Here is a 57,671-nt window from a genome sequence, read left to right as displayed (position 1 = left end):
GGCGATGGACTCGTCGACCAAGAAGCGGTTGGCGGCGATACAAGCTTGTCCACCGTTGCGCATCTTCGCCTGCATGGCGCAGGTGAGGACGAGATCAAGATCCGCGTCAGCCGCGATGACAAAGGGAGCGTTTCCGCCCAGCTCCATCGAGGTGTGCAAGAGGTTATCGGCGGCTTGGCGCACCAACTGGCGTCCCACCGGGGTGGACCCGGTAAAGCTCACCTTGCGCAGGCGGGAATCCGCCATGAGCTCGGAGGACAATGCCGAGGCCGCGGTGGTAGGAACAATGGAGACGAGGCCCTGCGGGACGCCGTGACGGGCGAATACTTCCGCGAAGACCTGGCCCAAAAGGAGCATGGTCAGCGGTGTCTCGTGCGCGGGCTTGATAATGATTGGGCACCCAGCCGCCAAGGCCGGGGCGATCTTGCGCGTTGCCATGGCCAGCGGGAAGTTCCAGGGGGTAATGGCGAGCACTGGGCCCACGGGAGCGCGCGATACCAGGATGTGCCCGTTGCCGCCCGGCGCGGTGGCCAGGCGTCCCGGAATTCGCACTGCTTCCTCAGCAAACCACCGGAAGTATTCGTTGCCGTAGGCCACCTCGCCACGGGCTTCCGCATAGGGCTTGCCCATCTCCAGCGTCATGACGCGAGCGAAATCATCGGCCCGCGCGGCCACGGTGGTGAAGATGTCGGTGAGTACTTCGGAGCGCTGGCGCGGGGCAAACTCGGCCCACTCTTCCTGCGCTGCGACCGCCGCGTCGAGGGCCTTCATCCACTCCGTGGAGGTGGCATCCGCCACGTGGGCGAGGACCTGTTCGGTGGCGGGGTCGAGCACCTCAAAGGTGCGTCCGCCGGTGGCCCCGACGTTCTCGCCTTCGAGCCAGATGCCGGTCGGCAGGGAGCTCAGCAGGCCCTTCACCTGCGTATAGTCAAATTCGCTCATGTGGCAGGTTCCTTACTTATACTCGTTGAAAAGCTTGACAAGTACCTGCAGCGCCTCGCGCCACAGGTGCTCCGGGATAGCCAGGGAAGGCAGGAAGCGGATGACGTTGTGGTCAAGGCCACAGGTCAGCAGCAGCACGCCCTCAGCCTTGGCGGCAGCGGAGATCTGGTGAACCAGCTCGGAGTCCGGCTCTCCCTCGGCGGTGATGAACTCGAGTGCCAACATGGCACCGCGTCCGCGGAACTCGGCCACGCGCTTGTCCTCGACCAGCTCGGAGAGCTCTTCGCGGGCGATCTTCTCCAGGTTCTGGGCGCGGGCTGCGAAGTCCTTGTCCTCGAATTCCTTGAAGGTGGCGAGCGCAGCGGCACACGCCACGGGGTTTCCGCCGTAGGTGCCGCCTAGGCCACCGGCCTGCGGGGCGTCCATGATCTCTGCGCGGCCGGTAACGGCGGACAGCGGCATGCCGGAGGCAATGCCCTTGGCGGTGGTGACCAGGTCAGGGACGATACCCTCGTGGTCGGAGGCGTACCAGCTACCGGTACGCATCATGCCGGCCTGAATCTCATCGGCGATGAATACGACATCGTTGTCGTTGCACCACTTGACCACTGCGGGCAGGAAGCCCTCGGCGGGGACGACGAAACCGCCCTCACCCTGAATAGGCTCGACGATGACGCAGGCCAGGTTGTGGGCACCGATTTCCTGCTCAAGCATCGTGATGGTCTGCTTGGCAGCCTCGGCGCCGGTCAGTCCGTCGCGCAAGGGGTAGGACATGGGAGCGCGGTAGATGTCCGGGGCGAAGGGGCCGAAGCCGGACTTGTAGGGGGCCTGCTTGGCGGTCATCGCCATGGTCAGGTTGGTGCGGCCGTGGAAGGCACGGTCCATGACGGCGACGCCGGACTTGCCGGTGTAGTTGCGAGCAATCTTGACTGCGTTCTCCACAGCCTCAGCACCGGAGTTCAGCAAGACGGTGCGCTTTTCGTGGTCGCCTGGGGTGACCTCGTTGAGCTTTTCAGCAACCTCGACGTAGCCGGCGTAGGGAGAGACCGAGAAGGAGGTGTGTGTGAAGTGAGCGACGGCTTCCTGGACGGCCTTGACCACTGCCGGGTTGGAGGCGCCAGCCGAGGTAACGGCGATGCCGGAGGCCAGGTCGATGTACTGGTTGCCATCAGCATCTGCGAGGATTCCGCCGTCTGCATCGACAACGTAGCCGGGCAGCGAAGGAGTCATTCCGGCGGGCAGGGCTGCCTTGCGGCGCTCGTCGAGGACGGCGCTGACTGGGCCCGGCACCTGCTGGTTGAGCTTTCGGACCTGCTCGAGGCGGTATTCAAGTTCCTGCATGATTTTCCCTTCCTTAAGGAGTACGTGGATTTCTATAGAGAGATCCATTTTTATAGAATGACCATATTGTGAGACCTGACACCCCCTATAAACTATGTCCGCTCTGGCGAAATTATTTCCCAAAACTGGCCCTTGCGTATAAACTTGCACGTCAGCGCGGAGAAAAGGAGTCTTAGTATATGGGATCAATCGGCTTGAAATGGCTCTACAATCAGCGCCGTCTGGATTTGCGGCCCATAGTGGAAGGCCCCACCACCTTCACCACTATCCAAGCCACCGAGCTTGAAGATCCCACTGAGTTCACCGCCCCCGGTGCCATCATCCTCACCGTGGGACTCGCCTTCAACGGCGCCGCCGCAGGCTTCCCCGCCTATGCCGCCCGGCTCAAGGCCGCCGGGATCCAAGGCATTGGCTTCGGCACAGGGCTGGGCTTTCGCACCATTCCGCAGCAGCTCATCGCCGCCGCTCAGCAGGAGGGTCTGGCGCTTTTCGAAGTTCCCCGGGCCATAGCCTTCAACTCCATCATCAACACCGTCTCCTCTGAGCTTGTGCGCAGTGAGAACAACCAGCAGTTTGCCCTGCACCGCCGGCAAGAGGCCCTCAACAAGGCGGCGGCCTTCGGCATCGATCACCTCGTGGCCCAGGCCTCCCAAGAACTCGATGCCGCGATCGCCCTCTCCGCCTCCGATGGCACAACGATATCTAGCCACCCGCGCCACTCACTCGACGCGTTGCCCGATGCCATCTCCGTTGCCACCGATCCTGAAGCCTCCACCTCGGGCGCCCAGAGCCGCACCCTCAAGGACGGCACCACTGTGGCCACCATCACCAACGCCTTCCGCATCCAGGAACACCAGCGCTTCGGCTTAGCCGCCTCCGCCCCGCTGAAATTCGATTCCTATGCCCGCGCGCTGGTACGCCACCTCGTGGGTCTTGCCGGCCTCCTCCTGCGGGAGTCCGATTCCAGCCGGCAGCACACTCTTGGCGGCCTGGCCTTAGCCGCGCAGCTAAGCTCCCCTGCCCTCGCACCGAGCCTGCGCGCCCAGCTCGCGCAGGCTTTCGGGACCATCGCGCGCGAAGAAGACGTGGTCTATTGCCTCATCAGTGCTGAGTCCCCCTCCGCTTTGGACAAGGCGCTGCACTCCTTGGCCGGGCACGCTGCCGCGACCGGAACCAGCTACTTCAGCCTCCCCCTCGACCCAGAGCGCTCCCCCACCGCTTCCCCCGCGCCCTCCCCCGAAGTTCCTGGCACCCCTAGTGCTGCCAGCCAGGTCCTGCTGGCATTCTCGCCCGATACCCGTATAGCCACGATGCCCCAGCTTTTTGGGCGTGCCTCTTCCTCCCTGCGCGGTGCCCACACAGCCGCAGTGCACTGGAGCGAACTCTCGAGCGACCTGCTCTCGGCACTTCGCATCCAGGCCCAGACTGAGCCTCTGGGCACCGCCGCGCAACTCGACGATCTTGGACCTGTCTGGCTCAACAACTCCGCGGTCCGCTCCGCCCTCGATGCGCGCTACGCAACGCTTCTGGGTGAGCTCGATGCATACGACGCCGCCCACGCCACGGAGTTACTCCCCACGCTGCGCGCCTTCTTGCTTGCCGACGCCCACCTCGCCCACACCTCCGCCGAGCTCGGCGTCCACCGCCACACCGTGCGCTCACGCATTGAGAAGATCCAGCAGCTGTGCGCCATCGACTTGAGCGATCCCATCACGCGCGCCGAAGTGCTGCTTCTGTGCATCAGCCCGCGTGCCGGACGCTAGAAAGACTAGCTAAGACTACCTGCAAGGACCTCGCGCTAGACCTCAAGAAACGCCTTAGCTCCGGGGCGAGAAATACGGCCCATCCACCGCGACGAGGCTCGTGCCATTCCATTTATAGGTTCCACTCCCGTTCAGGCTTGGGCAGCACATCGCATCAGTGTCTTGATAGCCATACCAGGTCATAGACATATTCGGCCCGTCTACTCCTTCCACGTTGTAACCACCCCGATAGATTTTCATGTCCTCGACTGCCGGCATTTTCACTTTGACATTGGCATCTTCGTCGAAGATGTACCAAGCTAATTCAGTACCTGATCCACCTCCACCGGATGCAATTGCAGCGATGATATCGATGCCCGGCTCGTTATCAATCTCCCCTTGCCAGGCCGCGATCTCGCTCGGCGAAGATGCAAAACCGCCGCTAGCAGTTGCCAGACCCACTGCGCCATTATCTGGCATTCTCAACTGTCCATTAACCAGTGTGAAAGAATGGCCCGGATAAAAAACTACATCCCCAATCGTGGCACTCATTAGCTTTTCCCTTATATATAAAGGAACCTGCGAATCCACGGGCTGCGGATTGCTTCCGCGCGTGCTTTGCGTGCTGGGCGCAGCGGTCTCGGTGACGGTGACCGTAGATCGCGGCGCTTGTGCTTCTTGGGTGAGGGGCGTGGGAGATTCAGCGGGTTGCGGGGAATCTTGGTCCGCTGCACAACCGGCAAGGCCGAGGGCGAGGGCGACAATACTTCCGGTGGTAATCGCGCGGAGAGATAAGGGGAGAGAGAAAGAGAGAGGCATCATTCAAGATTAGCTGGGCAAATCTCTTCTGGCGCGGAATATACGCCTCTTTCACACCCGGAGGTACTACACTTTCCCCATGTCTGAGCCCACTGCCGAGCCCATGTCTGAGGCCACTACTAAGCAACTAGCCCGCCTGCGAGATGCCGTGCCGACGACATGGCTGCGCACGCCGAAGCCCGCGTCCGAGATGAGTCTCGATTCCGGCCTTATCACCGCAGCTGAGGCGCGGCTGCAGCGGTTTGCCCCGTGGCTCGCGCGCCACTTCCCTGATACCGCCGCCGGTATTATCGAGTCGCCGGTGCAACGTGCGGCGCAGGTGCAAGGCTTTCTCGATTCCCGCTTCGGACACAAGCTCCAGGGGCAGTTGTGGCTCAAACGCGATGACAGCCTCGCGGTCAGCGGTTCCATCAAGGCTCGCGGTGGCATCCACGAGGTGCTCATGGTGGCAGAGCGCCTGGCAGATGAGCTCGATCCACACAAATCCGCCCCGCAGGATCCAGAGCAATTCGCAGACCTCCTCGATAGCGCGCCCTTCCGTCTCGCCGCAGCGCGCAGGCCTATTCTTGTCGGCTCGACGGGCAATCTTGGGCTGTCCATCGGGACGGTGGGCCCGGCCCTGGGCTTTCCCACTCAGGTTCACGTGTCCGTGGATGCCAAGGTGTGGAAGAAGGAGCTGCTACGGGCCAAGGGCGCGCAGGTCATCGAGCACAGCGGGCTCTTTAGTGAGGCCATAGCGCAGGCGCGGACCGCGGCCAAGGAGATTCCCGGTGCCTACTTCGTCGATGATGAATACTCTTTCGGGCTCCTCGCCGGCTATGCAGTGGCCGCGCTGAGGCTTGAAAAGCAGCTGCATGAGAGCGGGGTCGAGGTAAGCCACGAGAATCCTTTGCATGTCTACCTGCCCTGCGGTGTGGGCGGCGGCCCCGGTGGGGTCACTTTCGGCCTCAAGCACGTCTTCGGCGACAATGTCCACTGCCACTTCGTCGAGCCCACCACCAGCCCGTGCATGTTCCTCGGCGTGCTCAGCGGCAAGGGCCACACCGTGAGCTGCCAGGATTATGGTCTTTCCGGGCACACGCTTGCCGACGGCCTCGCTGTCCAACGTCCCTCCCAACTCATCGTGGACTACGTCGCCCCCCATGTCTCGGGATTCCACACCGTGGAGGACACGGTGATGTTAGCCGGCGTCGATTGGCTGCATGCCCGCGAGGAAGTCGATGTCGAAGTCTCAGCGACGGCTGGGCTGAGCATTCCGTGGCGCGAAGACCTTATTGGTGCCCAGGGAACCCACCTGGTGTGGCTGACCGGAGGAAGCCTAGTCCCTGCTCACGAGCGTGAGGAGCTGCTGCGACAGGCCCAACACTTTTAGTTCACCTGCGTTTCATTTAGGGTTACTAACTTGAGCGCCGACCGTTAACCTCTAGACCTTAAGTTTGTCCGAGTGGTTATCAAGAACTCGGCACAGGGTGCCGCAGAATCTGCGGCTGACACCGCGACGCTGCGGAAGAAAGCCCAGTCCAGGAAGCATCAAGAATGGTGGCTCGCGGGACTGCTCCTCGCCCCCAATCTGATCCTCCTGGCTATTTTTACCTATCGGCCTCTGATCGATAATATTCGTCTCTCATTCTTCAACTGGAATATCTCCAGCCCGCAGTCCACTTTCGTGGGCTTGCAGAACTACATTGAGTGGTTTACCCGTGATGACACCAAGACAATTGTCTCCAACACCGTCATCTTTACCTTCTTCGCCGTCATCGGCTCTTTGGTGCTCGGACTGGCCCTGGCTTTGCTGTTGAACCAGAAGCTCAAAGGGCGCAACTTCACCCGCTCCGTTGTCTTTGCCCCCTTCGCCATCTCCGGCGCGGCAATCGGCATTGCTTTTCAGTTCATCTTCGATCCCAACTTTGGTCTCATCCAGGACATGCTCCGCTGGGTGGGCCTGGATAGTCCCAACTTCTATGCGGTTCCCGGCTGGGCATTGTTCATGGTGACTTTCACCTTCGTGTGGAAGAACTTGGGCTATACCTTCGTCATCTACCTCGCCGCGCTCCAAGGGCTATCGAAGGACTTGGATGAGGCAGCAGCCATCGACGGCGCCTCGACGTGGACCCGCTTCCGCCGGGTGACCTTGCCGCAGCTGCGGCCAACCACCTTTTTCCTCTCCATCACCGTCACCCTCAACTCGGTCCAGGTCTTCGACATCATCAACGTCATGACCAGGGGCGGCCCCCAGGGCAACGGCACAACCACGCTGGTCTTCCAGATCTATCAGGAGACCTTCGTCAACTTCCGGGCCGGATACGGTGCCACGGCCGCCACCATCATGTTCCTCATCTTGCTCGTCATCACTTTGATTCAGGTGCGCGTCATGGATAAGCGGGAAAAATAATGAATGTATCTGCGAAAAAACTCTTCGGGTATCTCGGCATCGTCCTTGTGCTCCTCTTCATCGGTCTCCCCCTCTTTTGGATTCTGATGACATCCTTCAAAGCCAAGGGCGATATTTATACCGACCCCGTTTCTTGGCTTCCGCCCACGTGGAAGACCGCTAACTACCTCGATGCTACGACGCGAGTTCCTTTCTGGACCTACCTGCGCAACTCCGTCATCATCACCGCAGTCCTGGCCGTAGTCAAGATTATCCTCGGAGTGGTGTCTGCCTATGCTCTCGCTATTCTGCGCTTCCCCGGCCGCAATATCGTCTTCCTCGTGGTCATCTCCGCGTTGATGGTTCCCTCAGAGATCACGGTTATCTCCAACTACGCTCTGGTTAACTCTCTCAACTGGCGCAATACCTTCGTCGGCATCATCGTCCCCCTGGCCGGTGTAGCCTTTGGCACCTTCCTCATGCGCAACCACTTTCTCTCTTTGCCCTTCGAGCTGGTGGAGGCGGCGCGCATGGACGGCGCTGGGCCAATCCGCCTGTTGACCAAGGTGCTTCTACCCGTGTCGTGGCCCACCCTCTCGGCTTTTGCCGTCATCACCATCGTCAACGAGTGGAATCAGTACCTGTGGCCCTTCCTCATGTCCGATACGCCCGATGTCGCGCCTTTGCAGGTGGGCCTCACCATGCTCCAAAACAATGACGGTGTCACCAACTGGGGTCCCGTCATGGCGGCAACGGTGCTGACCATCATCCCAATTCTCATCATCTTTCTAGCCCTGCAGAAATACATGATCAAGGGCCTGACCACCGGTGCCGTCAAGGGCTAGGTGCTTTGCGCACTCAGCCTCAACCACGCTCGCCGTTTCTCATCAATTACAAGGAGTACCTCATGGATCGTCGTTCTTTCCTGGCTATCGCCTCCCTCGCCTCGGCCTCGGTCACGCTGACCGCCTGCGCCGGCACCTCCAGTACCAGCACCCAAAACTCCAACGGCTCTGCCTCCGGCGGAGACGTCACCGAGCTGACCTGGTGGTCCAACCACCCGGGTTCCTCCAAGGACATCGAAACTGAACTCATCTCTCGCTTCGAGAAGGAAAACCCCGACATCAAAGTCAAGCTGGTTGATGCCGGAAAGAACTACGAGGAGGCGGCCCAGAAGTTCAACGCCGCGCTCACCGGCACGGACTTGCCCGATATCGTAGTTCTTTCCGATGTCTGGTGGTACAACTTCGCCATCAACGGCCAGATCGCCAACATCGATGATCTGGCCAAAGAAGCAGACGTCGATCTCTCCACCTACGTGCAGCCGCTCTATGAGGACTACGCCTACGACGGCGGGCACTTTGCCCTGCCTTTCGCTCGTTCAACGCCCCTGTTCTACTACAACAAAGAAGCGTGGAAGAAGGCCGGCTTGCCGGATCGCGGCCCTGAATCCTGGGACGAGATGGATCAGTGGTCCTCCAAGCTTGGCGAGGCCAACCCTGACATGAAGGCCTTCGGCTGGGGAGACGCCGTTGACTACCTGGGCTGGATCTTCCAGGGCCCATTGTGGTCCAAGGGTGGCGCCTACTCCGATGAGTGGGACCTCAAGTTCACCGATTCCAAGACCATCGAGGCCGTCGAATGGCTCAAGAAGGTCACCGATGAGAAGGAGGGCTACTCCTACGTGGGCAATGACATGGCCATGGAGTTCTCCACCGGCCGCGCTGCCGCCACCGTCCTCTCCACCGGCGATCTCAGCGGCGTCAACGAGAACGCCAAGTTTGAGCTGGGAACCGCCTTCCTGCCCAACCCCACCGGCGATGGCGCCTGCCCCACCGGCGGGGCGGGTCTGGCCATTCCTGCCAGCATCGACAAGAAGCGCCAGCTGGCTGCCGTCAAGCTCATTGACTTCCTCACCAACGATGAAAACACCGCCTACTGGTCCCAGAACGTGGGCTACATGCCTGTGCGTTCGACCGCCGTAGAGCTCGAAGAGCAGAAGAAGTTCATGGAAGAGAACCCGAACTTCGCCACCGCCATCCAGCAGCTGCCGGAGACCCGCCCGCAGGATTACGCCCGCGTCTTCCTGCCCGGTGCCGACCAAGAAATCGGCGGTGCCTTTGAGAAGATTGTCACCAACCGCGATGACGTGACTAAGACCCTGACCGATCTGCAAAAGACGCTCCAGGCCATCTACGACAACCAGGTCAAGCCAATAGCCAAGAGCTAACTGGCACTATTTTCTGCACTGCACTGAGAGGAAAACCATGGCAACCGTAACTTTCGCCGGCGTATCGCGCATCTATAGCAAGGATGCCGAAAAGCCCGCCGTCGATTCGCTGGATCTCGATATCGCTGACGGCGAGTTTCTCGTCCTCGTTGGCCCTTCCGGCTGTGGAAAGTCCACGAGCTTACGCATGCTGGCCGGGCTCGAGCCCACTGACGTCGGCTCCATCAGCATTGACGGCCGCGACGTCATGGGAGTTAGCCCCTCCGATCGGGATGTCGCCATGGTTTTCCAGAACTACGCGCTCTACCCCAACATGACGGTGGCGCAGAACATGAGCTTCGCCCTGGAAAACCGCAAGGTGTCCAAGGACGTCATCCGCACGCGCGTGCAAGAGGCCGCGAAGATCCTGCAGATGGAGGGCCTGCTCGGCCGCAAGCCGGCGAATCTCTCCGGTGGCCAGCGCCAGCGCGTCGCCATGGGCCGCGCCATCGTGCGCGAGCCCGCTGTCTTCTGCATGGATGAGCCCCTGTCCAACTTGGACGCGAAGCTGCGCGTATCCACCCGCGCGCAGATTTCTGATCTGCAGCGCCGGCTCGGCACCACCACGGTTTATGTCACCCACGACCAAACTGAGGCGATGACTATGGGAGATCGCGTCGCCGTCCTCAACGCAGGGGTTCTCCAGCAGGTCGCCTCCACCCGCGAAATCTACGATCGCCCCGCGAATACCTTCGTCGCCGGCTTCATTGGTTCCCCCTCCATGAATCTCTACGAGCTTTCCTCTCCGCACTTGGCCGGCTGGCAGATCGCGCAGGCTCCGCGGGGGAACATCACCGTCGGGATCCGTCCCGAGGACTGGCGCTTGAGCTCTGAGGGCGAGGGCGCCATCCCCTTCCTGGTGCGCCACTGCGAGGAGCTCGGCCACGAGTCTTATCTCTACGGCGACCTGCTCAATGCGGACGGCAGCGTGGTTGCCTCGACCACCCGCCTCGGCGGAAACACCGGCATCTTGGTGGGCTCGCGCAGCCAGTTTGAGGTTGGTTCAACTGTGCACGTGCTTCCCGATGTCGCACATATCCACATCTTCGACACCGCCAGCGGAAACCGCATCTAACAACTATCAGCCTATTAACAGCAATATGCAGCAAGGTCTAAGGCAGATACTATTGCCATTTCAGGCAGATGCCCCATACTTGCACTTGTGCGTTTGAGAGAGCGCATGAGAGAGATAGAGAGAGAACCCCTAGTCCGCAGGGCGGCTTCAAGCCGATAGCGTGACACCTTGTAGAGAGAGACAGACTGTGGCCCCTGAGGAGACTCGGGGGCCACAGTCGTTTTCTTCTCAGCCCACCCCCGTGCAGGAAGCATGACGGTCAAATTGCAACGCCGCCCTCTGAGATTGCCTACCGTGGAACCATGTTGACCTACCTCTCATCCACCCCAGCCCGCGCCCTCGCCCCAGCTCTAGCCGTTGCCTGCGCAGTCCTCCTTTCCGGCTGCGCGTCAGGGAACGAGTCGAGTCAATCTCAAGAAACGGTGACTTCAGTCGTCACGGAGTCTCCCTCCCAGGGAAGCGTTCCAGGAAAAGACACCGACAAAGAAACCACTAGTCAAGGGGAAGCACATCCAGATCCCTCCGCCGCCTGCCAGACTGCGGGGCTGTCCGTGACCGCAGGCGATACACAAGGAGCCGCCGGGAGCATTCTCCTCGATGTGGACTTCCGCAACACCTCAGACAATCCTTGCACCCTCGATGGATTCCCCGGCGTGAGCCTCGTTGGGAACAATGATGGCACGCAGCTGGGCGCTCCTGCGCGGCGCGAGGAGATCTCCAGCGAGCCTGTGACACTGCAGCCGGGCGAGTCTGCGCATTCGCCCGTGCGCATCACGCGGGCAGAAAACTACGACGTGCAGGCGTGCTCGCCGGTTCCCGCCGATGGCCTGCGCGTCTATCCGCCGAATCAGACCGACTCGGTTTTCCTCCCGCTGGACTCCGTAACCGGCTGCGAGAGCGAAGACGCAGAACTCATTTCGGTGCAGCCGGTAACCCGGTAGGCACTAGTAGCAGCACACTTTTTAGTGTGACCTAATTCGCAGTAGGTTTACCTAATTTAGGGTGCTGTTTTCGCTGGATAGACGCGTAGACTCGCGCTCATGACAGCACAACCCCGTATCCCCGCAGCGGAGCAATCCGCCGCGCGCGCCGGAGGACACTGGATCCTCGCCCGTCTAGGAAAGAAAGTCCTTCGCCCCGGCGGCCGCGAAACCACCGAATTCCTCCTCGACAACGTTCCTCTTCAGGGCTCCACTGTTATAGAGTTCGCGCCGGGTCTGGGCGTCACCGCCAAAGAGATCCTCTCGCGGCGCCCCAGCCGCTATATCGGCGTCGACGAGGATGCGGATGCCTGCGCCAATGTCCGCGCTAATATAGCTGCAGTTGCCGCAGGCCCTTCGGGTTCCCACGAGGTTATTAATGCCGCGGCTACTGCAAGCGGTCTTCCGGATGCTACCGCTCACGTCATCGTCGGCGAGGCCATGTTGACCATGACCACGGATAAGCACAAGAAGGAAATCATGGCGGAGGCCGCGCGTCTCCTGCGCCCTGGTGGTCTCTACGCCATCCATGAGCTGTGCCTGAACCCAGATACGATCTCCGCGGAGCACGCCACCGCCATTCAGCGGGAGCTGGCTACCTCCATCAAGGTCAATGCCCGCCCCCTCACCGTGCCTGAATGGGCCGACATCGCGCGCAGCTGCGGATTCGAGGTCATCGACTGCTACCGCGCCGACATGGCTTTGCTTTCCCCGGGCCGCAACATCCGCGACGAGGGTATAAAGGGCACCGCAAGGATTTTTTTCAACGTGCTCCGGCAGCCAGACCTACGCGCCCGTGTGCTGACCATGCGCGCCACCTTCAACCGTCACAAGGACAACCTCGGTGCGGTGGGCCTCATTCTTAGGAAACAGAGTTAATGACCTTAAATACCAACACCCCAGAAACCTTCGGGCCAGCCGTCGAGGATTACCACGAAGGCTTTCACTTCCTCGACCTTCTCGCCCAAGCTCCTGAAGTTGAGCCCGATAAGAAGCGGCCCGCGGTCAAGCGGGTCCTGCGTGCCGACGGCGCCAACCTCATCGTCTTCAGCTTCGCACCGGGCCAGGACCTGCCCGATCACCGCGCAGCGCATCCCATCACCGTGTCCTCCCTACGTGGGGAGTTTGAGTTCTCCTGCGCAGGAAAAACCGTGACTTTAAGTCCAGGCTCTGCAGTCCAACTGCGTGATCATCTCGTTCACCGCGTGGACTATCCCGCCACCGCAGAGGGCACGGGAGTCTTGTTGTTGACCATGATTACCGGCGAGAGAATCACAGACGCAGGCTCTAAATAGCCTTTCTAGTCCCGCGCTTTCTGGCCGGCCTGCGGCTGACCTTTGAGCACGTCGCGGACGATTTCGGCGATGTGCTTGGCCGCGGTGCCTGTACCCTGCTCGATCTGGGTGCGGCAGGAAAAGCCATCGGCGATGACGAGCTTGCCTTCCTCGGTGGCCTCGCGCACACGCGGGAAGAGCTCGCGCTCGCCGAGGGCCATGGAGACTTCCGCGTGGCCCTTTTCGAATCCCCAGTTGCCGGCCAGGCCACAACAGCCGGTGGCGATGTGTTCCTCGTCGACGCCGAGGGCATCGAGAAGCTGGGCGGACTGGGAAGGATCCCCCAAGGACTTCTCGTGGCAGTGAACCTGGGTCAAGGCTGAGACATCACCAGGCACGATCTTTCCTGCGTCGACCTGTTCCTTGATGCGGGGGACGATGAACTCCGAGAAAGGAACTGTGGCCTGAGCCAGGCGCGCGAGATCGGGATTGGGGCTCAACTCGGTGGCCTCGGAATTCAGCATGACAGTGCAGGAGGGCTCGACGCCGATGATTGGCAGGCCACGATCGAGATAAGGCCGCATCACCTTGGCGGTGTGCTCGAGGACGCGGCGCGTCATGTCCAGCTGTCCCGTGGAATGCCAGGTCAGGCCGCAGCACACGAACTCCTGCGGGATTTCCACGCGATAACCCAGCGCCTCAAGGACCTCGATGGCCGCAGTGGCCGGGGAGGTGCCCAGCGAGGAATTGAAGGAATCCGGCCAGAGCACAACGGTGTCGCGCTCGGATTGGTGCGCGGTGTTGCGCTTAGTGCCGGCTTTCTTCACGTGGCGCTTATGCCACGTGCGCAGCGAGGTATGCGCGAAGTGGATAAGTGGCCTATTGGTATCGAGGCCGCCTATCCGCGCAATGAGCGTGCTCAGTCCAGGAGTAGACATCGCCTTATCGGCCAAGGTTGGCACCAACGGAATCTTGTGGGCAATGAAACCCAAAAGCGGCAGCCAGCCCATAACGTAGTGGGCACCAGGGCGCAGACGACCCTTGTAGTGCTTGTGCAAGAACTCAGATTTATAGGTAGCCATGTCCACGTTGACCGGGCATTCGGAGGCGCAGGCCTTGCAGGATAGGCACAGGTCGAGGGCCTCGGCGACCTCGGTGGAGCGAAAACCATCACGGATGGACTCGCCACGGAACATCTCGCTAAACAGGCGAGCGCGCCCGCGCGTGGAGTGAATCTCGTCGCCGGTGATCTGGAAGGAGGGGCACATCGAGCCCGTCTCCGAGCGGCAGGCAGAAACGCCGACGCAGCGGTTGATGGCGTTGACCATCGAGCCCTTGTCATGACTGAATGCATGCACCGGGGTGATCTCAAAGGTGCGTTGCCCCGGAGCCATGCGCAAGCCCTGGTCGGTGGCATCCGGCCAGACCAGGACGCCCGGGTTGAACAGGCGCTCCGGGTCGAAGATGAGCTTGAAATTTTCAAAAAGTGCCAGCATCTGCGGGGAGTACATGTGCCCGAGCAGGGCGGAGCGCGCGCGGCCATCGCCATGCTCACCGGAGAGCGAGCCGCCGTAGGAGGAGACGAGCGCGGCGGCATCCTCCATGAAGGCCTTGAACTGCGTGATTCCCTCTTTCGTGCCGAAGTTGAAGGAGATGCGCACGTGTACGCAGCCCTCGCCGAAGTGGCCGAAGGGAATCCCGCGCAGATGGTACTTATCCATCAGGGCGTAGAGATCGCGCAGGTAATCGGCGAGGTTCTCAGGCGGAACCGCGGAGTCCTCCCAGTTGGGCCAGGCCTCCCCGCCATCGGGCAGGCGGGTGACAATCCCGGCGGAAGCCTCGCGGATGCGCCAGAGCTCGCGCATCTCGCCCGGCTCGTGGACGACCACGGTATCGATGGTCTCGACCGCACCTGCCACATCATGGGCCAGTGCCAAGGCCTCGTCGAGGTCTTCCCCGCCAGTCTCGCAATAAAGCCAGCCGCCGGCGGGCAGCCCCTTGCGGTTGCCGGGCAGATTGGCCCCGGCCTTCTCCTGGCCCACCTTGGAACGCAACGCGGCCAAAAGGTCCCCGCCCATTCCCTCGATGGTGGCGACCCCAGGCAGGCGCAGCTGGGCCGCGGCAGCGGCGGCATCGAAGACGGTGTCAAAAGCCAGCACCGCCAGTGCCTTGACCTTGGGCACCGGCACGAGCTTGACGGTGAGCTTAGTGATAATCCCCGTCGTTCCCTCGGAGCCGGCCAGGGCCTTGGCCACGTCGAAGCCATGGCGATCAAGGAGGTAATGCAGCCCGTAGCCCGAGACCTGACGTGGGAAGCGCCCGAGCTCGGACTCGATGAGCTCGGCATTGTCCTCCACTAGGCTGCGCAGGGCGGCGTCGATGTCTGGATCGGAGGCGCCTCCTTTGGTGAAGGTGACCTCGCGGCCGTCGCCAAGCAGGAGCGTAACGTCGACCAAGTTTTCGGCGGCCGTGCCAAAGGCCACGGAGTGGGAGCCGCAGGCGTTATTGGCCACCATGCCCCCGATGGTGCAGCGCGAGTGGGTCGAGGGATCCGGCCCATAGGTAAGCCCGTGCGGGGCCGCGGCATCGCGCAAGGCATCACAAACCACGCCCGGCTCTACCGTGGCGGTGGCTCGCTCGGGGTCGATGTCGAGGATGCGGTTGAAGTAGCGGGAAGTGTCAATGATGAGCCCCTCCCCGATGGCGTTGCCCGCCACGGAGGAACCGCCACCGCGTCCGACGACATTCCATCCGCGGGCCTGGGCGATGGCGACGCCGTCACGCACGTCCTCGAGCGTGCGAGGCTCGAGAACGCCGGCGGGAACTCGGCGGAAGATGGAGGCATCGCTGGTATAAGCCGCGCGTGTGGCCATGTCGGTGCGCAAGCCTGTGCGCGCAATCTTGGCGTAGACGCTGGGCTCCAAGCGCTGAAACTTGATGGTATTAGTCATGGCGGATGCTCCACTTTCCTGCTCTCGCGTGGGGAAGCGTTGGGTGCAGACCCGACCCCACTGGGTAACATGTTACATTCTGGTGTTGCTTCTGGGTAATGTTCACTAAATGGATCTCACTGCTCATAGCTCCGGCGCGGAATCTCCCGCCGGCCGCGCCGTCTCCGCCCCGCAGACCATGGCCTCGCAGGTGATGAATCACGTGCGCGATGCCATCCAGGGCGGCGAGATGTCCAGCGGCACGTGGTACAGCGTCTACCAACTCTCCGAGCAGCTCGGCATTTCCCGCTCCCCCGTGCGCGACGGGCTGCTGCGCCTAGAGGAGGCCGGGCTCATCGAGTTCGTGCGTAACCGAGGCTTCCGCGTAGTAGAGCCCCAGCCAGAAGACGTGGCAGATATCTTCGAACTGCGCCTAAGCATCGAGCCCCCCGCCGCCGCCCGCGCCGCCCGCGACCGCAGCGAAGATGAACTGGCCGAGATGAAAAACATAGCCGCACAGATGCAGCGTGCGGTCGAATCCGGCGACGAAGCCACTTTCTTTGCCTGGGACCAGCTGCTGCACGACTCCATCCTGGCCGCCGGACACAGCCGGCGCGGGCGCGACATCCTGGCCACCTTGCGCACCCACACCCGCCTGCTTTCCGATTCCACGGTGCGGCGCTTCCGCTCCCTCGAACAGGTGCATTCGGAGCATCTGCCGGTGATTGAGGCCATCGCCCGACAAGATCCTGAACTGGCCCGAGCCGAGATGGCCGCGCACATCCGCGCCACTGGGCTTCTCTTACTACGCCAGAACGTGCTCAAGCGGAATCCTGGACTCAACGAGCGCGCGGCGGGCACACAAGCGGATGCCATTTGGGCACGCTATACCTCACGCCCTTAACACCCGGGGCTTAGTCCTCGGTGCTGTAGTGATGCTCTTGAGACTGCGGCTTGGGGCGATAGTTGAGCACGAAGGCACAGACAGCGCACGCCGTGGCGCACGCGAAGGTCACCGGCGCCAGCCAGTTCTCCACCCCTAGTACTATGCTCCCGTTCAGCGAGACAACGCCGAAGAACTGGGTAGCGATAATGGCCACTCCACCCAGCATGAACAGGGCCATGAAGCTAAAGAATAGGACTTCAAATACCCGGAAGATGGCTTGCATTTTTCTTTCTCCTTAAACTGCAAACTGCACTTATTTCTCTTTTAGCTCTTGATTTCTGCCTTCTAGGCAGGGACATAGATGGGCAGCCATCCCATTCCGATAAGCCAAGCGAGCAGCATCAAGGGCAGAACGAAGTAGACTATGAGCGGCACGAACATCTTGGGAGGATCCGCCTCGGCCATTGCTGCGGAGAGGTAAATGGGAGCTCCGACCGGCGGCGAGGCGCCTTCGGTAGAGGTGCACAACAAGATAACGACGATGGCTGCGGCGGGATCGAGGCCGACCGCAGTCAAAGCGGCGACAGCCGGAGCACCGATCGCTGCCGCGGTTGCCGTGGATGAGAGCGGGGTGGCAACAAGCACGGTCAAGATGGCGACGGCGATGAGCATGATCCAGCGGGGCAGATCCAGGGCATCAAGTATCCCGGAGAGCTGGTCACCCACGCCAAGCTCCTCCATAATTTTTGCAGCCGACAGCGCCGCGAAAAGTGAGATACCGACGGTGGCAAACTGCGAGGAGTCGCGCTTGAGCTGCGCCCTAAACTGAGCGTTGTTGCGCCGGATATGCTTTGCGCCTTCCAGCAACGCGATAAGCGTAATGAGAACCGGAACCCAGACGATGATGGAGATGGACTTGACCGCATCTGTGCCGAGCTCTTTGGTCAGGTAGCCCGCAACGGGGCCGATCGTCAGGATGACGGGAATGACAATGCCCATGAAGATGGAAGGCGAGCGCCAGCCTTCGCGCATGGACTCGCGGAAAGTCTTGATTTCATCGCTAGACGAAGCCTCTATCTTGTCCTTGCGCGTCCACCAAAAGACCACGGCAAGGCGGTAGAGCACTGCGTAGGCGCCGCCGCAGGCCAGGGCGACGTAGACGCTCGAGGCCGAGGCACCTGCTGCGGCCGGCAGCGCCAAGATGATAAACATCGTGGAGTTAGGAGGAAGCGCCACGCCAAGCCCGGAGTTTCCAGCAACAAGCGTGGCCGCCCGGGTGGAGCTCCAACCGGATTTCTTCATCCACGGGATGGTCACCGAGCCCACGGTGGCGGAGTTTCCCGCGGTAGAGCCGGCGATGAGGCCGATCATCGCCGAGCCCAGCGTCGAGACATAAGCCGCGCCACCACGCAGCCGCCCAAAGAGGGAGTTCAAGATCTCAATCAGCCTGTCAATGAGGCCAGTTGCCTGGACGATGATGCCCATGAACACAAACGCCATGCCGGCAAACGTGACTTCTGACTGCGCGGCCTCGAACATAGCGTTGCCCAGAAGGGCTGGCGCCTGAGTTCCGCCCAGTAAGGCGGTGGCGATCAGCGCAATGACGAGGGATTCCGAGATGTCACGCTTAACAAACGTGTTGAAAACCACCGTCACTGCAATAAAGACTAAGAGAGCTGCGATGCCCACTATGCGCCTCCTTAAATTGCTCCAGTAAAGTGACGAGGCTCACCGTAGCATGTTACACGCCACACACAGGCAGAATTGCCCCTTAGGGCTTACCCCTTTCCTACCCCCTTGAGGTTCCAGGGCTTCCCCACCTCCACGCGTCCCCATCTCTACACACGGGCCTCCGCATGGAACATGATGCAAGGTTGATATGTGCACTTTCGGTTGCTATCCATAACCTTCGAGGGGAAGAAAGAACAAACATGAGCTCGCATTTCCCTTCCTGGCCACGGACATCGAGGCAGGAACAATCTCCACACGGTGACCCATTCGTTTTCAAACCCCCAGGCTTCTCCCAGTTGTGCACTAGGGTGATTTCAGCTACATGCCCCATACTTGCACTTGTGCGTTTGAGAGAGCGCATGAGAAAGATAGAGAGAGAACCCCTAGTCCGCAGGGCGGCTTCAAGCCGATAGCGTGACACCTTTCAGAGAGACGAGTGGAGCCCCGACTTTCAAGGCCGGGGCTCCACTCGTTTTCTCATTCGGGCCAGCACTTTTAGCCCAAGCGGGCTGCCTCCGCACGGGACGCAGGATCGAAACTCGCACACAGCGCGCCGGTAACAAAACGGACTGCGCCCAGTGGCGAGGAAGAACCAAGACCTTCCGCACAGCGTTGCAGGCCGGGCATTCCTATGCTTTCACCGGGTCGAGTCATAGAGAAGTAGGAGGCCGCCGTGAAGGCTCCCTCGTTAGAGCGCAGGGCATTATAGGAGCTCATGATGGTTTGCCAGGCCACTGCCCCGACCGGATCGGTACGGAACTGTTCTTCTTCCGGGCTAAGCGCTGCCGCCTGCGGGGCGACCAGTGACGTAAGCACAGCGGTGGCGGCTGCAATTCGAGTGAGCCGACTGAAAGGCGAGGAGATGCGAGATGAGAGAGTCATGCGCCTATCTTGCCATAGCAGGAAAGGTTGGGCTTGCTCGCGAAGCCAGTCAGCCCAGCACGCCAGGACCAGCTTGCCAAGCATGTGCCCGGCGGCGACCTGCGCATAGGCCTTGTCGAGGTTCGCGGCCGATATGGGGTTTAGTGTGAGGGTATTGGTGGGGTGGAGGGAGCCGGCTTCGACAAGCGTGGCAACGTGGGTGAGGAGCTCGTGCTGGGACACTCCACAGCCGCTCCCCTACAGCACCTGCGGCGCTGGGTCGAGGACAACGTCATCCATTAGGGCAGCACTGGGAAAACTCTAACTCAGCCAAAGGTCTGCTCAGCGGTAGGAGTGAACATTCCGCCCTAATACAATATTGCGCACAACTAAATTGTGTGCAATATTGTTCTTATGAGCGTGACAGACAAGATGGTGTGCTTTTCCCTTTACTCGGCCGCACGAGCAACCATGCGGGCTTATCGCACGCTGCTTGAACCGTGGGAGCTCACCTACCCGCAGTACCTCGTGATGGTGGTGCTGTGGAATGACGGCCAGCAGAACATGCAGTGTTTGGGCGAGGCCATGCAGCTTGATTCCGGGACCCTTTCCCCCCTGCTGCGCAGGCTGGAGAAGGCCGGATACCTCGCCCGGGAGCGCCGCGATAGCGACGCCCGCATCGTCACTGTCACACTCACTGACGCCGGCACGGCGTTGGAATCCGAACTTGCACACATCCCCACTCAGGTACGTGAACTCATGCTCACCACGGATGATGAGCAGGCACGCCAGCTGCTCTCCACCCTGCAGGAGATGTGCGCTTCACTCAATCAATCTGGCGCAGAAAAGCCAGACAAAGCTTGAAGGAGCTAGAGATATGACACCGCTGTACACCGCAGAAGCACTCGCCACCGGAGAAGGCCGCAACGGCCACACCGCCACCTCGGACGGCACCATCAGCCTCGACCTCGCTATCCCCAAGGAGATGGGCGGCAGCGGCGCTGGCGCCAACCCCGAGCAGCTCTTCGCCGCCGGCTACGCCGCCTGTTTCCACTCCGCGCTCCAGTCCGTTGCGCGCAGCCAGAAAATCAAGCTCGCCGACACCTCCGTGGGTGCACGCGTGAGCATCGGCTCCAACGGCCAGGGTGGTTACGGCTTGGCAGTCGAGCTCGAGGTCACTATCCCACACCTGAGCCACGACGAGGCCCAAGCGCTGGCGGATGCCGCGCACCAGGTCTGCCCCTACTCCAATGCCACCCGCGGCAACATCGAGGTCACCGTCACCGTCTCCGACGACTAGGCACTTCGGAAACACACAGAAGTACGCAGCAAGACCCAGAAACACACGGTCCTACCCACCCCAACAACTACCCAAGGAGCACTCATGCGCGCCCTCATCCACGATTCATTCGGCGAACCCCAAGACGTCCTGCACGTAGAGGAGCGTCCCCTTCCGGAGCCAGGCCCCGGCCAGATCCGCCTGCGGGTGCGGCTTTCGCCCATCCACAACCACGACATCTGGACCATTCGTGGCACTTATGGTTTCAAGCCGGAGCTGCCGGCGCCGGCTGGTACGGAGGTACTAGGCGTCGTCGACAAGCTGGGTGAGGGCGTCACCGGTATCGAGGTAGGCCAGCGCGGCGTGAGCGGCACCTCCTTCGGTGTCTGGGGCGATTACGCGCTTGTCGATGTCGCCGGGTTCATCCCCGTCCCCGAGCAACTGCCCGATGAGGCGGCGGCCCAGCTGGCGCGTGCCCGCGGGGTCAACGTGTTGGGCTTGGTGCGCCGCGACGAAGGCATCGAAGAACTCAAGGCCCAGGGCATTGACACCGTGGTCTCCACCGCCGACCCGAAGTGGCGGGAGCAAGCAGCAGAGATTACCGGCGGCGCCCCGATTCGCGCGGGCGTGGATTCCGTCGGGGGTCAGTCCTCCGGCCAGGTTCTCTCCCTGTTGGCGCAGGGCGGCACCCTCGTCGTCTTCGGCGCCATGGCCGGACCCACCATGGAACTGCCCTCCGGTCCCATCATCTTCCGCGACCTGAAGGTCAAAGGATTCTGGGGCTCGCAGGTCAGCCGTGACATGGATCCGGCCAAGAAGCAGGGACTCTTTGCTGAGCTCATGCAGCGCATCAGCGCCGGCGAGCTCACCCTACCCGTAGCCGGAGTCTTCGGCCCGGAGGAGCTCCCCGCCGCCATCGACGCCCACTTCACACCCGGCCGCGTGGGCAAGGTATTGCTGCAGTTCTAGGCCTGTGGGGCTTGTTTCTAGCGAATTTCTACACTAAAGTTATGACCTCAACCATAAGTACGGTTGAGGTCATAACTTTAGATGATCTCCCGTTTCCCGGAAAGGTGACCCAATATGAGCTCACAGCAACAAAGAGCGGAATGGGTCTCACAAGCTGAGCATAGTTTGTATCTTGAGGGGCTTCTGGTCAGCGCAGAGCACCACAGCAATGCTGAGTCTTACGTTGCAGGAAAGATAAGCGCAGACGAGCTGGTAGCAATTACCCGCTCCCGTTTCGGACTCAACTAGCGGCCTTGAATCCAGCTGATGGAATCTGATCACCATCAGCTCCCGAATATCCGAGAGGCGCAATATATACCGGGGAACTATTCGACTTTCATGAATCGTGAGGCTTCGTCCAAGCCAGCGTGTAGCGATAGTAGAACCGCCGTCTAACTCGGCTGCCGGGGAGGATCCTGGCGGCAGCCCCTCGAATCTCGGTGAACGATTCGAGGGGCTGGGCGGTCGTCATATTTGGATAGCCGGACTCTCTATGAGCCTTACTCATCAACCGAATCGGCACCAGAAGCAGCCCGGAGATGACCCAATCAAACATGCTCTTGTTTCTTGCCAGTCCAACGATTCGCAGCTGCCCTCCTGGGCGTAGGAGAAGACGCATGCGCTCAAGAGCGGGGATGAGGGGCATGTGGTGCAGTGCAGCCACACAGACAATAAGGTCGAATCGCTGTGTATCGAGTTCGGATGAAGTGAGGAAATCGCCGCATATGAAGCGCGCCTTCGATGGAATTGAGAGGCGCGCTCTTGCCCGCGAAAGAGCCACTGCGTCGGGGTCTATGCCGGTGATGTGTTTGGTTCTTGACGCGATCTTCTGAAGAAGGAGGCCGTCTCCACAGCCAACATCGAGAATGCGACTGTCGTGGTGGGGAACGGAGGCGAGCAGTTCTGGGTGGTAGACGGTATTGTGATTCCAGTAATCTTTCAAATCTTCACCCCTGATTCTTAGAAAGCCTCGACACGGGATTCTAGCATGTCTGCAAGAACTCCGGATGGGGCCGAAAGCTGGCGAAGATCCAGGCTTCGAGTGTTGCCTCCGAGTAAAGACTCGAGTAGATGACTAAGCCGCGCAACGCGGGCTCTATAGTGGAACAGGTTTATACCTTATCTTTGTAGCCCTATGTCTCTCCTCACCCTCTTTGCTTTTCATAAGGAGCAGTTTTGTCCGCGCTGAGCCCTACCTCCCACGACGCCGTCAACCTGATGAAGTTCCTGGCCCAGGTCCAACAGGTCAAGTCTAAGAAGACCCGCGACGTCAAGCAGTACAGCAAGGATGGGGAAGTCATCTGGCTCGGCGCTCTGGCCACGCACCCGGACCTCCTCATAGACATCGCCGCCGCGCCCGGCGAGCCTTTCCTCATCGTGGGCAAGCCCCGCGACGTGCTCCCGCGCGAGATTCCTTCCCTATTGCGCGAGTTCGTAGAGGGCGAGACCAATAATCCTTCCCAAGCGCCCACCTTCCCCCTCCTAGGCGCCGATAGCGAGCCGGGGCTCCTGCGCCTGCGCGATGAGTGGCTTAAGGCGTGGAACTCCTGGGCCGACAAAGCCCGGCGCGACAGGCCCGTCCATGCCTTGTATAAGAAGCTTTTTAGCATTCGCAACGCGATGAGCACCAAGGGCGATGCCCTGGAGCTGGTACTGGCCGCGGGCGTTTTATCCTGGCAGCCTACCGACCATGAGCCGGTGCAAAGGCACGTGCTCTCCGCACCGATTGAGATTCACCTCGATCTCAAGACCGGTGAGATTAGCGTCTGCCTGGCGGAATCGGTGGTGGCGCTAAGCGCTGAGTTCGACATGCTCGACTCTAGTGCGCTGGGCTCGGCGAGCGTGGTGACCAAGGTGCGCCAGAGCCTGCAAAACCAGGATGTCCCCTCCTTTGAGCCCGACTTCGTACGTGAGATCTGCGCGCAGGTGGCCTTTCAGCTGCACCCCGATGGCCGCATCAGCGAGGACACGCGCCTGCCCGTACCTGGTCTGGCGCCTATCATCACACTCTCGCCCGCCATTATTCAGCGCACGCGCAAGCCTTCTGATCTGGCGGCAGTCTTCGAAGGCATCGCGGAGACCATCGTCGAGAGCAACCGCGTACCCCAGGGGCTTATGCCGCTTGTTGACCCGGACGCGGTGCCCTCTTCCCGGCCCTCCGATACCCCGGGTGCGCTCATTGAATCCGAGGGCGAGTTCTTTGGCCCCTTGCCGCTCAATGAGGCGCAGAAGCAGATCATCGACAGGGTGGACTCCAACGCCCAGACCTTGGTGCAGGGCCCTCCCGGCACGGGCAAGACCCACACCGCCGCGGCTTTGATCACCCACCTTTTGGCCCAGGGCAAGCGCGTCCTCGTTACCGCAGAGACCGACCGCGCACTCCTTGAGGTCCGCGGGAAGCTGCCGGAGCCCATCCAGGACTTGGCCGTTTCCGTCATCGGGCACAGCGCCGCCGAGCAAAGCCAGCTCTCGCGCTCCATCCAGGTGATCTCCAAACAAGCGGATGCTTTTCACCCCAAGCACAACAAGGCCGCGGTCAAGAAGCGCGAGAAGAAGGCCGCCTCCCTGCTCGCTGAGCGCAAGGGGCTTTATGCTGATCTGGCCCGCGCCTATGAGGCGGCCGGCACCTCCTGCGACATCGAAGGTTTCTCGGGCACGCACGGCGAACTAATCCAGTATGTGGATTCCCACCGCGGCGAGTATGAGTGGATCCTTAAGGATTCCCTGCTGCGTGCCTGCGACGCCGAACAGGTAAACTCCCCGCGCTTCCTCGCTTTCCTGCGTGCCCTGACCCAGCTCGATTCCGACGTGGACGCGGCGGTCATCGAAAAGCTTGCCCAAGAAGAACTGCCGCTGAGCCTCCACGAACTCACAGAGCTCAAGCAACTCCAAGAAACCACTGCCGCGCAGGTCGAAGCGCTGCGTTCCCAGTGCCCCTCCACGCTGCGCAAGGCTCTGAACAATACCGGCTCCCTCCCCACCGCCCAGATTGAGGAGAGGCTCGAGCGGACCCGGCACGATATTTCTACCCTCGTGGACTCCCAGGGAGGTTGGCACGCTGACGCCGCCCTAGAGATCCTCGGTGGCATTCGCGAGATCTGGGAGGACCGTGCGGCCCAGCTGGACCGCGCCGTCGTCAAGGCCAGCGATCTTGTGGCAAAGTCCCGCCGGTCCATCTCCTTTGAAGGCGAGGCGGGCCTGCTCCTGCGCCAAGCCAAGGACCTGCTGGCACACCTCGATGGCGGCGGAAAGACCGTGGCCCTGCGCCCCGATGGTGCAGCCAAGCTGGGCATGCTCTCCCCCGGCGCCTATAAGCGCAACCGTATCCTGCTGGACTCCGTGCGCGTCGACGGCGTTGCCCCCGTGGAACGCGCGGACCTAGAATCCTTCATCGCCCACGGCGAATTGGCTCGCGCGGTAGAGTCCATGGCGGACATCATTCCCGGTATTCGGGTGGAGCACTCCTTAAGCGATAGCGCCAAGATCGAGGAGTACCGCCGCGCCGCGGCCTCCCTCAGTGCCCTCATTGACAAGCTGCAGGCGGCGGAGAAGACCAATGCCTTCCTTAGCGAGCACCGGCTTCCCCCGCTCAACTGGCTTGACGCCGACGCCGTCCCCGCACTGCTGGCTGCAATAAAGCTGAAGGACAAGCGCGGCGAACTCGCCCGCATTAAGGAGGAGCACACAGCCGCGCTCGAGATGATCAGCACCACCCTGTCCACCGTGGGTGAGAGCGCCGCCGCCGTCATCGAGCCGGCCTATGCGGCCGTGCGCGACTTCGATCTCGATGCCTACTCAGAGGTCATCCAGGCTCTCGAGGAGCTCCACGCCCGCGAAAAGGAGCTCGTGGAGTTGCGCGCCGAGGCCGCCGCCTTTGGCGCCACCGGCCGCGAGTTGCTGCGAACCTTCCCTGCCATGCCCCGTGCGCAGCGCCTGACCACCCAGCTCGAGTACTCCGGCCGCCTGCCCCAGCTTGCCAAGGCCCAGGCCTGGGCCCAGCTTGAGGAGCAGCGCCAAGGTCTAATCAGCACCGACATCGACCGCATTCAGCAGCAGCTCTCCTTCATCGAGGACCGCCTGCGCAAGCAATCGGCGGAGCTGGCCCAGCACCGCGCCTGGAATCACGCGGTCTCCGGCGATAGGCTTTCCCCCCAATCACGCGCCGTGCTCAAGAGCTACGTGCAGCAGGTACGCAAGCTGGGCAAGGGCACCGGCAAGTACGCGGCCATGCAGCGCGCCGAGATCCGCAAGACCCTCGATAACTGCCGCGCCTCCATCCCGGTGTGGATCATGCCCCTCTTCCGCGTCACTGAACAGCTGGCAATCCAGGAGAACATGTTCGACGTGGTCATCGTGGACGAGGCCTCCCAGTCCAGCATGTCCGCGGTATTCCTGCAGTACCTCGCCCCGAAGATCGTGGTCATCGGTGATGACAAGCAGGTCTCGCCCTCCGATGTCGGCGTGCGCCAGGACGAGCTTTTATCCCTAGCCAACCAGCTTATCCCGGAGTTGCCTTTCAAGAACTCCTGGACAAGCACCGGCCGCTCGCTTTTCGACGACGCCAATATGCGCTACGGCGGCCAGCTCACCCTGACTGAGCACCGGCGCTGCGTTCCTGAAATCATCGGTTTTTCCAACGCCATTGCCTACGAAAACAACGGCGTCCCCCTCGTGCCGGTTAGGCAGGTCACCGCCGACCGCCTCAGCCCCTTCCGCCTGGTGCATACCCCGCAGGGTGAAATGACAGGCACGGCCACCAAGCGCATTAACGACGCCGAGGCCCACGCCATCTTGGACCACCTCAAGCAATGCCTTGAGGATCCACGATACGAGGGCATGACCTTCGGAATCATCTCCCTGCTTGGCTCCGCGCAGGCCGCGCGCATTGAGCAGCTCCTCCTCTCTGAGATCGACACCGCCGTCATCGAGGAACGCCAGATCATGGCCGGGATCGCCCCCGACTTCCAGGGCGCTGAGCGCGACGTCATCTTCTTGTCCATGGTGGCCTCGTACCGCGGCGACGTGCGTTTTAATGCCCAGACCCGTGAGCGCGACGTGCAACGCTATAACGTCGCCGTCAGCCGCGCCAAGGAACAGGTGTGGGTCTTCCACTCAGTGCAAGCCGCGGAGTTAGGCAACCACGAGGACATGCGCTTCCGCCTCCTCGACTACGCTCGTAACACCCTGGCCGCCGCCGATGCCGCCGCCCAGAAAGCCACGGAGACCATCGCGCTGCCAAGCGAAGGCTCGCTGACTGAACCCTTCGATACCACCTTTGAGCAAGACATCTACCGTGAGCTTAGCCAACGCCACTTCCGTATCCTGCCCCATTACAACGCGATGGGCCACGTCATCGACCTCGTGGTCGAAGGAGACAAGGCCCGCCTTGCCATCGAGTGCGACGGCGATTCCTGGTCCACCCGCGAGGCCTTCAACGCGCAGATGCAGGCCCAGCGTGAACTGGAGCGCTGCGGCTGGCACTTCTACCGCATCTGGGAAGAGGACTACCGCGCCGACCCCACAGCCAGCCTGGAGCGCCTGCTCAGCGCAATCAGCGCGCAGAACATCGTCCCCCAGCCAGCCACCACTGTTCAAACAGCCACCACAGCCCAAACACCAACCACAACCCGAGCAACCACAGAGCCCAGCCCCTTCTCCACCTCCGCACCGGTCACACCGTCCGCACCAACTGCGCAGCAATCCGCGCATGCCGGACATGCCGAACAGGCCGGGCAAGCCGAGCCGAGCGAAGAATGGACTGGCAAGGTATCTAGTGAGTTCTCCTATGAGGACGACTTCTACGCCGACGACGAGTTCTCCAACAACCCCTTCGCCGCGCTAATCGAAGCCGAGGCCGGCACCGACAGCCCCGAGTACAGCGCGTCCACCGAGCACATCAATGACGCTGACGACGATGATGATAATGATGACGATACCGAGGATTACCCCACCGATCCCCTCGGCGGCTCCCTGAGCAATCCCTTCTCAGCACAGCCCGAGCAGCCTGCACAACCAGCGCCCGCTCTCCGGAAAGCCGGGCTCCCCAACCCGTTGCTTGTCCGTCAATCCAATGGTGAGGAAACGCAGCAGCGCTTCCCGCTGCAGCCCTCCTCTGCTCGTTCGGAGCTAAGCGTCGTCCTCGAGGCGGCTGAGGGAGACATCCCGGCTCCGGAGAAGTTCACGCCCTTCGACGGCTGGACCGTAGGTGTTTCTCAGGCAGCGCGGAGTCAAGTTGAAGCGGGGCTCATCGATGTCCTTCAGGCAGAAGGCCCTATCCGGGGAGAAAGGCTCTATCGGCGATACCTTTCGGGATATAACGGCCGTATGAGTAGCGAAGTAAAAAAGACACTCAAGCAGGCTCTAAGACTCGGTATCCAGAAAAACACAATTCTAGTCAGCAACCCCCTGCGCCGCCGTAGCATGGATGACCGAACCTTCTATCTTCCAGGCCAGTTGCCGGTGCTCCCCCGCGAACTTGGTGGACGTAACCTTCAAGAACTGCCTGCAGAGGAAGTGATCACAACAATGAATCTCTTCCCCGACGCCCCAACCGCAGCTGAGCTCTTCCAGCTCTGCCGCAAGTACTGGGGTCTAGGCCGACTCTCTGACAAGGGGGCCGTATTCTTGAGCGATCACCTCTCGCTGAGTACTTGGTCCGGGCAAGCTTAAAGCGTTGCCTGGTGAAGTAGTCCTTTAGTGGAAGACCATGCCACCGTCTGCGACGATGGTCTGCCCTGTGATGTAGTCAGAGTCTTCGCCTGCGAGGAGTCCGATGATCTTGGCCACGTCTTCCGCTTCCGAGAGTCGGTTTAGGGTGATGTCCTTGGTGAACTGCTCCCATCCCCACTCCACAGGCTTGCCTGCGGTTTCTGCCAAATCCTCCGCCAACTTCTTCATCAGCGGGGTGCGCACGATGCCCGGTGCATAGGCGTTGACCGTAATACCGAACTCTGCCAGATCCCGCGCGGTAGTTTGAGTCAGCCCGCGCACCGCGAACTATGTTGCACTGTAGAGCGGAATGCCTTTGTTGCCTTTCACTCCGGCCTGGGAGGCCGCATTGATGATCTTTCCCCCGTGACCCAGCTCCTTGAGCTTGGCGGCTGCTGCCTGCGTTCCCCACAGCACTCCCTTGAAGTTAACATCGAAGATCTTGTCGACATCCTCTTCTGTGACCTGCTCCAAGGCGACCTGTGGGGCAATTCCCGCATTGTTAATGATGACGTCAAATCCGCCCAGTTCCTTAGCAGTGGTTTCTACCGCCGCATAGACACTATCGCGATCTGCCGCATTGACAGCAACTGGAATGACGCCGGCTTCTTTGCCTCCTAGTTCTTCGGCAACGGTCTGAGCCAGCTCGAAATTCCAGTCCCCGATGGCCACTTTAAGGCCATCACGCAAAAGCCTTTCGCCCCCTGCACGACCAATTCCTTGGCCACCTCCGACCATGAGCGCGACCTTGGTGTTTTCTGACATTTTTCCTCCTAGATTGCATTTATACGGGAGTTTTTCCCGCTCGGCTTGAAAAGCTTCCGCCGATTCTAGAGCTTTTTCGAGCAGTCCACTTGAACGGTGTACATCAGTATAGAAGGTTGCACCTCGCATACCCCTAGGGGTATATTGAAGCCACCAACCACATACCCCCCGGGGTATTGAATCTAAGGAGAACACTATGTGCCGAGCCGTCAACTGCAAGAGCTGCGGGAAGACAACCTGGGCCGGATGCGGCAACCACATCGATTCCGTCAAAGCCACCGTCCCCGCCGAGCAGTGGTGCACCTGCACACGGGATGACGCCGCGCAATCCGGCGGCTTCAAGGGGCTTTTCGGCCGCATCTTCGGATAGCAGTATCTCCCCTTTCCCGCATCTGCCTTTCCCCTTTTCCCATCACACGCACCTGGAGAAATAATGACCACATCATCCCCTGCCCTGTCATCACGCCCCACCACCGTCATCGTGGGCGGTGTCGCTGGCGGCATGTCCACGGCCACGCGCCTGCGCCGAAACGACGAACATCGCCGCATCATTGTGCTTGAGGCCTCCGGGCACGTGTCCTTTGCCAATTGCGGGCTGCCCTATCACGTCGGCGGAGTCATCCCGGAGCGCGAGGCACTGTTGCTCCACACCCCGGATAGCCTCAAGGAACGCTTCGACCTCGATGTGCGCGTCAACACTCGGGCCACAGCCATCGACCGCCATGCGCGCACCGTCACCACCGATTCGGGCGAGGTAATCCCCTATGACACGCTGGTGCTCTCCCCCGGAGCGACGCCTTTCCTGCCGCCGATTAAAGGCATTGAGCACGCGCTAAGCCTGCGCACCGTCGAGGACGTTGACCGCATTTCCGCCGCAGTTCCGGGCGCGACAAGTGCCGTCATCATCGGCGGCGGATTCATTGGCCTTGAGATGGCGGAGAACCTGCGCCGACGCGGACTGGAGGTCACCGTTGTTGAGGCTGGGCCGCAGATCCTTGCGCCGCTGGATGCGGAGATGGCAGGGGTCGTCGCCAAGCGCATGCGCGATAACGGGGTGCGCATCCTCACCAACTCCCAGGCCACCCAGGTCACTGCAAACTCGGTGGTGACCGCGGATGCAACGGTGCTGCCGGCCGATGTCACCATCGCCGCCATCGGCGTGCGCCCTGCAAGCTCGCTCGCGGAAGATGCTGGGCTGGAAACCACCGGGCGCGGTGGCATTGTGGTTGATTCTGCGCAACGCACCAGTGACCCCCACATTTTTGCGCTGGGTGATGCCGCCGCCAAGAAAGACCACGTCAGCGATGAGGACACCCTGGTTCCCCTGGCGCAGACCGCCAACCGGCACGGGCGCCTCGTGGCCGATGTCATCGCCGGGCGCCAGGTGAGCTCCCTGCCTGTTTTAGGAACCGCCATCGTAGGACTTTTCGGCCTGGCCGCAGCCACGACCGGCTGGAATGAGAAGCGCGCCCGCGCCGCCGGGAAGACCGTGCGCATCATTCACCTCCATCCGGCACACCACGCGGGCTACTACCCCGGCGCCAGCCAGCTGCACATGAAGCTCGTCATCGACGCCGACACGGATGCCATCCTCGGCGCCCAGATCGTGGGCGAAGAGGGCGCCGATAAACGCATCGACATCATCGCCACGGCCATGCGCGCGGGCCTTAGCGCCACCGACCTGGCGGATCTGGAGCTGGCCTATGCCCCGCAGTTCGGCTCCGCGAAGGACCCCATCAATATCGCCGGCTTCATCAACGACAACCTCGTCCACGGCGAGGAGACCGTGCAATGGCACGAGCTCGACGCCCGTATTACTACCGGTGCCACGCTTGTCGATGTCCGCTCCACCACCGAGTTTGCCTCCGGCTCAATTCCCGGCGCGCTAAATATCCCCCTCGACGAGCTGCGCGCACGCCACGGCGAACTCCCCGCCGAAGGCGACATCATTGTTCACTGCCAAGTGGGATTGCGCGGGCATACCGCCGCCTGCCTGCTGAAGAACCTGGGCGTGGGCACCAGCGTTGCTAACCTGGATGGCGGTTACCTCACCTGGAAGCATGGAAAGGCCACGCTATGAAATTAGAACCCACCGCGGTCAAGCCCTCCGTCGCACGCCTCAAGCGCGCCCGCGGCCAGATCGACGCCGTCATCCGCATGCTCGAGGCTGGTGAGGATTGCGAGGCAGCAGTGACCCAGCTAGCCGCAGCCGCCAAGGCTATCGACCGTGCGGGTTACTCCATTATCGCCACCGGACTCAAGCAGTGCTACCGCGAGGAGGGCCCAGATGGGCTCGACGCCGAGCGGATGGAGAAGCTGTTTTTGGCCCTGTCTTAGGGCAAGCCGCTCTAGCTATCGCACAGCCAGCGCGCGGGGTTGTCCGTCAGAATCTTGTTGACTTCCTCTGCACTGATACCTAGGTACTCTAGGCTATCTCTAAAGATTGTAGGTACAAAGGCGAATCCGTTTCCGCCATTCTTTATCCACATCTGTTTGAGAAAGAGATCGTGGCTGAAAAGCAACTGCTCAGAATAACCATCACGTATTAGCCCCGCCACTGCTTTCAGAGTTTCGGAGACTGAGGGAGATGCACCTTCACCAGGAAAGGTGATGTCCAGACCGATCATATCGAACTCGAGAAAGACGCCGCGGTCGAGCAAACTCCGCTGATACTGGGGATCATTTCCCGAAGGATCGCTGTGTGCCAGCGAGACTTTTTCGGGTGGAAGATTTCCTTCATTGATGAGTACGTCTAAGACTTCGTGAGGTGCTGTTGCAAAGTTGGGCGGAGAGCAGCGAAGACTCAGTTTCTCATTCCCTGATGGCCGCTGCGTGTGGGCGTTGTTAGGCCGTCTCGAAGACCCGGTTGACGATCACCGCGTCCGGGTTCGGTTGCCCGTGAGGTCAAACATCGTGCCTTGCCCTTTCCGCAATGAGTGCATCGCCTCCATCCCTTTCAACGTCCGATATGCAGATGTCCGGTTCTTAAAACGCGCCTTTCGACCCGAGGATCCGCTTCAGCCGACCACGGTCGCCTTCCAGGATGTTGTTGAGGTATTTCACCTGCCGGTACCACCGTGTTTGCTTGTCCAGCTCAGGGGCGTATTTCTGGACCCAGCGGTGAGAATCGTGGTGTGATCGACCGGCACGCCCCGCTGAAGTCATCATTTCCTCCAGATCGCGGTAGCTCACCCCGTAGCGGCAGTGACCTGCGCACTGCCCACAGAATGATGTCACGGGGGAAATGACGACCGGAGAAGATACCCATGGCTGTGATTATTTCACGTCGATCTTCCTACTGCCCCAACTTTGCAACAGCACCCCTCGGAGTGTTAGTCCAAGCGCAGCGTGGTGATCGCCATGTGTTGATTTTGATTGGCGTGCAAATCGGAGTGCCTGGCGAGGGTTCGGTAGATTGGGGATAAATACCATAGCCAGCAGAAACCGACATTGATTGGGGGAAGCCGTGGAGGCTGACACGAAAGCACTGAAGAAGATCATGACGGTGGAGGGTCGGTACGTAATTCCTACGTTCCAGCGTGATTACGAGTGGACCCGGGAAGGGCAGTGGGAGCTGCTCTTTGAAGACCTTGATTCGGTGGCCGGCCGCTTGGGCGCCGCCCGGGTGGAAGCAGAAGCAACCGGTTCCTCCCAGGCCAGGGCGGAAAGAAGTGTTGCTCCGCACTTTCTGGGTGCCGTGGTGTGCGATCAGCTTCCCTCTCCTACCGGTGGGCTCACCCTGTCGGCGGTCATTGATGGCCAGCAGCGGCTGACAACCCTGCAGCTACTGGTACGCGGCGTGCTCGACGTGCTGCAGGAGACCGGGTCGGGGAGGGCCCGGCAGGTCAAACGTCTGCTGGAGAATCCCGAGGATGTCATCGACCATCCTCATGAGCGATACAAGCTGTGGCCGCGGCGTAAGGATCGCGATGTCTGGCCGGTGGCCATGTCCGATGAAGTACCCGCTTACGGCACCGAGGACCATCTGTATCTGCAGGCCCGCCGGTTTTTCGCGGACTCTGTGCGCAACTCCCTGGTGGATGACCAGGGGCGGGACCGGATTGATGATTTCGTTGACGCCCTGCTGGATCTGTTTAAACTGGTGGTCATCGACCTAGACGACAACGATGATGCTCAGGTCATTTTTGAGGTCCTCAATGGCCGCCAAACCCCGTTGGCCGCCTCAGACCTGGTCAAAAACCTGCTGTTCCTGCGAGGAGAATTAGCTGATGAGCAGGAGCTCGAAGAGCTCTACGACGCCTACTGGGCCGAATTTGATGAACCGTGGTGGAAGAAGCAGATTGGTGTCGGTCACGCCGCCCGCGCCCGACGTGATGTGCTGTTGTCTGTGTGGCTGACCGCGGTGTCCGGGACAGAGGCTAATGTCGGGCGTCTCTACGGGGAGGTCCGCCAGTACCTGGCCGGTGGTGACCATAAGACCAAGGACATCCTGATCGAGTTGTCCGAGTACCGGCAGGCCTATAAAGCCATTTACGGTGCCCTTGACTCAGGTTCGCCACGTTTGGCCCAGTCCTACCGGAATCTGGTGATCCTCAAGCTGCAGACAGCGGTGCCTTTGCTGGCGTGGTTACGGACCCTGCCCGCAGGCAGGCTCTCTTTGGCAGATCACGAGAGGGCTGCCGGCGCTGTGGAGTCCTGGGTGCTGCGCCGGATGATCCTGGGGGCCAACACCCGCGGTTATAACGCAGCTTTCCTCGGAGTGCTCAAGAGTGCTCAGGCAGCCGCACGTACCCCGGAAGCCAATATCGCTGATGCCGTCGTCGCGGCACTGGCTGTGAGCCCAAACTCGCTGGCCTGGCCTTCGGATGATGAGATCACATCTGCCTTCACCCAGGATCGGTTCTACGGCCGGTTCACCCAGGAACGCATCCGCCTCATACTCGGTGCCATTGATGCGCAGATGCGGGTCAACAACCCCAAAACCGAACCGGCGGTCTTCGACTACGCCCAGCTGCAGATCGAGCACCTCATGCCGCAGCGCTGGGAACCACACTGGCCCCTACCGGCCAGCGTCGGTGAGGATCCTGCCCAGCGTGAACTGGCTACCTCCGAACGCTCCGCAGCAGTGGACCAGATCGGCAACCTCACCCTCGTCACCTCTGCGTTCAACCAGGGCCTTTCCAATCTCGGATGGGATCAGAAGCGTCCTGAGCTGGCCGCCCAGTCAGCCCTGCAACTGAACCTTCCCATCGCCACTACTGAACATTGGGATGAGGAGACGATTACTGCCCGTGGAGAGGCGTTAGCAGATATCGCCTGTCGGATCTGGCCCCGTTGACGGGCATGAGATCAGGCGAGACTGGGACAACGCGTAACCGCTGGAGTATTTACCTCTCCTGCCGGAAAGAGCGAGGTGTGGTTTGTGGTCGTCGACTCTGATGAGCATATGAAGACTTATTTGCCCGTTTCCTCCCCTCAGTAAACCGGGGGGTGGATTACTTCTACCCTTAGTCTCCGACAGCATCAGACCGATTCAAACTAACGCTCCCTCTGCCCCTCGGCAGCTGAAGGATCAGCGTGCGCGTGTAACATGATCTGCATGAGGGACAGCACTGCGAGCATGTCGATTTATGAAGGTGAAGACGGGATTCTCCTGATGGGATCCCCCGATCTTCTGTCCGCGTTCGACGATGAGTTTCAGCTGACAGGTAATCCGCTCTCGTCGAAGACAATGTCTCGTTTGGGAAATGCTCTTGGGGGAGTAGCGGAGCTGCAGGGGCAGAGCGGAAGATGGTTGAAACTTGATTCTGAGTCGGCGAGGTTTCTCCAGGACAGGGGCATCAAAGACGTCGCCGCTGGGGTGGTACGCCGCAAAGATTTTACTGAACTTGGCAATGGTGGGCAGATCGTCAAGCATCTCCACTTTGAGGCTGCTGGTTTGTTGACTCCCGCTGCACCGGCGGCACTTGCTGCAATGGCAAGCCAGGCTGCTGTGGAAGCGGCGCTGGAGGACATCCAGGAATATCTGGAGAAAATCAACGAGAAGCTGGATCAGTTACTCAAGCAGAAAAAAGTGGAGACTCTGGGACGACTGGGGGGAGTCACTCTGACCATTTATGAGGCTGAAGCCGTCTATGGAGAGACAGGCACGGTTTCTACGGTGAACTGGTCCAAAGTGCAGACTATTTCTTTGGAATTGAAATCCATGCAAGCTGAGGCTCTTTTCAAGCTGAAGTCCATTGCGGAGGACTTTGAGCAACACACGAAAAATGTCGGTAAGATTGCGGGGGCTCTGTCGCAGGCGCAGGAAGATGTGTCGTTCTGGTTGGGAGTTTTGGCACGAACGCTGGAACTTGATGAGAGAGCGTATTTACTGGAGTTCGCGCATGTCGCAGACCACATCCCTGATCAACTTGAAGCCCATCGTCAGGGGATTCGAATCGCCCGGACAGAGCGGGGACAGCTTATTGCAAACAGCCTGCGTGCGATTGCCTCGTTAACCACTGCTGCTGCCGGGATGTCGAATTTTAGCCGGTTCTCGAGCCCGTTTGATGCTAAGCGGGTTATTCGACGGGTGAACGACATCAATCAGGCTATCGGAGAGTTCGCCCGATATGTCGATCTGGAGACATCCGATATCGGACTTCTTGATTACACACCATGGCGCCATTCGGCCAAGGGAGTCGTGGATGATGCCGCTTCTCTTCTCGGTTCTGTTGGTTCCGAGGCGGTGGGCCGGGTAAAGCAGGCCAGCGAGCATCTCCAGGATCGTAGGGACAAGGCTCTTCTACTAAAAGCCGAGGAGATTATGGAGAAACGTCGGAGAAGAGAGGCTGATACCTCGGTAGAAATGGTTGAAGAGACTTCGATAGAAGACTGATTCTCTCGAACGGGTGCTGTTGCAAAGTTGGGGCAGTAGGAAGATCGACGTGAAATAATCAGAGCCATGGGTATCTTCTCGGGTCGTCATTTCCCTCGCGAGGTCATTCTGTGGGCGGTGCGGTGGTACTGCCGCTACGGGGTGAGCTACCGAGACTTGGAGGAAATGATGACTTCAGCGGGGCGTGCCGGTTGATCACACCACGATTCTCACCGCTGGGTCCAGAAATACGCCCCTGAGCTGGACAAGCAAACACGGTGGTACCGGCAGGTACCTGACTGGTAGGCCAGTTCCTGGCGGGTGGATGAGACCTATATCCGGGTCGGCGGCAGGTGGTGCTACTTCTGATCTGGCGATCACCGCCGGTGGCCAGACCCTGGACTTTTACCTGTCCCCAAAGCGTAACGTCGCCGCAGCGAAGCGTTTCCTGGCCAAGCCCCTGAGGTCGAACACGATAACCGGGTCCCCGCGGGTGATCAACACCGATAAAGCACCCTCCCTGGCCAGGGCAATCGCCGAGTTGAAGTCAGAGGGAATCTGCCCGCCAACAGTGGAACACCGGCAGGTGAAATACCTCAATAACGTCATTGAAGGAGATCATGGGCGGCTGAAAAGGATCCTGGGGCCGAAGGGGGCGTTCAAAAACCGGACCTCGGCGTACCGGACGTTGAAAGGGATGGAGGCGATGCACTCATTACGGAAAGGCCAGGGCGCGATGTTTGACCTCACGGGCAACCGAACCCGGATGCGGTGATCGTCAGCCGGGTGTTCGAGGCTGCCTGAGAACGCCGACCCGCAGCGAGCATCAGAGGATGAAGACTGGGTCGTCACGGCTCTCCGCCTGAAGTTTGCAACAGCACCAAGATGACTACCTAGGACTAGAGACTGTAAATCTAGGAACATTAACAGGCGGAAGCGCCACAAATATTGTCCCCGATTCAGCGTCCGCAACTTTCGATTTCCGGACCATTGCTGATTCTGATGAGCTTGTAAATTGGCTGAAGAAGGCGTTTCCAGAGCTTGAGATGTCCTCGATCTTAGATCTCGAGCCGGTTCAAACCCGCACAGTCCCCGTGAAGTTGGAACGCTTTTCCAGCGCAGAAGCCACGACCTTTTTCACAGACGCGGCCCGATTAACCAGTGTTTTTCCTTGCACACCCTTCGTAATCTGGGGTCCAGGGTCTCCCACCCAAATGCACGCGCCTAATGAATCTCTCGAGCTGTCCTCCCTAGAAGATGCTATTTCCAATTTCATTCGCATTCTCGATTGAGGCAATTATTCCGACTTTTAACCTCACTTTGTGCCCCCAGCAGCTTCCATAGATCTTTTGATGTAGCCCTCTTCACAAACCCGCGTGACAGGCGCTACACTGTCAAGCTATAGAATTGTTCAACAATCTACGGGAGGGTACTTGATGAGTTCTTTGCATATTGACCTCAACGCCGACCTTGGCGAAACTACGGCGGGCAACCCGGTGGCTGATGATGCGGCGATGCTGCACTTGGTCTCCTCGGCGAACGTGGCCACCGGCTTCCACGCGGGGGACCCGCACTCGATCGCTGATACGCTGCGCGAGGCAGTAGCGGCCGGGGTGACGGTGGGCGCGCACGTGGGCTACAACGACCCGGCGGCCTTCGGACGCCGCTTCATCGATTATGCGCCGGCGGATCTCACCGACGAGGTGACTTACCAAATTGGTGCCATCGATGCCCTGGCCCGCGCGGCCGGAACCCGCATCAGCTACGTCAAGCCGCACGGCGCGATGTATAACACCATCGTCCGCGACACTGAACAGGCAGACGCCGTCATCGCCGGTATCAAGGCCTTCGGGGACCTGCCCGTCATGCTCCTGCCAGGCGGGGTGGCTATTGACTCGGCTGACAAGGCCGGCCTGACCGTCATCCGCGAGGCCTTTGCTGATCGCGGCTATAACCCCGATGGCACGCTGGTCTCCCGGAGGCTGCCGGGCGCTGTGCTCACCAACGAAGAGGACGTGGTCAAGCGCGTGCTCCAGGTCGCACAGACCGGTGCAATCACCGCCATCGACGGCAGCGTCATTAGCGTCGATGCGCAGTCGGTATGCACCCACGGTGACTCGCCGGGGTCGGTGCAGCTGCTGCGCGGCGTCGTCAAGCGCCTGAAGGACGAGGGAATCGAGATTCGGAGCTTCATCTAATGCACATCCTTGCCGTGGGAACGCGCGCGTTGCTCCTTGACTTAGACGGGCTCGACCAGGTTATGAACTGGCACGCGGCGCTCATGTCCGAGCCGCTGCGCAACCAGATCGATTGCGTGGCCGCCGCAACCACCTTGTTGCTAACCTTCTCCACCCCTCGCGCGGCGACGCAAGCTGCGCGCGATCTCAAGGATTTCCATCCCCGGGAGGCCAGCACGGGCGATGCCCGCACTGTCGAGATCGACGTACTTTATGACGGCGCGGACCTCGACGAGGCAGCCGAGCTCATGGGGCTGAGCCGCGAGGGCCTCATTGAGTGGCATACCTCGACCGAGTGGACTGCGGCCTTCGGAGGCTTTGCGCCCGGGTTTAGCTATTGCACGCCCTCGGACCCGGCCCTGGCGCGCCACGTGCCCAGGCGGGCTAGCCCGCGTACCGCTGTTCCTGCCGGTGCAGTGGGCATCGCCGGGGACTTCTCCGCGGTCTATCCGCGCCAATCCCCCGGTGGCTGGCAGCTGTTGGGGACCACCACCACCCCGATGTGGGACTCGCACGCCCAGCCACCCTCCTTTGTCCAGCCCGGTGACCACGTGCGTTACCGCGCGGTGCGGGAACTGCCCGCGCTTGTCGACGGCGGCCAGACGCCCAAGCACTCCCCCGCGCGCCTGCCGCGCCTGGAGGTCCTCGACGCAGGTCTGCTCACGCTCTTCGAGGATCGCGGACGCCCCGGCGCCGGCAACCTCGGCGTGACGGAATCGGGTGCCGCAGACCGCGCGGCGGCCACCACCGCCAACATCGCCGTGGGAAACCCGCGCGGTGCCACGGTGCTGGAAAACATCGGCGGAATGAGCCTGCGCGCGCTGACGGATACCGTTGTCTGCGTCACCGGTGCCTCCGCCCGCGTCCGCCTTGGGTACATGCCCGTTCACCTGGCCCGCCCAGTGCTCATCACGGCGGGTCAGACACTCACCATCGACCCGGCTTTCTTTGGGCTGCGCAGCTACGTCGCCGTGCGGGGCGGCATTGTCGCCGACGCCGAGCTGGGTTCCTCCTCCAGTGATGTCCTCTCCGGGCTGGGCCCTGAGCCCGTGCGCGCTGGAGACATCATCGGAGTTCTTCCCCGCTCGGCCGGCACGACCGACGCCCAGCTGAGCAACCCGCTGCGCGTGAGTGAGAAGGACGGGCGCACCACCGCCACCCTGCGCTGCGTCTTAGGTCCGCGCGATGACTGGTTCGCCGACCCGGTAGCTGACTTCCTCGATACCGAGTGGACAGTGACCGCGGATTCCAACCGCGTGGGATTGCGCCTGGATACGGATGCGCCGGGCGCAGGCAGCACCACCGTGCGTCGCGCGCGTGGCGGGGAGCTGGCCTCGGAGGGAATGGTGGCCGGTTCCGTGCAGATACCGCCCAACGGCAAGCCCGTTATCTTCCTGCGCGACCACGCCGTGACCGGGGGCTATCCCGTCATCGCCACCGTAATAGATGAAGACATCGACATAGCCGCCCAGCTTCCGCCGGGAGCTCGCCTGCGCTTTGCGCTGGTTGAGGGGCTGGCAGAGGAATTAACTAAGGAAGAAGACCATGAAAATTAAAGCCATCCTGATTGCCAACCGAGGCGAAATCGCCGTCCGTATTGCCCGCGCGGCACGTGACCTGGGTATCAAGTCCGTGGCCATCTACTCCGAGGCCGATGCCGGCGCCTTGCACACGCAGGTCGCCGACGAGGCCTATGCCCTGCCAGGCAATACCGCCGCCGATACCTATATGAATGTGCCGGCGCTTCTCGACATCGCCGTGCGTGCGGGCGTGGACGCAGTCCACCCAGGATATGGCTTCCTCTCCGAGAACGCCGACTTTGCCCGCGCCGTTTCCGACGCCGGCCTGACCTGGGTAGGCCCCAGCCCCGAGGCTATCGAGTTGCTCGGCGATAAGATCGCCGCGCGCCGCGTGGCCGAAAAAGTCGGTGCCCCGCTTGCCCCCGGCACCTCCGAGCCCATCGCGGATTGGCAGGAGGCCCGCGCCTTCGCCGAGGAGCACGGCCTGCCCATCGCCATCAAGGCAGCCTTCGGCGGCGGCGGACGCGGTCTGAAGGTCGTCGATGATCTCGATGCCATCGAGGGTGCCTTCAACTCCGCCGGGCGCGAGGCCAGCGAGGCCTTTGGACGCGCCGAGTGTTACGTGGAGAAGTTCCTTACCCACCCGCGCCACGTCGAGGCCCAGGTCTTGGCCGATAACCACGGCAACGTCCGTGTCCTTGGCACCCGCGACTGCTCCACGCAACGCCGCTTCCAAAAACTCATCGAGGAGGCTCCCGCGCCGGCACTCACCGATAGTCAGCGCGAGGGCATCATCGAGGGTGCTCGCTCCATCTGCGCCGCAGTGGGCTATACCGGTGCCGGGACCGTGGAGTACATCGTCTCCGAGGACGGCACCATTTCCTTCCTCGAGGTCAACACCCGCGTCCAGGTCGAGCACCCCGTCACCGAGGCCGTTACCGGCGTCGACATCGTGGCCGAGCAGATCCGCATCGCCGCCGGCGAGCCGCTTTCTTTCGACGCCGACCCTGAGTCCACCGGCCACGCCTTCGAGTTCCGCATCAACGCCGAGGACATCCTCAACGGCTTTGCGCCTTGCCCCGGCACGATTGTCTCCTTTGAGCCGCCCACGGGTCCGGGCATCCGCGTCGATTCCGCCGTGCGCTCCGGCTCCATCGTCCCGCCCTACTACGATTCCCTCATTGCCAAGCTCATCGTGTGTGGCCCCACCCGCGAGGTTGCCATCGTCCGTGCTCGCCGCGCTCTGCGCGAATTCGACATCGCCGGCGTGCGCACCGTATTGCCCTTCCACCGCGATTTGCTCGAGGAACCCGCTCTCGTGAGCGAGGACTTGGGCATCTTCACCGACTGGGTCGATCACAACTACCGGCCTTCGGCCGCGCAGCAGGTGGATAAGGTCGAGGCCATCTACTCCCAGCGCCGCAACGTCGCCGTGGAGATCGACGGCAGGCTCATCAACGTCGGCTTCCCGACCGAGCTACTCAGCGCCGGCGCCCCTGCCGGTGGCTCCAGCTCAAGCGCGGGTGCAGGTACGGACAGCGATGCAGCCGAGGCCGCCGGCGAGAACGCCGTCACCGCCTCCTTTGAGGCCAACCTCGTGGCCTGGAACGTGGCCGAGGGCGACGAGGTTGCCGTTGGTGACGACCTCGCCACGGTGGAAGCGATGAAGATGGAATCCTCCATCAAGGCGGCGCGCGCCGGAAAGATCTCCCTGCGCGCCGCTGTGGGCGACCGCCTGAGCTCCGGCCAGGTCATCGCCACCATCAACTAGGCCTTTTATTAGGCCTGCTACTTGGCCTTTTACTTGGCTTGTGTAGACCGCGTGGCCTCTGCCGAGGAGGCCACGCCTGCGGCCATCAATGGGAATACAAAGGTATGGAAGGGTGCAACGCCCCACCAATAGATGTGCCCCAGCCAGCTGCGCGGCGCATAATAGGCGGTCTGCTTGTAGATGGAAGCACCGGGATCTTCCTCGCCCTCCTCGACTTCCAGCTGCAGCCAGGCTTGGCCGTCGACCTTCATCTCCGCGCGCAGCACCAGCTTGTGCGGACGCTCTAAATACTCCACGCGCCACCAATCCACGCGGTCTCCCACTGTTAGTGAATTGGGATTGCGCCGCCCGCCTAGGCCTGGGCCGCCCAAGATCCTATCGAGAATGCCTCGCACCTTCCACAGCACCGGCGTGGAATACCAGCCGTGCCTGCCGCCGATGCCCTCGATGACCTCCCACACCCTTTCCACCGGTGCATCGACCCGACGCTCGCGCTCGTCTTTATAGACGGTCACGCCTGCCCAATCCGGGTCATTAGGCGCGAGCTCCGCCGGGTTATCGCCCGCAGCCGCAGTCCAGGAAGAATCCCAGGAGGTGACCACCCGGTCTGCGGCCTCCTGGGTCAAAGCAAAGCGCACCGCTGTGGGATAGTCCAAGAAGCCGCGCGGCGGATCAGGGATGAGCTGGGCAATATCGTGCTCGTTCGTCACCGCGTCCTTGGCCATTGACTGCGCCAGGGGCTTGGCTATGCCGAAGGGCACCGGGGTGACCAAGGAGATCCAGCCGCCGGAAAGCGTGTCCATGGGCAGCGGAATCGGCAGAGAATAGATGCGGTTGCGGTGCCCCCGCGCGCGGCCGTAGAGGCTCAGGAGATCTTTGAACTTGTAGACGCTGCCCCCTCCAATGTCATAGCCGCGATTGACCTTCTCCTCCTCCGGCAGACCCGCGCAGCGCACGAGGTAGTACACAGCATCCCGGATGGCGATGGGCTCAATATCATTCTGAATCCACTGCGGGGTGAGCATCAGCGGCAGGCGCTCGGAGAGGTGCCGGATGATCTCAAAAGAAGCAGAACCGGATCCGATTAGAGTGGCCGCGCGCAGCACTATTGTGTCGACGCGACTTGCCAAAAGCGTGCGGGCGACATTCTCCCGCGAGCGCATGTGCGCGGAGAGATCCTCGGGCTCGCTGCCCTGGGGTATCAGGCCGGAAAGATAGACTATGCGGCCCATACCGGCCTCGCTCGCCGCGCGCGCCACGTTCTCGGCGATGCGCTTTTCTTCCTTTTCGAAGTCCTTGACCTTGCCCATCGAGTGCACCAGATAAAAGAGCACGTCGACGTCCTCGACGGCGGCGGCGATGTCCTCGTAGGAGCTGAGATCCGCCTCCGCATGCTCGACCTCATCGAACCAGGGGAACCTGCGCAAAGAGTCGATGCGCCGGCTGGTGGCCCGCACTTTAAACCCCGCAGAGAGCAGCTCAGGAATGAGCCTGCCTCCCACGTAGCCGGTAGCTCCCGTCACCAGCACTCTGCGCTGCGGGTGACGCGCTGCGACCACGACTGGTTGCACGGATGCCTGCGCAGAGGAATCATTGTGGCCGGGGGAAGGATCCGAATGGGGGCTATTCATGGGCCCATACTACGGAAGAGTTCGAACTGCACCGGTGGCTTGGATAGACTCGTGCGCATGCTTTCTCAGTCTGTGGCCGCCTCGATTCGCTCCGCCATCTCCGGTGGCTACTTCTCGCCGGGCCAACAGCTCAGTGAGGTTAAGGCCGCCGAGCGCTTTCATTGCTCTCGCAATACGCTGCGGGAGGCCTTTAGCGAGCTCACCGCAGAGCGCCTTGTCACGCGGATCCCCAACCGCGGAGTCTTCATAGCCACCCCGGATGCCGCCTTCGTCAAGGACCTCTTTACCGCGCGCGCCGCCATAGAGCCGGCCGCAGTGCTCTGGGGCGAGTTCCCCAATCCTAGTGAGCTAGTGGACTTGGCCTCCTCGGCGCAGGCCCACGTCGAGGCCGAGGAGCACCAGGTTATCTCCAGCATTAATCAGAACTTCCACCGCCGGCTTGTCGCAGGGCTGGGTTCGCCCACGCTGGATGAGCAGATGGATAACCTCCTCGCCCGCATGCGCCTGACCTTCTTGCTCGCGCTGCCGCGCTACCCTTCCCTACACGTGGAGCACGTGCCCGGAAATATCCGCCTGGCCGAGTATATCGCCGCTGGTGAGCGCGACGCGGCCGCCGCCGTGGCCCGCGAGGCTCTGCTGGCGACGTGCCGCAGAATCCTCGCGGTGCTCTAGGCTCGGGCTGCGTCTAGGTCTAGGTCAGCCGTCCCCCCGCTGCTGCGGTCTAGGGGATCTGATAGGCCAAGTCGCGGGCATCAGTAACGAGCATCTTGCCCGGCTGATGGGTAATGGCCAGGCGCGGGCGCGAGTTCATCACCGCCGCTTGGGGCGTGACCCCGCAGGCCCAAAAGACTGGGATGTGGCCCACCGGGATGTCCACGGCGTCACCGAAGTCTGGGCGGGATAAATCAGCGATGCCTAGCTGCGCGGGGTCCCCCACGTGCACCGGAGCGCCGTGGACCGAGGGATAGCGCGAGGTAATACGCACCGCGTCCGCCACCTGATTCGCGGGAACTGGACGCATGGAAACCACCATAGGCCCGGAGAATACTCCCGCCGGGGTGGTAGCGATGGAGGTGCGATACATCGGCACGTTGCGGCCCTGATCAATATGCGCCAATGAGATGCCATTGTCCTGCAGTGCGGATTCGAAGGTAAAAGAGCATCCGATGAGGAATGCCACCATGTCCTCTTCCCATTCCGCGTTCACCACTGCTGGCTCAGAAACCAGCTCCCCGTCACGGAAGACGCGATAACCGGGAATATCTGTGCGGATGTCGCCCCCGGGCAGAAGCTCCGAATTGAGCTGACCGGCCTCGAGCACGCCGATGATGGGACAGGGCTTGGGATTGCGCTGGGCGTAGAGCAGGAAATCAAAGGCATACTCCTGCGGCACGGCCAATAGGTTTGCCTGGACGTATCCATCGGCATAGCCGGCGGTCGTTGGCAGCGCCTCGTGGCGGGCCAGCTCGCGGACCTGGGCCGGGGTGAGGGTGCGGGGATTGTTAGACATTAGGCCCACAGCTTCATGATGCCGGCGATGGAGTTGACACCGATGTAGATTTCGAGCACCAAAGCGATGAGGCCGATAACCAAGAGGAAAGCTGGTTGTTTGACGCCTCCAAGGAGATCGCGGCGTCGGAAAGCAACCCACATGATCATGGCGAAAGCGATGGGCAAGATGATGCCGTTGAAGGCACCCGCGAAGATGAGGAGCTTTTGCGGTGCGGAGTTCAACAGGATGAAGAGGATGGTGCAGGCCACGATGAAACCGACGGTGAGGAAGCTGCGGGTGCGCGGCGCGACCTTCTGCGTAGTGACGAAGGAAATGGAGGTATAGGAAGCGCCGATGACGGAGGAAAGACCGGCGGCGAAGAGGACCACGCCGAAGGCACGGAGACCAAACTCGCCCGCGGCCTGGAAGAAAGCATCTGCCGCGGTGTTGTCCTTAGACAATGCCACGCCGGTGGAGGCTACTCCGAGCACAGCCAAGAAGAGCAAGACACGCATAATGCCGGTGATGATGACTCCCGTCACCGAGGTCGTGGTGATGTCTTTGAGGTGCTCGGGTCCGGTCATTCCGGAGTCGATGAGGCGGTGTGCGCCAGCGAAGGTGATGTAGCCACCGACCGTGCCGCCGATCAAGGTGGTGATAACGAAGAAGTCAATGTGCTCAGGCATGATCGTATTCTTCAATGCTTCTCCCACCGGCGGTTGGGAGACGATGGCCACATAGAGCATGAGCAAGATCATGATGGCGCCCAGTGCCGCCACAATGCGGTCGAGGGCCACGCCAGCGCGCTTAGATAGGAATATGAAGATGGCTATTGCTGCGGCGATGACCGAGCCTATGCGGGCATCGATGCCCAGCATGGCGTTGAGGCCCAAGCCCGAGCCGGCGATGTTGCCTATATTGAAGACGACGCCGCCGATGAATACCAGGATGGCAAGGAACCAACCCAGGCCGGGCAGGACGGTGTTTCCCAGCTCGTTAGCGCGCATGCCCGAGACACACAGCACGCGCCAAACGTTGAGCTGAATCGAAATGTCCACGATGATGCTCAACAAGATTGCAAAGGCGAAGGCCGCACCCATCTGCACGGTAAACACCGAGGTTTGAGTCAAGAAGCCCGGCCCAATGGAAGATGTGGCCATGAGGAACATGGCACCGGCCATGACCCCAACTCCGCGTGGAGCTTTCACCTCCACTGGACTTTCATTAGACGTTTTAGATGTTTCAGCGCTCATGGGAACCTCTCAGGTGATGTGGGTCGCACTTTTCTAATGCGGATCATCATATGGGGTTGTTCAACAATAACGGAAGGCCTATCGACCGATAGATTTTAATACCGCAGGTCAACATGTATCGCGGGGATAGAAGATGGCCTAAAATATGACCCCGCCCGCACTGCACAGAGGTAGCGCCACAGGACCAACCCGCAACCCACCACCGCTGACATCTACCAAGAAGGAGCGCCATTGCACCCCCCATGAATGTGACGTAGGATTCATTTTTAACTAATGATGATTCGTATATTGGAGGGCCAGGGACGATGCAAGACATTCACTTCGTAGGAGCGGCGCGGCTGCCCATTGGAAAATTCGGCGGTTCGCTTTCTCGCATGAGCCTGCAGGAGATGGGAATCGCCGCCGCAGCCGAGGCCATCTCTCGCTCACATCTGGAGCCCGCCGAGATTGAAACTGCCGTCATTGCCAACGTCCTGCCCACAACGCCCCAAGATCTCTACATTTCCCGCACTATCGCGCTCGGCGCTGGCCTGCCCGATAGCTCCACTGCGTTGGGAGTCAACCGCCTGTGCGGTTCCGGCCTGCAAGCAATCGTCTCCGCCGCGCAATCCTTAAACTTCGGCGACGGCACACTCGCGCTAGCAGGCGGCGTGGAGTCAATGTCTAACGCACCCTTTTCCATCGCCAGCATGCGCCAAGGAAAACGCCTGGGTGACGGGGTGGCCTATGACTGGCTCACCGGCGCGTTGACGTGCCCCTTCGGCACTGGGCACATGGGGGTAACTGCAGAGAACGTCGCTGCCGACAGCGCCATTAGCCGGCGCGAGCAAGACGAGTTCGCCGCGCAGTCCCAGCAGCGGGCCAAAAAGGCCCAAGAGTCAGGAGCCGAGACAGAAGAAATTCTCAGCGTGGCAGAACTGCACCACGACGAGGCGGTGCGGGAGACAGACCTTGCCAAGCTCGCCAGCCTGCGCCCAGCCTTCACCACTGAGGGCACCGTCACCGCCGGCAACTCCTCCGGACTCAATGACGGCGCCGCCGCGGTGGTGCTCGCCACCGACACGGAGGTCTACGAACGTGGCTTGGAATCCCTGGGCAGGCTCGTCAGCTGGGGAATTGGCGGAGTTGATCCCTCCCGCATGGGCCTCGGACCCCTAGCCGCGGTGCCCAAGGCGCTAAATAAGGCCGGATTGAGCCTCGATGATATCGGCCTCATCGAATCCAACGAGGCCTTCGCAGCCCAGGCCATTGCGGTCTCGCGCGGCCTGAACTTCGATCCGGACAAGACCAATATCTACGGCGGCGCCATCGCGCACGGCCACCCCATCGGGGCCACCGGCGCCATCTTGGCGGTGCGCATGCTCTACGCGCTGCGCCGCCACGGCCTGCGCTACGGGCTCATCACCATGTGCATCGGCGGCGGCCAAGGCATCGCCGTCATCATCGAAAACGAGGAGGCATAGATCATGAACACAAACTTGCAGAATGGTTCGGCTCCGCAGCCGAAAGTCGCCGTCATCGGCGCGGGTTCCATGGGCACAGGCATCGCCGCGCTCTGCGCCTCGGCAGGGATGGAGGTAGTCCTGCTCGATCAGGACGCCGACGCCGCTGCGCGCGGGGTAGAAACGCAACTCAAGCGAGGAGGTTTCTACCTCGAGGAGGATGCCGCACGGATAAGCACCGGTTCAGATTATGCGCTGTTGGAGGATTGCGATTGGATCATCGAGGCTATTTTTGAGGATCTCAGCGCGAAGCACTCCCTCTACACCGCCATCGAAGCACACCTTTCGCCCACCGCGATTGTGAGCTCCAATACCTCGACACTGCCGCTTTCCGCGCTGGTAGAAGGGGTAGCCCCCACCCGGCGCGAGCGTTTTGCCATCACCCACTTCTTCAATCCCCCTAAGGTCATGCCGCTGGTGGAGCTGGTGGTCAATAGCAGTACGGACGAGACTTCAACTACGGCCGACACGCTGCGCCGAATCATCGAGGTAGACCTTGGCAAGACTGCTCTCCCCTGCCGCGATACCCCGGGGTTTATTGCCAACCGCGTGGGTTGCTATTGGCTGGCCTGCGGAGTTTTTCGCGCCCGCGAGTTTGACATTGATTATGCGCTTGCCGACGCCGCTTTCGGCCGCGCCTTCGGCATCCCCCGCACCGGCATCTTTGGTCTGCTCGACTACATCGGCCTGCAGCTCGTCGCCCCGATCTGGAATTCGCTTGAGAATGCCCTGGACCCAGGCGACCGTATGTTTAGCGTCCCGCTGGGCACCGACGAATTCATCGCGGAGCTAGTCAAGCGCGGCCATACCGGGCGCAGCGCAGGCTCAGGAGGAAAAGTCTCCGAGGGCTTTTATCGCGGGCGCGATGAAGTCATCGGTGCCGACTTTAATTACGTGGCTCGCAAAAGCCCCGAGGACCCAGTCATCGGGCTCAAGGATCCCCGCGAGGTCATGTCGACAGATTCCCCCGGCGGCCGCTTTGCACGCGCGCTCTTCCTCAACACCCTTTCCTATTGTTGCGAAGTCGCCCCCGAAATAGCCGAGCACGTGGGCCTTATTGATGAGGGGTTTCGCCTCGGCTTCGGCTGGAAGAAAGGCATCTTCGAGCTCGCAGATGAGATCGGCCTGGACTGGCTCATTACAGCCTATGACACTCCTCCCCAGCTACTTGTGGATGCTGCAGCCGCGGGCGGCTTCTACCCCGAGGGCAAGGTTCTTAGCTCTAGCGGCGAGCCGCTAACACCAGAAGTATCCGCCGGCGTGGTCACCCTTGCCACCGTGCGCGAGAAAGCGCACACCCTGCTGACTAGCCCGGCCGGGGCGCTGCACCTGCTGGACAACAACGTGGCCATCCTTGATTTCCATACCCCGCTTAACTCGCTTTCCAATGAGGCCATCGCGCTTATCCACTCCACCCTCGACGCGATAGAACCCCACGCCATTGCAGCCCTTGTCATTGGCAACGACAAGCCTGTCTTTAGTGCCGGGGCGGATCTTCCCTCCCTTGCCGCGGCCGCCGAATCCGCGTCTGCCACCGAGATATCCGCGGTCCTCAACGCCGGATCCCAGGCGCTACTAGGGCTCAAGTACTGCCCCATCCCCGTGATCGGGGCGGTGCGCGGGGTCGCCCTCGGCGGCGGCTTCGAAATGGCCCTGGCCTGTGACCGCCTAGTCCTCCACGCCGATGCGCGCCTGGCCTTCCCCGAGCTCAACGTGGGTCTTTATCCCGGTTGGACGGGCACAGTGGCGTTGCTCAGCCGTCTGCGGGCAGCGGGGGTATCCAATGCCCATCAACGCGCCTTCAACTTCATCACCGCCACGCGTCCCGCCCCCAATGCCTTTGCCGCGCGCCGCGATGGGCTCCTGCGCCCGACGGACGTGGTGCTGCTCTCCTTCGACCGGATTCTTGCCCGTGCCCTCGAGGAGGCCGCAGCCTTGGCCGCCGACTACACCCCTCCTGCCGATGAGTTCCTGCCGCTTTATTCTGGCCCGGCACTCGACCGCGAGTGGCCCCTGGAGAATACAACCGCCAATGACCACGCCATCGCCGCCCAGCTTGCGCGTATGTACACCGGCACAGGCGAGCTGACCTTCAGGCAATTCGCCGAGCGGGAGGTGGCCTTCGATGTCCCACTCCTGCTCATGCCAGCCAATGTGGAGCGGGCCCTGCACATGGCGCGCACCCGCAAGCCGCTGCACAACTAGCGCTCGAGCAGCGACCCCGCACCTTCCTTCCCCGACGGGTTTCTCCTACTTATAGGAGGAGAAACCCGTGATCTTCTTGCCAATGATGAGGGACTGAATGGTATCCGTTCCCTCGTAGGTATGCAGCGCCTCCAGATCGGCAAAGTGCCGCGCCACATTGTTTTCCAAGAGGATTCCCACTCCCCCAAGCATGTCGCGCGCATCGGCGGCAATGCGCCGCGCGGCACGCGTATTGTGCACCTTAGCCACGGAAGCCTGCTCGGGACGCAAGGTACCTAGACTCTCGCGCCGAGCCACTTCCCTACAGGTCAGCGCCATCTGGCCGAGATCAATAACCATATTGGCAAGGCGCTGCTGAATGATCTGGGATTGCGCCAACGGGCGCCCGAATTGCTGGCGCTCCAGCACGTGAATACGAGCGCTCTCGTAGCAGGCAATGGCGCAGCCCAAGGCCATCCACGCCACGCCGGTGCGGGTGGAGGTGAGCACGCGGGCGGTGTCTTTGAAGCTGCGTGCCTGCGGCAGTTGGGCTGAATCCGGCACAAAGCAGTCTTCCAGGTGAATCTCTGCCTGCTTGATGGCGCGCAGCGAAAGCTTCCCCGTCTGAGTGGTGGCGTGGTAGCCGGGGCTTCCTTGGGGAACGAGGAATCCGGAAACGTCCCCTTGCTCGGTGCGTGCCCAAATGACGGTGACATCACCCACCGAGCCATTTCCTATCCACCGCTTGTTGCCGTTGAGGACCCAGCCACCATCTGCGCGCACGGCGGTAGTCTCGAGGGCAATGGAATCCGAGCCGTGGTCGGGCTCGGTGAGGCCGAATGCTCCGAGCAGCTTTCCCTCCGCCATACCCGGCAGCCAACGCTCGCGCTGCTCCTGCGATCCGAGAAGATCGATGGAACGCATGGCCAGGCCGGCCTGCACCGCAATGACGGTTCCCATAGACGCATCGGCGCGCGAGACCTCCATGAGAGTCAATCCGGCGGCCAAGATGGACATGTGGCGGTGCCCGGGCACTGCCAAGCCATCGCTGAGCAGATCAAGTTCTCCCAGCCTACGCACGAGGGCGAGCGGGTATTCGCCCCGCTCCCAGTAGTCATTAATAAGCGGCAGACACTCGCTGCCAAAAGTCCTAGCATCCTGCCAGACCTCGGCATCTTCTCCTGATATATCATCGAATACGCCAAGCAGATCGGTCGTGGCTACAAGGTGATTATGGGACACTTTTCTCCTCCTAATACGAATCATCATTAGCCTATGATTGTGATGCAGACCTCATCACCTGTCAAGAGGGAGAATACCCAGCCATGGCCAATGAACAACGCCGCCAGCAAATTGCCGCCGCCGCCTTAGACCTCTTCGATAGCCGCGGCTACCATGGCACCGGCATGGGAGACATCGCCGCCGCCGTAGGAATGCGCGCCTCCAGCCTTTACAACCACTTCCGCTCCAAGCAGGAGCTTCTGGCCGCAGTAACCATAAGCACCATGGAAGAGCTGCTGCGCGCCAACGCGGCGGCATTAGCCCACCCATCCACACCGGAGGAGAAGCTTTTTTCCATCATGCGCACCCACGTCATATTCCACGCCACGCATGCCAAACGCGTGCGAGTAGTCAATGCCGAGCTCCACAACCTCGAAGATCCCTCCCGCGCTGTAGTAGTACAGCTGCGCAAGGACTACGTTGCCAGGTGGATTCGTGTGGTTGACTCGGGGGACTTCAGCGCCGAGGACCTGAAGATTGCCTGCTGGGCACTCATCGATATGGGTATCGGCGTTGCCCAGTGGTACAGCCCGGACGGCGCCTACTCCCCAGAGGAACTGGGAGACATGTACGGGCGCTTCGCTCTCAGACAGCTCGGCATCGAGACATAGTCCCCACCGCCCCACCCCAGGCTGCGGCCCAACGGGGACCCACCTACGAAAGGTTTAACCCACGAGCACCGAGAATGGTTTACTTGAAAGCGATGGAACCACTCGACCTTTCTGCCTTAACGGGCACGCAATCGCGCACCTACGGCACGCGCAAGATCACCCAGGCCATGATCGATTCCCCAGTCCACGTGGCCGTTGCCTTGTGGGACGAGCGCTGGGACTGCGCCCCCAGCGGCAAGGTGGAGGGCTGGGTCATCTCCGTCTCCACTAAATCGACGCGCTTCGTGCGCAAAGGAACGATCAAGTCCGGGGATATTGTCGCCGTCGCCCTTAGAGAGTACGACCGCGCCACCGCCGGCCTCAAGGGCAAGAAGTGGATCGTTACCGGCCGGCGCCAGCCGGCTTTACGCGCGGCGTTGGAAAAGCGCGGGCTTAGCGTGACGGGAAGCTTCGCGGAGGAAAACAGGGCTTCGAATAGCGCCAGCACCGCCCGGCGCAACGAGGCAGCCCGCACCGCCCGCGAGGCCAAGAAGAAGGGTGAGGCACCGAAGAAGAAAGAGGTCAACAAGGTAGAGACACCCCGCGCGCATTGGTGGCCTAATTTCTCCCAGGCATCTTCCTGGCCCCAGGGCGCGACCGTGCGCCTGGCCACCGACGCCTCCTCAGATACCGTCTTTAAAGGTTCGATGTGTTTCGTGGCCGCCAACGGCGATTACCGCCTGCGCACCCAGGAGACTTCCGCAGGCACGGATGAACTCGAGCTGGAATCCTTGACCATGGCTTTGAAGTACCTGCTCAAGGTGGGCGCCACCTCAGCCATCATCGAATCCGATTCGGTGGCCGCGCTAGAGGCAGTCGAGGAAATAGCCCACAAACACAATTCCAAGGCAACTCACTCGAGGCGGCGCTGGCGTGGTCTAAGCTCCGGCTCACGCTCGCGTTTCCAACAGGCCTGGTTTGATGTACAAGGCACGTGCTCGGTAGAGATTCGCCGCGTGCTCGGGCATGCCGGGGATCCGCTCAACCGCGCCGCCGATCAAATTGCCTACATGGGATTGCGCGCCATAGCCCATCCGCTCAAGCAGGCGCGGCCCACGCTCATCGCGGGAATTAACAAAGCCCTCAATAGGCTTTAGGCTTAAAGGCATGAGCAACCCCACCCCGCCCAACCCTTTTCTGGAGCCGGAGGATTCCGCCGGGAAGAAGCCCCTTGATAATCCCTTTGCGGTGCCTTCCCCAAGCCCTGTTCCAGAGAGCGTTCCAAATCCTGTTCCGGCGCCTGCTCCCTACCCAGCTCTAGACCCGACAACGCACTCTATTCCGGAGGTTTCTGACTACGCCGAGCCCTTAATCAATGAGGAAGACGTCGCCCGGGGTGGAAAGATCTACCGCTTCTCGTGGTTCAAGGGCATCGCTGCGGTGTTCTTCCTGTTGGTTGGCATTGGTGCGCTCGATGATGCTGAACATGGAGCCGGGCTATTCTTCCTTCTCCCCAGTGCCTGGTACCTGTTCATGTCCTGGAACAACCGCGGCGAGTCCAAGGTTGCGCAGAAACGCTACTGGCCCTTGGTGTGGACCGTAGCGGTTCTGCTCCTGCTCTTTGTCTAGTTCTTAGTCAGCGCCTAGCGCAGGCGGCGCGCCCCTTCTCCTGGCCGGGCGATAAGGAAGGTGGGCTCTGGGAAGCCGTGTTTAGCGGCCGCGGAGGCAATAGCTGCGGCGGTGTCATCCACAACGTCGCGGTCTATCAAGGCAATGACCGCGCCGCCAAAGCCGCCACCAGTCATGCGCGCACCCAACTCGCCAGCGGCATGGAAGGCGGAGTCGAGCTCAGGAGTGGTGACCTGGTAGAGATCACGCAACGAAATGTGGCTGTCACGCATCCGCTCACGCACGCCGTCGATGTCTCCCTCTTCGAGCAGATGCGCCACCTCCTGGGTGCGCGCGGTTTCCTCGACCACGTGGCGCACCCGTCGGCTGGTAAGCTCCGCGTCTTCGCCGTTGTCGCGTGCCCACTGGGCAGCGGCCGCAGCGGCATCGGGGATGTCCCGAATGGTGCCCGTCCCTCCTGGGGTCAGCGCGTGCTGCACCGCGTCGATGACGCCGCGGCGGGAGGCGTACTGGCCGTCGCTAAGCGTGTGCGGGGCATTGGTATCGGCGATGAGAAGCACCATCCCCCGCGAGGCCAGATCGAAGGGAACGCGCGTGAGTTCGCCGGAGCGAAAGTCCAGCACCAAGGCGTACCCGCGTTTGCCAAAGAAGCTGGCGTTCTGGTCGAGGCCGCCCGTCGAGGCACCAACGACCTCGTTCTCTGCGCGCATGCACGCCTGGACCAGACGCCGGCGCTCCTCGTCAGCAGGGGAACGGCCCGTGGCCAGTTCGAAGGCGGCAAGAGCCACGGAGCACTCCAACGCCGCGGAGCTAGACAGCCCCGAGCCGATGGGGACGTCTGAGACAATCGCGATATCCAAGCCCGTGCAGGTGGGAATCACCCCGACTTGCAGCCCCGCCCAGACGGAACCGGCAACGTAGCCGGACCAATCGGCGGGAGAACCCGGGCCGACCTTATCCAAGGGGATCTCCGTCACGGCGGAGTTATCCTCCAGCTCGGAGACCATTCGGAGCACGCCATCCGTGCGCGGGGCGACGGCCACGGCGGTGTTTTGCTCGAGAGCAAAGGGAATGGAAAGGCCCCCCGCATAATCCACGTGCTCACCAATAAGGTTGACGCGACCGGGTGCGGCCCACACTCCGGCGGGCGCCGACCCAAAACTCTTGGTGAACAAGGCCTGGGCATCAGTGACGAGCTGGGCGTCATCGCGGGTATTGATCCAGTTAGGCATCCCACACCTCCCGGAAACGGGCGGCGATCTTCTCCGGGGTGGTGTCATTGATCCACACCCCTTGGGAGGATTCGGAACCAGCCAGGAACTTCATGCGGTTGGGAGAGCGCATGAGGGAGAAGAGCTGCAGGTGCATGCGCACGCTCCCGCGCAGCGCCGGATCGACCGGTGCCAGATTCCACCCGGCAATATAGGGGGTCTTCTCCACGTCTTCGAAGAAACGATCAACTGCACCATAAAGGCGCTTGAGCAACCCGGCAAGGTCATCGCGCTGGGACTCGGAGAGCTCGGTGAAGTCGGCGGCATAGGCATTGGGCACGACCATGGCCTCCACCGGCCACTTGGCCGCGGCCGGAACGTAGGCGGTGAAATGCTCGGTGACCTCGATGATGCGGTTTCCTACAGCGCGTTCCTTGTCCAGGATGTCCTGGAAAAGATCGCCATCGTACGCCTGTGCGGAAGCCACGATGTTGCTCATGCGTGGGCTTAAGAAGGGGTAGGAGTAGATCTGCCCGTGCGGGTGCTGCAGAGTTACCCCGATCTCCTTGCCACGATTCTCAAAGGGGAATACCTGGGCCACGCCCGGCAGCTGTGAGAGTGCCGCGGTGCGGTGTGCCCATACATCGATGACGGTGCGGATGCGGCTAACCGGCAAGTCTCTAAAGCTCAATTGCGGATCGGAGGTAAAGCACACCACCTCGCAGCGCGCCTTGGCCGGGCGTTGGGGCACAAGGCCCATGCCGTCGAGATCGTTGTCATAATCCTCCATCGCCATGGAGAAAGAGGGAAAGCGGTTTTCAAAAACCACGACATCGTAGCTGGGGCTGGGGATCTCGGTGGGCAGCTGGCCTGGCTGCGTGGGTGCGAGCGGGTTCTCGTTGGCCGGAGGCATAAAGGTGCGGTTCATGCGGTGAGCGGCGAAGGCCACCCACTCCCCCGTGAGAGGATCGCGGCGCATCTCTGAGGCCGGATGAACCTGAGGGAGGTCGCGAGAATCCACCAGGATGCGGTCGCTGTACTCGGTGTCATCGAAGTAGATGATCTCGCGTCCATCTGCCAGGGTGGATGGAGTAATTTTTAGCATTAGTCTCTCCCTGCATTCGAGTTTGCCGCAGCCCCGGAGGCGGCAGCCGGATCACCAGCCGCGTCTTGAGCGGCGCTGGTATCCACAACGATGGGCCGCAGCCTTGCCCACAGCATCATGATGGCGGCGACCGCCAGCATTGCCAGCCCAGAATAGAGGTTGTCAGCGGGTTCTTTGAGCGAGCCGGTATCTGGGTTGATGCCGGGATCAAGGAAGAAGAAGCAGGCAATCAAGACGATCCCGTAGAGCCCGAGGAGGGCGCCGATGACGTTGCGCAGATCGAATGCGCCGGCATGCTGCTGCGAGGTTCCTTGTGCTGCTGGAGTTTTTTCAGACATTGTTGAGCTCCTTGCTTAAGCAAATATGACGTTGAGGCCAACGGCCATGGCTAAACAGATGACGCCCAGAGGTACAGTTTGCTTGTACCAGGGCAGGGACTTTTCGGTGTAGTCCTCGAAGTGATCCTTCGGGGTCACGGAGGAGACGAAGCCGACGAGCTCCGAGTCGGGCTTTGGCGTGGTGAACATGGTGACAATCACGGAGACGATGATGTCGACGCTAAAGGCCACACCCGCGGCGACGAAGGCGGTGCCTTGTCCCGGCAGGTTGAAGATGGAGGCTGAGGCCTCCGTAAACGTGGCCACGTACCAGAACGCAATGGCGGAGGTAGTACCTGCCACCAGGCCAGACCAGCCGGCGTGCGGGGTCATGCGCTTCCAGAACATACCCAGGATGAAGGTTGCAAACAGCGGCGCGTTGAAGAAGCCGAACAGGGTCTGCAGGTAGTCCATGATGTTGCCGAAGTTCTGCGCCAGAAGGGCAGTGAACATGGCGATAATCGTCGCGCCGACCGTGGCTAGGCGCCCGAACTTCAGGTAATACTCGTCCGGGCGATCCTTGACCACGTAGGCCTGCCAGATGTCATAGGAGATGACGGTGTTGAAGGCGGAAATATTGGCGGCCATGCCGGCCATGAAGGAGGCCAATAGGCCTGCGATGGCAACGCCAAGTAAGCCATTAGGCAGCAGATCGCGCATGAGCAGCAGGATCGCGTCATTGGGTTCGGCGCGCTTTTCCATCAGATCCCCCACCGTGACCGAGGCCACCATGCCGGGGATGACCACGAGGAAGGGGATGAACATCTTCGGGAAAGCACCGATGATGGGGGTCCTGCGCGCCGCGGAGATGGACTCGGAGGCCATTGCGCGTTGCACCTCAACGAAGTTGGTGGTCCAGTAGCCAAAGGAGAGGACGAAGCCCAGACCCAAGACGATGCCGATGACGGACCACACCGGGTTTTCGAAGCCGGAAATATCCGTTCCGGGCCAGGTATGGAAGTGGGATTCATTCGCCACGGAGTTCTTGAGACCCTCCCAGCCGCCAACGCGGTTGAGGCCGATGATGGTCAGCGGCGCCAGCGCGGCCACGATGACGAAGAACTGAAGAACCTCGTTGTAGATGGCCGCGGAGAGACCGCCCAGCGTGATGTAGGACAAGACAATGATGCCGGCGAGCAGCAGCGCCACCCACATGGGCCAGCCCAGGAGGGCCTCCACGATGGTGGCCAGCAGGTAAAGGTTAACGCCGGCGATAAGGAGCTGCGCCACCGCGAAGGAAATCGCGTTGACCAGGTGCGCGGCGTTACCGAAGCGGCGCCGCATGAACTCCGGGACGGAACGTACCTTTGAGCCATAGTAGAAGGGCATCATGACGATACCCAGGAAAACCATGGCGGGCACGGCGCCGATCCAGAAGTAGTGCATGGTCTGGAAACCGTATTCCACGCCATTGGCGGACATGCCGATGATCTCCACGGCACCGAGGTTGGCGGAGACGAAGGCGAGGCCGGTGACCCAGGCGGGCAAACCACGCCCGGAGAGGAAGAAGTCAATGGACGAGGACACGCGGGCCTTGGCCGCCCACCCGATTCCCAGGACGAACAGGAAGTAGACGGCCACGAGGAGGTAGTCCACCCAAGTGGCGTCGAGTCTTAATACAGATTCAGCAGTATCCATGGTCAGGCTGCCTTTCTAAGAGATGGTGCGCCCTGTTTCCAGAGCACTGAGATGGATGCGATACGCAACAGGAGTCTCGGAATCGATGGTGGCAATATCAACGCCATCATGGAGAGCATTAGGCGGCGCGCTCATGGGCTCCACGGCCAGGGCGCGCCCGCGCCCTGGGTAGTCGCGGGGAGTGTAGAGCTGTACCCATTGCAGCCCCGGTCCCATTTCCAGGCGCACGCCTTGTCCGGCGCAGGTGTATTCCGCCACGAGTCCTTCGGGCCCGTGGAAGCAATCGTCCCATTCCACCTCAGCGATGGCTTGGTCCACGATGCTGCGCTTGTCGAAGGCTCCTGTAGGCAGGTTCCTTTCATTGAGAAGATGATGGCTGGTCACCGGGAGATGAAGACGGGACTCATCGGCCGGGGCGCCGCACGCCGAGAGATAGGTGTGCAGCCCGC

At 61.3% G+C, this 57,671-nt stretch carries 48 protein-coding genes and 3 pseudogenes (2 of these 51 running past the window's edge); 31 read left to right on the top strand and 20 right to left on the bottom strand.

Translation table 11 applies throughout. The features are described 5' to 3' along the window. Both F4V60_RS03230 and gabT read right to left on the bottom strand, forming a co-directional pair. A protein-coding gene (locus F4V60_RS03230; protein ID WP_075729310.1) for an NAD-dependent succinate-semialdehyde dehydrogenase crosses the window boundary here: on the bottom strand, positions 1-942 show its 5' portion. The gene continues 540 nt to the left of window position 1, outside the view; the window shows 942 of its 1,482 coding nt (coding positions 1-942); the start codon lies at positions 940-942; the stop codon falls past the left edge of the window. Positions 943-954: 12 nt separating this feature from the next. Then, a complete protein-coding gene (gene gabT / locus F4V60_RS03225) occupies positions 955-2,283 on the bottom strand; it encodes a 4-aminobutyrate--2-oxoglutarate transaminase (protein ID WP_075729309.1) in 1,329 nt (442 codons plus the stop codon). Between the two features lie 179 nt (positions 2,284-2,462). Here gabT and F4V60_RS03220 point away from each other — a divergent pair, with 179 nt between their 5' ends. Beyond that, the gene (locus tag F4V60_RS03220) at positions 2,463-4,046 is read left to right on the top strand and encodes a helix-turn-helix domain-containing protein (protein ID WP_075729308.1); all 1,584 of its coding nucleotides are present in this window, start codon (positions 2,463-2,465) and stop codon (positions 4,044-4,046) included. 54 nt (positions 4,047-4,100) lie between these two features. Here F4V60_RS03220 and F4V60_RS03215 read toward each other — a convergent pair whose 3' ends face one another. Next, the gene (locus F4V60_RS03215; protein ID WP_075729307.1) at positions 4,101-4,577 is read right to left on the bottom strand and encodes a hypothetical protein; all 477 of its coding nucleotides are present in this window, start codon (positions 4,575-4,577) and stop codon (positions 4,101-4,103) included. A 346-nt stretch (positions 4,578-4,923) separates the two neighbouring features. Here F4V60_RS03215 and dsdA point away from each other — a divergent pair, with 346 nt between their 5' ends. The 8 genes from dsdA (at position 4,924) to F4V60_RS03175 (ending at position 12,834) form a co-directional block, all read left to right on the top strand. Beyond that, entirely contained in the window at positions 4,924-6,216 is a 1,293-nt protein-coding gene (dsdA, locus tag F4V60_RS03210; protein ID WP_075729306.1) for a D-serine ammonia-lyase, read from the top strand. A gap of 129 nt (positions 6,217-6,345) precedes the next feature. Further along, entirely contained in the window at positions 6,346-7,236 is an 891-nt protein-coding gene (locus F4V60_RS03205) for a carbohydrate ABC transporter permease (RefSeq protein WP_075731014.1), read from the top strand. Then, positions 7,236-8,060 (top strand): carbohydrate ABC transporter permease, encoded by an 825-nt coding sequence (locus F4V60_RS03200; protein ID WP_075729305.1) that lies wholly within the window; start codon positions 7,236-7,238, stop codon positions 8,058-8,060. Before F4V60_RS03205 ends, F4V60_RS03200 begins: the two co-directional genes overlap by 1 nt. A 62-nt stretch (positions 8,061-8,122) precedes the next feature. Then, a complete protein-coding gene (locus F4V60_RS03195) occupies positions 8,123-9,445 on the top strand; it encodes an ABC transporter substrate-binding protein (RefSeq protein ID WP_075729304.1) in 1,323 nt (440 codons plus the stop codon). A 37-nt stretch (positions 9,446-9,482) separates the two neighbouring features. Then, a complete protein-coding gene (locus F4V60_RS03190) occupies positions 9,483-10,559 on the top strand; it encodes an ABC transporter ATP-binding protein (protein WP_075729303.1) in 1,077 nt (358 codons plus the stop codon). 302 nt (positions 10,560-10,861) lie between these two features. Continuing rightward, positions 10,862-11,500: a DUF4232 domain-containing protein gene (locus tag F4V60_RS03185; RefSeq protein ID WP_075729302.1), complete on the top strand. Its 639-nt coding sequence runs from the start codon at positions 10,862-10,864 to the stop codon at positions 11,498-11,500. Positions 11,501-11,599: 99 nt separating this feature from the next. After that, a complete protein-coding gene (locus F4V60_RS03180; protein WP_075729301.1) occupies positions 11,600-12,418 on the top strand; it encodes a class I SAM-dependent methyltransferase in 819 nt (272 codons plus the stop codon). Continuing rightward, positions 12,418-12,834, top strand: coding sequence for a cupin domain-containing protein (locus tag F4V60_RS03175; protein WP_075729300.1), 417 nt, complete (start codon positions 12,418-12,420; stop codon positions 12,832-12,834). The genes F4V60_RS03180 and F4V60_RS03175 overlap by 1 nt, the downstream gene beginning before the upstream one ends. A 5-nt stretch (positions 12,835-12,839) precedes the next feature. Here F4V60_RS03175 and F4V60_RS03170 read toward each other — a convergent pair whose 3' ends face one another. After that, positions 12,840-15,764 (bottom strand): FAD-binding and (Fe-S)-binding domain-containing protein, encoded by a 2,925-nt coding sequence (locus F4V60_RS03170; protein WP_075729299.1) that lies wholly within the window; start codon positions 15,762-15,764, stop codon positions 12,840-12,842. A 109-nt stretch (positions 15,765-15,873) separates the two neighbouring features. Here F4V60_RS03170 and F4V60_RS03165 point away from each other — a divergent pair, with 109 nt between their 5' ends. Next, a complete protein-coding gene (locus F4V60_RS03165) occupies positions 15,874-16,647 on the top strand; it encodes a GntR family transcriptional regulator (RefSeq protein ID WP_075729298.1) in 774 nt (257 codons plus the stop codon). A 10-nt stretch (positions 16,648-16,657) separates the two neighbouring features. Here the strand turns inward: F4V60_RS03165 and F4V60_RS03160 are convergent, their stop codons facing one another. The 3 genes from F4V60_RS03160 to F4V60_RS03150 all read right to left on the bottom strand — a co-directional run bounded on the left by F4V60_RS03160 (position 16,658) and on the right by F4V60_RS03150 (position 19,464). Next, positions 16,658-16,912, bottom strand: a complete 255-nt coding sequence (locus tag F4V60_RS03160; RefSeq protein ID WP_075729297.1) for a hypothetical protein — start codon at positions 16,910-16,912, stop codon at positions 16,658-16,660. 62 nt (positions 16,913-16,974) lie between these two features. Next, the gene (locus F4V60_RS03155; protein WP_075729296.1) at positions 16,975-18,318 is read right to left on the bottom strand and encodes a TRAP transporter large permease subunit; all 1,344 of its coding nucleotides are present in this window, start codon (positions 18,316-18,318) and stop codon (positions 16,975-16,977) included. Between the two features lie 537 nt (positions 18,319-18,855). Then, positions 18,856-19,464, bottom strand: coding sequence for a hypothetical protein (locus tag F4V60_RS03150; protein WP_141256010.1), 609 nt, complete (start codon positions 19,462-19,464; stop codon positions 18,856-18,858). Between the two features lie 171 nt (positions 19,465-19,635). Between F4V60_RS03150 and F4V60_RS03145 the strand changes: the two genes are divergently transcribed. From F4V60_RS03145 to F4V60_RS12500, 4 genes are all read left to right on the top strand, one after another. Then, positions 19,636-20,085 (top strand): MarR family winged helix-turn-helix transcriptional regulator, encoded by a 450-nt coding sequence (locus F4V60_RS03145; RefSeq protein WP_174775547.1) that lies wholly within the window; start codon positions 19,636-19,638, stop codon positions 20,083-20,085. Positions 20,086-20,098: 13 nt separating this feature from the next. After that, complete coding sequence (locus tag F4V60_RS03140) at positions 20,099-20,521, top strand: organic hydroperoxide resistance protein (protein WP_075729294.1); 423 nt, start codon at positions 20,099-20,101, stop codon at positions 20,519-20,521. 84 nt (positions 20,522-20,605) lie between these two features. Beyond that, complete coding sequence (locus tag F4V60_RS03135; RefSeq protein WP_075729293.1) at positions 20,606-21,469, top strand: zinc-binding dehydrogenase; 864 nt, start codon at positions 20,606-20,608, stop codon at positions 21,467-21,469. A 114-nt stretch (positions 21,470-21,583) separates the two neighbouring features. After that, positions 21,584-21,757, top strand: a complete 174-nt coding sequence (locus tag F4V60_RS12500; RefSeq protein ID WP_170216840.1) for an antitoxin VbhA family protein — start codon at positions 21,584-21,586, stop codon at positions 21,755-21,757. 88 nt (positions 21,758-21,845) lie between these two features. Here F4V60_RS12500 and F4V60_RS03130 read toward each other — a convergent pair whose 3' ends face one another. After that, a complete protein-coding gene (locus F4V60_RS03130; protein WP_075729292.1) occupies positions 21,846-22,451 on the bottom strand; it encodes a class I SAM-dependent methyltransferase in 606 nt (201 codons plus the stop codon). A gap of 233 nt (positions 22,452-22,684) precedes the next feature. On the opposite strand from F4V60_RS03130, the gene F4V60_RS03125 reads away from it, so the two are divergent. Continuing rightward, positions 22,685-28,177 carry an AAA domain-containing protein gene (locus F4V60_RS03125; RefSeq protein ID WP_075729291.1) on the top strand — a complete coding sequence of 1,831 codons (5,493 nt, stop codon included), beginning with the start codon at positions 22,685-22,687 and terminating at the stop codon, positions 28,175-28,177. Between the two features lie 24 nt (positions 28,178-28,201). On the opposite strand, the pseudogene F4V60_RS03120 reads toward F4V60_RS03125, so the two are convergent. Beyond that, a pseudogene (locus tag F4V60_RS03120) lies at positions 28,202-28,954 on the bottom strand (acetoin reductase). Positions 28,955-29,177: 223 nt separating this feature from the next. Between F4V60_RS03120 and F4V60_RS12495 the strand changes: the two are divergent. The 3 genes from F4V60_RS12495 to F4V60_RS03110 all read left to right on the top strand — a co-directional run bounded on the left by F4V60_RS12495 (position 29,178) and on the right by F4V60_RS03110 (position 31,318). After that, the gene (locus F4V60_RS12495; protein ID WP_170216841.1) at positions 29,178-29,351 is read left to right on the top strand and encodes a hypothetical protein; all 174 of its coding nucleotides are present in this window, start codon (positions 29,178-29,180) and stop codon (positions 29,349-29,351) included. A gap of 63 nt (positions 29,352-29,414) precedes the next feature. After that, positions 29,415-31,061 (top strand): FAD-dependent oxidoreductase, encoded by a 1,647-nt coding sequence (locus F4V60_RS03115; protein WP_075729290.1) that lies wholly within the window; start codon positions 29,415-29,417, stop codon positions 31,059-31,061. Next, a complete protein-coding gene (locus F4V60_RS03110) occupies positions 31,058-31,318 on the top strand; it encodes a metal-sensitive transcriptional regulator (RefSeq protein WP_075729289.1) in 261 nt (86 codons plus the stop codon). The genes F4V60_RS03115 and F4V60_RS03110 overlap by 4 nt, the downstream gene beginning before the upstream one ends. Before the next feature lie 11 nt (positions 31,319-31,329). Here the strand turns inward: F4V60_RS03110 and F4V60_RS03105 are convergent, their stop codons facing one another. Together F4V60_RS03105 and F4V60_RS03100 are read right to left on the bottom strand one after the other, a co-directional pair. Continuing rightward, entirely contained in the window at positions 31,330-31,788 is a 459-nt protein-coding gene (locus F4V60_RS03105) for a phosphotriesterase family protein (protein WP_084559123.1), read from the bottom strand. 37 nt (positions 31,789-31,825) lie between these two features. Next, positions 31,826-32,249, bottom strand: a pseudogene (locus F4V60_RS03100) (DDE-type integrase/transposase/recombinase). 198 nt (positions 32,250-32,447) lie between these two features. On the opposite strand from F4V60_RS03100, the gene F4V60_RS03095 reads away from it, so the two are divergent. From F4V60_RS03095 to F4V60_RS03060, 7 genes and pseudogenes are all read left to right on the top strand, one after another. Further along, complete coding sequence (locus F4V60_RS03095) at positions 32,448-34,280, top strand: DUF262 domain-containing protein (RefSeq protein ID WP_075731010.1); 1,833 nt, start codon at positions 32,448-32,450, stop codon at positions 34,278-34,280. Between the two features lie 282 nt (positions 34,281-34,562). Next, positions 34,563-35,822: a hypothetical protein gene (locus tag F4V60_RS03090; RefSeq protein ID WP_141256098.1), complete on the top strand. Its 1,260-nt coding sequence runs from the start codon at positions 34,563-34,565 to the stop codon at positions 35,820-35,822. Between the two features lie 66 nt (positions 35,823-35,888). Next, a pseudogene (locus tag F4V60_RS03080) lies at positions 35,889-36,605 on the top strand (IS6 family transposase). Between the two features lie 65 nt (positions 36,606-36,670). Further along, positions 36,671-37,093, top strand: coding sequence for a peptidase dimerization domain-containing protein (locus tag F4V60_RS12945; protein ID WP_075729285.1), 423 nt, complete (start codon positions 36,671-36,673; stop codon positions 37,091-37,093). A gap of 144 nt (positions 37,094-37,237) precedes the next feature. After that, positions 37,238-37,999, top strand: coding sequence for a LamB/YcsF family protein (locus F4V60_RS03070; protein ID WP_075729284.1), 762 nt, complete (start codon positions 37,238-37,240; stop codon positions 37,997-37,999). Then, on the top strand, positions 37,999-39,594 hold the full coding sequence (locus F4V60_RS03065; protein ID WP_075729283.1) for a 5-oxoprolinase subunit B/C family protein: 1,596 nt from the start codon (positions 37,999-38,001) through the stop codon (positions 39,592-39,594). Before F4V60_RS03070 ends, F4V60_RS03065 begins: the two co-directional genes overlap by 1 nt. Then, positions 39,584-41,329, top strand: coding sequence for an acetyl/propionyl/methylcrotonyl-CoA carboxylase subunit alpha (locus tag F4V60_RS03060; RefSeq protein ID WP_075729282.1), 1,746 nt, complete (start codon positions 39,584-39,586; stop codon positions 41,327-41,329). Before F4V60_RS03065 ends, F4V60_RS03060 begins: the two co-directional genes overlap by 11 nt. A gap of 29 nt (positions 41,330-41,358) precedes the next feature. Here F4V60_RS03060 and F4V60_RS03055 read toward each other — a convergent pair whose 3' ends face one another. Next, positions 41,359-42,960, bottom strand: a complete 1,602-nt coding sequence (locus F4V60_RS03055) for an SDR family oxidoreductase (protein ID WP_075729281.1) — start codon at positions 42,958-42,960, stop codon at positions 41,359-41,361. Between the two features lie 57 nt (positions 42,961-43,017). Here F4V60_RS03055 and F4V60_RS03050 point away from each other — a divergent pair, with 57 nt between their 5' ends. Next, positions 43,018-43,632, top strand: a complete 615-nt coding sequence (locus F4V60_RS03050; protein ID WP_141255975.1) for a GntR family transcriptional regulator — start codon at positions 43,018-43,020, stop codon at positions 43,630-43,632. 49 nt (positions 43,633-43,681) lie between these two features. On the opposite strand, the gene F4V60_RS03045 is transcribed toward F4V60_RS03050, so the two are convergent. Further along, the gene (locus F4V60_RS03045) at positions 43,682-44,470 is read right to left on the bottom strand and encodes a putative hydro-lyase (RefSeq protein ID WP_075729280.1); all 789 of its coding nucleotides are present in this window, start codon (positions 44,468-44,470) and stop codon (positions 43,682-43,684) included. Next, entirely contained in the window at positions 44,470-45,633 is a 1,164-nt protein-coding gene (locus F4V60_RS03040; RefSeq protein WP_174775537.1) for an NRAMP family divalent metal transporter, read from the bottom strand. The genes F4V60_RS03045 and F4V60_RS03040 overlap by 1 nt, the downstream gene beginning before the upstream one ends. A gap of 377 nt (positions 45,634-46,010) precedes the next feature. On the opposite strand from F4V60_RS03040, the gene F4V60_RS03035 reads away from it, so the two are divergent. Both F4V60_RS03035 and F4V60_RS03030 read left to right on the top strand, forming a co-directional pair. Continuing rightward, on the top strand, positions 46,011-47,168 hold the full coding sequence (locus F4V60_RS03035; RefSeq protein WP_075729278.1) for a thiolase family protein: 1,158 nt from the start codon (positions 46,011-46,013) through the stop codon (positions 47,166-47,168). 3 nt (positions 47,169-47,171) lie between these two features. Next, complete coding sequence (locus F4V60_RS03030; protein WP_075729277.1) at positions 47,172-49,412, top strand: 3-hydroxyacyl-CoA dehydrogenase/enoyl-CoA hydratase family protein; 2,241 nt, start codon at positions 47,172-47,174, stop codon at positions 49,410-49,412. 45 nt (positions 49,413-49,457) lie between these two features. On the opposite strand, the gene F4V60_RS03025 is transcribed toward F4V60_RS03030, so the two are convergent. Then, a complete protein-coding gene (locus tag F4V60_RS03025) occupies positions 49,458-50,633 on the bottom strand; it encodes an acyl-CoA dehydrogenase family protein (protein WP_075729276.1) in 1,176 nt (391 codons plus the stop codon). 83 nt (positions 50,634-50,716) lie between these two features. Between F4V60_RS03025 and F4V60_RS03020 the strand changes: the two genes are divergently transcribed. The 3 genes from F4V60_RS03020 (at position 50,717) to F4V60_RS03010 (ending at position 52,891) form a co-directional block, all read left to right on the top strand. Next, complete coding sequence (locus F4V60_RS03020) at positions 50,717-51,283, top strand: TetR/AcrR family transcriptional regulator (RefSeq protein ID WP_075729275.1); 567 nt, start codon at positions 50,717-50,719, stop codon at positions 51,281-51,283. 92 nt (positions 51,284-51,375) lie between these two features. Then, positions 51,376-52,419, top strand: coding sequence for a ribonuclease HI (locus F4V60_RS03015; RefSeq protein WP_075731006.1), 1,044 nt, complete (start codon positions 51,376-51,378; stop codon positions 52,417-52,419). 10 nt (positions 52,420-52,429) lie between these two features. Beyond that, positions 52,430-52,891 (top strand): hypothetical protein, encoded by a 462-nt coding sequence (locus F4V60_RS03010; protein ID WP_075729274.1) that lies wholly within the window; start codon positions 52,430-52,432, stop codon positions 52,889-52,891. Positions 52,892-52,905: 14 nt separating this feature from the next. Here the strand turns inward: F4V60_RS03010 and galK are convergent, their stop codons facing one another. The 5 genes in view from galK to F4V60_RS02985 are tightly spaced (at most 15 nt apart) and all read right to left on the bottom strand, a layout consistent with a single transcriptional unit that may run on beyond the window. Next, positions 52,906-54,123: a galactokinase gene (galK, locus tag F4V60_RS03005; protein ID WP_075729273.1), complete on the bottom strand. Its 1,218-nt coding sequence runs from the start codon at positions 54,121-54,123 to the stop codon at positions 52,906-52,908. After that, positions 54,116-55,207, bottom strand: coding sequence for a galactose-1-phosphate uridylyltransferase (gene galT, locus F4V60_RS03000; protein WP_075729272.1), 1,092 nt, complete (start codon positions 55,205-55,207; stop codon positions 54,116-54,118). Before galT ends, galK begins: the two co-directional genes overlap by 8 nt. After that, positions 55,207-55,545 (bottom strand): hypothetical protein, encoded by a 339-nt coding sequence (locus F4V60_RS02995; protein ID WP_075729271.1) that lies wholly within the window; start codon positions 55,543-55,545, stop codon positions 55,207-55,209. The genes galT and F4V60_RS02995 overlap by 1 nt, the downstream gene beginning before the upstream one ends. 15 nt (positions 55,546-55,560) lie before the next feature. After that, positions 55,561-57,222: a sodium:solute symporter family protein gene (locus F4V60_RS02990; protein WP_075729270.1), complete on the bottom strand. Its 1,662-nt coding sequence runs from the start codon at positions 57,220-57,222 to the stop codon at positions 55,561-55,563. A 15-nt stretch (positions 57,223-57,237) separates the two neighbouring features. After that, positions 57,238-57,671, bottom strand: the end of a protein-coding gene (locus F4V60_RS02985; protein ID WP_075729269.1) for an aldose 1-epimerase family protein. 454 nt of this gene lie beyond the right edge of the window; only the last 434 of its 888 coding nucleotides appear in the window; the start codon falls outside the window, past its right edge — the gene reads right to left on this strand; the stop codon is at positions 57,238-57,240.

Source organism: Corynebacterium flavescens (assembly GCF_008693105.1).
Classification (GTDB): domain Bacteria; phylum Actinomycetota; class Actinomycetes; order Mycobacteriales; family Mycobacteriaceae; genus Corynebacterium; species Corynebacterium flavescens.
Note: the sequence above shows the minus strand (reverse complement) of the source record. Positions and strands in the feature narration are given on the sequence as shown.

Excerpts from the sequence above, each read along its gene's own strand:
- gabT (WP_075729309.1), bottom strand. The coding sequence starts at position 2,283 with ATGCAGGAACTTGAATACCGCCTCGAGCAGGTCCGAAAGCTCAACCAG.
- F4V60_RS03220 (WP_075729308.1), top strand. The coding sequence starts at position 2,463 with ATGGGATCAATCGGCTTGAAATGGCTCTACAATCAGCGCCGTCTGGAT.
- F4V60_RS03215 (WP_075729307.1), bottom strand. The coding sequence starts at position 4,577 with ATGAGTGCCACGATTGGGGATGTAGTTTTTTATCCGGGCCATTCTTTC.
- dsdA (WP_075729306.1), top strand. The coding sequence starts at position 4,924 with ATGTCTGAGCCCACTGCCGAGCCCATGTCTGAGGCCACTACTAAGCAA.
- F4V60_RS03200 (WP_075729305.1), top strand. The coding sequence starts at position 7,236 with ATGAATGTATCTGCGAAAAAACTCTTCGGGTATCTCGGCATCGTCCTT.
- F4V60_RS03195 (WP_075729304.1), top strand. The coding sequence starts at position 8,123 with ATGGATCGTCGTTCTTTCCTGGCTATCGCCTCCCTCGCCTCGGCCTCG.
- F4V60_RS03190 (WP_075729303.1), top strand. The coding sequence starts at position 9,483 with ATGGCAACCGTAACTTTCGCCGGCGTATCGCGCATCTATAGCAAGGAT.
- F4V60_RS03185 (WP_075729302.1), top strand. The coding sequence starts at position 10,862 with ATGTTGACCTACCTCTCATCCACCCCAGCCCGCGCCCTCGCCCCAGCT.
- F4V60_RS03180 (WP_075729301.1), top strand. The coding sequence starts at position 11,600 with ATGACAGCACAACCCCGTATCCCCGCAGCGGAGCAATCCGCCGCGCGC.
- F4V60_RS03175 (WP_075729300.1), top strand. The coding sequence starts at position 12,418 with ATGACCTTAAATACCAACACCCCAGAAACCTTCGGGCCAGCCGTCGAG.
- F4V60_RS03170 (WP_075729299.1), bottom strand. The coding sequence starts at position 15,764 with ATGACTAATACCATCAAGTTTCAGCGCTTGGAGCCCAGCGTCTACGCC.
- F4V60_RS03165 (WP_075729298.1), top strand. The coding sequence starts at position 15,874 with ATGGATCTCACTGCTCATAGCTCCGGCGCGGAATCTCCCGCCGGCCGC.
- F4V60_RS03160 (WP_075729297.1), bottom strand. The coding sequence starts at position 16,912 with ATGCAAGCCATCTTCCGGGTATTTGAAGTCCTATTCTTTAGCTTCATG.
- F4V60_RS03145 (WP_174775547.1), top strand. The coding sequence starts at position 19,636 with ATGAGCGTGACAGACAAGATGGTGTGCTTTTCCCTTTACTCGGCCGCA.
- F4V60_RS03140 (WP_075729294.1), top strand. The coding sequence starts at position 20,099 with ATGACACCGCTGTACACCGCAGAAGCACTCGCCACCGGAGAAGGCCGC.
- F4V60_RS03135 (WP_075729293.1), top strand. The coding sequence starts at position 20,606 with ATGCGCGCCCTCATCCACGATTCATTCGGCGAACCCCAAGACGTCCTG.
- F4V60_RS12500 (WP_170216840.1), top strand. The coding sequence starts at position 21,584 with ATGAGCTCACAGCAACAAAGAGCGGAATGGGTCTCACAAGCTGAGCAT.
- F4V60_RS12495 (WP_170216841.1), top strand. The coding sequence starts at position 29,178 with ATGTGCCGAGCCGTCAACTGCAAGAGCTGCGGGAAGACAACCTGGGCC.
- F4V60_RS03115 (WP_075729290.1), top strand. The coding sequence starts at position 29,415 with ATGACCACATCATCCCCTGCCCTGTCATCACGCCCCACCACCGTCATC.
- F4V60_RS03110 (WP_075729289.1), top strand. The coding sequence starts at position 31,058 with ATGAAATTAGAACCCACCGCGGTCAAGCCCTCCGTCGCACGCCTCAAG.
- F4V60_RS03090 (WP_141256098.1), top strand. The coding sequence starts at position 34,563 with ATGTCGATTTATGAAGGTGAAGACGGGATTCTCCTGATGGGATCCCCC.
- F4V60_RS03070 (WP_075729284.1), top strand. The coding sequence starts at position 37,238 with ATGAGTTCTTTGCATATTGACCTCAACGCCGACCTTGGCGAAACTACG.
- F4V60_RS03065 (WP_075729283.1), top strand. The coding sequence starts at position 37,999 with ATGCACATCCTTGCCGTGGGAACGCGCGCGTTGCTCCTTGACTTAGAC.
- F4V60_RS03060 (WP_075729282.1), top strand. The coding sequence starts at position 39,584 with ATGAAAATTAAAGCCATCCTGATTGCCAACCGAGGCGAAATCGCCGTC.
- F4V60_RS03055 (WP_075729281.1), bottom strand. The coding sequence starts at position 42,960 with ATGAATAGCCCCCATTCGGATCCTTCCCCCGGCCACAATGATTCCTCT.
- F4V60_RS03050 (WP_141255975.1), top strand. The coding sequence starts at position 43,018 with ATGCTTTCTCAGTCTGTGGCCGCCTCGATTCGCTCCGCCATCTCCGGT.
- F4V60_RS03045 (WP_075729280.1), bottom strand. The coding sequence starts at position 44,470 with ATGTCTAACAATCCCCGCACCCTCACCCCGGCCCAGGTCCGCGAGCTG.
- F4V60_RS03040 (WP_174775537.1), bottom strand. The coding sequence starts at position 45,633 with ATGGCCGGTGCCATGTTCCTCATGGCCACATCTTCCATTGGGCCGGGC.
- F4V60_RS03035 (WP_075729278.1), top strand. The coding sequence starts at position 46,011 with ATGCAAGACATTCACTTCGTAGGAGCGGCGCGGCTGCCCATTGGAAAA.
- F4V60_RS03030 (WP_075729277.1), top strand. The coding sequence starts at position 47,172 with ATGAACACAAACTTGCAGAATGGTTCGGCTCCGCAGCCGAAAGTCGCC.
- F4V60_RS03020 (WP_075729275.1), top strand. The coding sequence starts at position 50,717 with ATGGCCAATGAACAACGCCGCCAGCAAATTGCCGCCGCCGCCTTAGAC.
- F4V60_RS03015 (WP_075731006.1), top strand. The coding sequence starts at position 51,376 with ATGGAACCACTCGACCTTTCTGCCTTAACGGGCACGCAATCGCGCACC.
- F4V60_RS03010 (WP_075729274.1), top strand. The coding sequence starts at position 52,430 with ATGAGCAACCCCACCCCGCCCAACCCTTTTCTGGAGCCGGAGGATTCC.
- galK (WP_075729273.1), bottom strand. The coding sequence starts at position 54,123 with ATGCCTAACTGGATCAATACCCGCGATGACGCCCAGCTCGTCACTGAT.
- galT (WP_075729272.1), bottom strand. The coding sequence starts at position 55,207 with ATGCTAAAAATTACTCCATCCACCCTGGCAGATGGACGCGAGATCATC.
- F4V60_RS02995 (WP_075729271.1), bottom strand. The coding sequence starts at position 55,545 with ATGTCTGAAAAAACTCCAGCAGCACAAGGAACCTCGCAGCAGCATGCC.
- F4V60_RS02990 (WP_075729270.1), bottom strand. The coding sequence starts at position 57,222 with ATGGATACTGCTGAATCTGTATTAAGACTCGACGCCACTTGGGTGGAC.